Source organism: Streptomyces sp. NPDC052064 (assembly GCF_055585925.1).
The window spans coordinates 166,119-223,789 of record NZ_JBVJJE010000015.1; the positions used below are offsets into that span (position 1 = coordinate 166,119).

The following is a 57,671-nucleotide window of genomic DNA, read 5'->3' on the forward strand; positions in this document are numbered from 1 at the left end:
GCGAGGGCGGCGGGCAGCGCGCCGAGCCAGCCGGCCGCGACGCCGATGACCGCCGTCCGGCGCAGCAGCGTGCGGTGGCGGCCCGGTTCCTCCAGGATGCGGCGGCGCGCGGCCCAGAAGCCGAGCAGGAAGAGGATGTACCCGCCGCCGACGAGGGTCAGCGTGGCGGCGGCGAAGGTGACGAACAGGCCGGTCTCGAGCCGGGTGCCCGCCGCGGTGAGCCAGTTTTCCTCGTCCGATGCGTACGCCTTGAAGCCGGCCTCGGCGTCGGCGTCACCCAGCGTGCCCAGCTCGCCCTGGAGCAGCGCGGCGATGACGGGCCCGGCCGTGACGAGCAGCATCAGAGCGACTCCGATCCAGATCCACCACGTCAGGGCGCGTTCGCCGCGCCGCAGGAAGGCCAGGCCCAGCATGAGGCTCAGGACGCCGTAGAAGCCGAGAATGTCCCCGGACATCAGCAGGGTGGCGTGCGTCAGGCCGATGACGATCAGCCAGAGGCTGCGCCTTCGCAGGAGTTTCGCGGCGTCGCGCCCGTCGGTGCCGGCGGCGGTCTGCCGGAGGTAGAGCTGCATCATGCCGTAGCCGAAGAGGAAGGCGAAGAGCGGGTAGATCCGCAGGTCGAGCACCATGATCATGGTGAACTGCACCGCGTGGTCCAGCCACGAGCCGTCCACGGGCTGCCATCCGGACGGCCCGTGCCGGGCCGCCCACAGGTGGAAGGCCGTGTTGGACAGCACGATGCACAGCAGCATGATCCCGCGGGCGAGATCGGGGGCGAGCGCCCGTTCGCTGGGCCGTACGCCCCCTCGCCGCAGCGGTCCCTCTTCGGTCGCGATCGTCATGGCCCTCACGCTAGGAAGGCGGGGCCCGGCCGGACATCGGCCGGAGGGCGAGCGGGCGCCGACCAAAGGATGACGCCCGTGCCCGCCCGCGCGACCAAAGCCGCACCGCCGCCTCACACCGGTCGGGTCCGGCCCTCCCAGTACGGCTCCCGCAGCCGTCGCTTGTACAGCTTGCCGTTGGGGTCACGGGGCATCTCGGTGATGAAGTCGACGCTCCTGGGCCGCTTGTAGCCGGCGAGCCGGTGCGCGCAGTGGTCGAGGAGGTCGGCCGCGAGGGCGGGCCCGGGCCGGTGTCCGGGGGCCGGTTCGACGACGGCCTTGACCTCCTCGCCCCAGTCGTCGTGCGGGATGCCGAAGACGGCGGCGTCCGCGACGGCGGGGTGGGCGAGCAGGGCCGACTCGATCTCGGCCGGGTAGATGTTGACGCCGCCGGAGATGATCAGGTCGATCTTCCGGTCGCGCAGGAAGAGGTAGCCGTCCTCGTCGAGGTGGCCGAGGTCTCCGACGGTGAAGAAGTCGCCGATGCGGTTCTTGCGGGTCTTGGCCTCGTCCTTGTGGTACGAGAAGCCGCCCGTGTTCATCTTCATGTAGACGGTGCCGAGTTCGCCGGGCGGCAGCCGGTTGCCGTCGTCGTCGAAGATCGCGAGTTCGCTGATGGGCCAGGCCTTGCCGACGGTGCCGGGTTTCTTCAGCCAGTCCTCGGCGGTGGCGAAGGCGCCGCCGCCCTCGCTGGCCGCGTAGTACTCCTCCACGCAGGGGCCCCACCAGTCGAGCATGGCCCGTTTCACATGGTCGGGGCAGGGCGCGGCGCCGTGGATGGCGTGCCGCATGGAGGAGACGTCGTAGCGGTCCTTCTCCTCGTCGGGCAGGGCCAGCAGGCGGTGGAACTGGGTGGGGACCATATGGGTGTGGGTGCAGCGGTGGCGGTCGATGAGGCGGAGCATCTCCAGAGGTGTCCACTTGTCCATCACGACCAGTCGGTGGCCGATGTGCAGGGACGCGCCCGCGAACTGGAGGACCGCCGTGTGGTACAGCGGCGAGCACACCAGGTGCACGTTGTCGTCGAACGGCCGGATGCCGAAGATGCCGAGGAAGCCGCCGAGGTAGGCCTCCTCCGGAGGTTTGCCGGGCAGCGGACGGCGGATGCCGCGGGGGCGGCCGGTGGTGCCCGAGGTGTAGTTCATGACCCAGCCGAGGGTGCGGTCGGCGGGCGCCGACCCGGGCTGTCCGTCGAGGAGTTCGGCGTACGGGCGGAAGCCCTCGACCGGGCCGACGGCATATCGGTGGGTGGCCGGGAGTCCGGCTTCGTCGGCGGCGTGGCGTGCCGCGTCGGCGAAGCGTTCGTGGGCGAGGAGGATTTTGGCGCCGGAGTCGGAGACGATCCAGGCGATCTCCGGTCCGACCAGGTGGTGGTTGACCGGGACGAGGTAGAACCCGGCCTGACTGGCGGCCAGGTACGCGGTGAGGAACTCGACGCCGTTGGGCAGGACCACCGCGAAGGTGTCGCCGCGTTCCAGCCCGGCCGCGCGCAGGCCGTGGACGAGCCGGTTGGCGTCGGCGTGCAGGCGGCCGGCGGTCCACTCCTCGCCGTCGGGAGCGACCAGGACCGCGCGGTCGGGGTCGGCGGTGGCCTGGGCCCAGAAGCCCGCGGGAACGCTGTTGTTCACTGGCCGCTCCTTCCAGCGATGCGGTTGATGCGGTCCACGGCCTGTTCGAAGCCACGGGTGAGGTCGTCGAAGACGGCCTGGACGCTGCGTTCGCTGTCCATCCGGCCGACGATCTGCCCGACCGGGGTGCCGAGCAGGGGGTCGACCTCGTACTTCTGGATGCGTGACACGGCCTCGGCGACCAGCAGGCCCTGCAACGGCATGGGCAGCGGGCCGGGCCCGGCCGGGTCGTCCCAGGCGTCGGTCCACTCGGTGCGCAGCTGGCGTGCGGGCTTGCCGGTCAGCGCGCGGGAGCGGACGGTGTCGCCGGAGCCGGCCGCGAGCAGCTTGCGGGTGAGAGCGGGCGAGTGGAGGTCCGCTTCTGTGGTGGTCAGCCATATAGAGCCCAACCACACACCTTGAGCGCCGAGGGTGAGAGCGGCAGCCACCTGCTGTCCGCTGCCGATGCCGCCGGCGGCCAGCACAGGGAGCGGGGCGACGGCGTCGACGACGTCGGGGGTGAGCACCATGGAGGCGATCTCGCCGGTGTGGCCGCCGGCCTCGTAGCCCTGCGCCACGACGATGTCGATCCCGGCGTCCTTGTGCTTGCGGGCGTGCCGGGCGCTGCCCGCGAGAGCCGCGACGAGGACGTCCTGGTCGTGGGCGCGGGCCACGACGTCGGCGGGCGGGGAACCGAGGGCGTTGGCGAGGAGGCGGATCGGGTAGTCGAAGGCGACATCGAGCTGGCTGCGGGCGACCTGCTCCATCCAGCCGGTGATGCGCCAGCCGGACGCCTCGCCCTCGGCGAGCTCGGGCACGCCGTGTTTGGCGAGGGTGTCCCGGACGAACTGCCGGTGCCCCTCGGGGATCATCGTCTCGACATCCGCCTCGGTGACGCCCTCGACCTTCTTCGCCGGCATCACGACGTCCAGGCCGTACGGTCGGCCGTCGACGTGCGCCTCGATCCAGTCCAGGTCGCGTTTGAGCTCGTCGGGGGCTGTGTAGCGGACCGCGCCGAGCACGCCGAAGCCGCCGGCCCGGCTGATGGCCGCGGCGACGGCGGGGAACGGCGTGAAGCCGAAGACGGCGTGCTCGACTCCCAGTTTCTGGCTCAGCTCCGTCTGCATGGGCGCAGGATGCCGGAGTCCTCCGGAGGACGGAAGAGGTTTTCTGATACTCCGTCAGATTCATTCGGTCGATTCATGGCGGCGCGCGGCGGACATACTTCCGTGGACATCCGAGGTGACTGGGACGAAGGGGCGTGCTGTGACCGAGGGAGCGGCGGACAGAGCGACTCGTGGTCGACTGACCCGGCGTCAACTGGGCCGGGAGGCCATGGCACTGGGCGGTGCGCTCGCCCTGGCCTCCTTGCCGGCGGGCCCCGCCGAGGCCGCCCCGGCGACCGGCCACCGCCCCACGCTGCGGCACGGCTCGGCCGCACGCGCCGGGCTGCTCTCCTCTCATCTGCGCCAACTCGTCACCGACGCCGAGGCGTTCCTCGACCCCTCCCCCGAGCACCCCTGGTACGCGGGTGCCGTCCTGCTCGCCGGACGGGGCGGCACCGTCGCCCTGCACCGGCCCATCGGCATGGCGGTGCGCTACCGGGCCTACGACGAGAAGACCGACACCGGCGTCGAGTTCCCGGTCGGCGAGCAGATCCCCATGGCCGAGGACACCGTCTTCGACCTGGCGTCGGTGTCGAAACTGTTCACCTCGATCCTGGCCGTGCAGCAGATGGAGCGGGGCGGGCTGGAGCTGGAGGCGAAGGTCGCCTCGTACCTGCCGGACTTCGCACGCGCCGGCAAGCAGGACATCACGATCCGTCAGCTCCTCACGCACACCTCGGGCTTCCGCGCCTGGATCCCGCTGTACAGCGCGCCGACGCACGAGGAGAAGCTCCAGCTCATCTGGAACGAGGCGCCGGTCAGCGCGCCGGGCACGGCGTACTTGTACTCGGACCTGAACCTCATCTCGCTCCAGCTCGTGCTGGAGCGGATCACGGGCCGCTCCCTGGACGTCCTCCTGCGCGACGAGATCACCGCGCCGCTCGGCCTGCGCCGCACCCGCTACAACCCGCCTGCCTCCTGGCGGCCGAGGATCGCGGCCACGGAGTACGCGCGCCCTCCGTGGTCCGGTCTCGACCGGGGCCTGGTGTGGGGAGAGGTGCACGACGAGAACGCCTCCAGCCTCGGCGGGGTCGCGGGCCACGCGGGCGTGTTCTCCGACGCGTGGGACCTCGCGGTCCTCGGCCGTACGCTGCTCAACGGCGGCGTGTACGGGCGGGCCCGGATCCTGGAGCCGGAGTCGGTGGAGCTGATGTTCACCGACTTCAACACCGCGTTCCCCGGCGACGAGCACGGCCTCGGCTTCGAGCTCTACCAGCACTGGTACATGGGCGCGATGGCCACGCCGCGCAGTGCCGGGCACACCGGCTTCACGGGCACCTCGCTGGTGCTCGACCCGACGACCGATTCGTTCCTCGTCGTCCTGGGCAACTCGGTGCATCCGGTGCGGAGTTGGCGATCCGGGTCGGCTCCCCGGGTGGCCGCCGCGAACAACCTGGCGCGGGCCGTCCCGGTCCGGCCGGTGCGGGGACGCAGGGCCTGGTTCTCCGGGATGGCGGTCTCCACCACGGCGACTCTCACCCTCCCCACGCTCGACACGTCGTCCGGCCGGGCGCGGCTGCGCTCCGCGCTGTGGTGGGACACCGAGCCCGGAACAGACGTGCTGGTCCTGGAGGCGACGGCGGACGGGGGCACCACCTGGCAGCCGGTGCCCTTCACGACGTCCCGCCGGGCCGAGGACCCCGGGCAGCACCCGTCGGGCTCGGTCACGGGCTGGTCCGGCCGCGTCTGGCACCGGCTCACCGCCGACCTCCCCGCCGCGCGCCGGCTGGTCCTGCGCTGGCGGTACGCGACGGACCGGCGGTACGTCGGCCGCGGGGCATACGTGGACGGGCTGCGCGTGGACGCTGCCGACGGCGTCCTCTTCGACGAGGCGCGCCCGGCGGACGCGGCCCGCGTCCGGGCGGTGGGGTGGACGGCGTCTGCCGACTGAGGGGTCACCGGGGTTCGTTCTCCAGTACCGCCATGGCCGCGTTGTGCCCCGGCACCCCGCTCACGCCGCCCCCGCGTACCGCGCCGGCCCCGCACAGCAGCACGTTCGTGTGCCGGGTCTCCACGCCCCAGCGGCCGGTGCCGTCCTGGGCGTGGGGCCAGCTCAGCTCGCGGTGGAAGATGTTGCCGCCGGGCAGCCCGAGGTCCCGTTCCAGGTCGAGGGGGGTCCGGGCCTCGATGCAGGGCCGTCCGTCCGCGTCGGTGGCCAGACAGTCGGCGAGGGGTTCGGCCAGGTGGGCGTCGAGCTGGGCGAGTGTCGACTTCAGCAGCTCCGCGCGTACGGCGTCGTTGTCCCGCTCGAACAGGCGGGCCGGGGTGTGCAGGCCGAAGAGGGTGAGCGTCTGGTAGCCCTGGTCGGCCAGGTCGGGGCCGAGGATGGTCGGATCGGTGAGCGAGTGGCAGTAGATCTCGGAGGGCGGCGCGGCGGGCAGGTCACCCGCGGTGGCCTGGGCGTGGGCGGTGGCCAGCTGCTCGTAGCCCTCGGCGATGTGGAAGGTGCCGGCGAACGCCTCGCGCGGGTCGACGGAGCTGTCGCGCAGCCGCGGCAGCCGCGTGAGCAGCATGTTCACCTTCAGCTGGGCGCCCTCGGCGGGGGCCGGGGGTGTGTCGCCGGTGAGCTCCGCCAGGGCCTGTGGGGAGGCGTTCACCAGGACGTGCCGGGCGGCGACCGTGCCCTCGCCGTCGGCGGTGCGGTAGGTGACCTCGGCCTCCTGGCCGTCGGTGGCGATGCGCAGCGCCTCGTGGCCGGTGGCGAGGACGGCGCCCGCGGCGCGGGCCGCGTCGGCCAGTGCGTCGGTGAGGGCGCCCATGCCGCCGACCGGCACGTCCCAGTCGCCCGTGCCGCCGCCGATCACGTGGTAGAGGAAGCAGCGGTTCTGCTTCAGCGACGGGTCGTGGGCGTCGGCGAAGGTGCCGATGAGCGCGTCGGTGAGGACCACACCGCGCACCAGGTCGTCCGCGAAGTGCTCCTCGACGGCGGCCCCGATCGGCTCCTCGAACAGCACCCGCCAGGCCTCCTCGTCGTCGAGGCGGCGGCGCAGTTCCTCGCGGGTGGGCAGCGGCTCGGTGAGGGTCGGGAAGACCCGCTGGGCGACGCGGCCGGTCATGCCGTAGAACTCCTGCCAGGCCCGGTACTCGCGGTCGGATCCGGTGAGCCGGGCGAACGCCTCCCGGGTACGCCGTTCACCGCCGCCGACGAGGAGGCCGGCGGGCCGACCGTCGCGTTCGGTCGGCGTGTAGGAGGAGACGGTGCGGGTGCGAACGCGGAAGTCCAGCCCGAGGTCCCGGACGATCTTCTTCGGCAGCAGACTGACCAGGTACGAATAGCGGGACAGCCGGGCGTCGACCCCGGCGAAGGGCCGGGTGGACACCGCCGCGCCGCCGGTGTGGTCCAGCCGCTCCAGCACCAGCACGGAACGGCCGGCCCGGGCCAGGTAGGCGGCGGCGACCAGGCCGTTGTGGCCACCGCCGACGATGACGGCGTCGTACGTCCGGTGTGCGCGGGGTCCCAGGGGTGCGGTCATGGTTCTTCGTAACACGGGGTGATCCAGGTCGGCCAGACGAAGGGCGACCGGGCATCCCGACAGTGCGACACGGCTCGGCGGACGCCTGCCGGCCGCTCGCCGCTCACCGCGCGCAGTCACCTCCGGCACACCATGCCCGTCACCACCCGGCCGGCACCCGCTGCCCACACACTGCCACCACTCGGCAGAACAAATCGCGTCACCGCCCAGCCGACGCCCGCTGCCCGCGCAGGGCCGCCACCCGGCGGTACAGGGCCACGGCCTCGTCGCCGCGGCCCAGTTGCTGGAGGCAGTGCGCTTCGTCGTTGCGGCTTGCGAGGGTGTCGGGGTGGTCCGGGCCGAGGACGCGTTCGCGGGCGGCGGCCACCCGCCGGTACTCGGTGAGCGCGTCGGCCCAGCGGCCAAGCCAGCCCAGGCCGACGGCGACCTCGCGGCGGCTGACCAGGGTGTCCGGATGGTCGGGGCCGAGGACCCGCTCGCGGACGGCGCTCACGTCACGGGACTCGGCGAGGGCCTCCTCCCAGCGGCCGAGCCGGCCGAGGTTGACACAGCACCCGTGGCGGGCGCGCAAGGTCTCGGGGTGGGCGGGGCCCTGGACCCGGGTGCGGTCCTCGGCCAGGGCGCTGTAGAGGTCCAGGGCCTCCGCGCTGCGGCCGAGCCGGCCCAGGCTGATGCCGACCTCGTGGCGGGCGGCGAGGGTGTCGGGGTGCTCGGGACCGAGGGCCCGGGACCGGGCATCGGCGACCTCGCGGTAGGTCTCCAGAGCTTCTGCCCAGCGGCCCAGCTGGCCCAGCGCGTAGGCGACTTCGTAGCGGGTGACCAAGGTGTCGGGGTGGTCCGGGCCGAGCACCCGGGAGCGGGCGGCGGCCACTTCACGGGCCATGCGGTAGGAGTCCTCCAGGCGGCCGAGGCGGCTGAGGTTGAAGGCGAGGTTGTGCCGGCAGCGGAGCGTGTCCGGGTGGTCGGGACCCATGGTGCGCTCCCGGGCGGTGAGCACCGACGTGTACACCCGGTGGGCGTCGAAGGGGCGGCCGAGCTGGCCGAGCACGTAGGCCATCTCCTGGCGGGCCGCGAGCGTGTCGGGGTGGTCGGCGCCGAGCGTGCGGATCCTGGCCTCGGCGACGTGCTTGTACTCGCGCAGGGCGTCCGGGGCGCGACCGGTGCGGCTGAGGGTGAAGGCGACCTCGTAGCGGCTGGCGAGGGTGTCCGGGTGGTCGGGGCCGAGGAGGTGCTCGCGTTCGGCGGCGACGGCCCGGTGCACCTCCCCCGCCTCCGCCCAGCGGCCGAGCCGGCCGAGGCTCAGGCCCGCGTTGTGCCGGCCGGCCAGGGCGGTCAGGACCTCCGGGGGCGGGGCGGGCCGCTCCTCGGGGGCGGGTTCCTCGACCGGGCCGGTGGCGGGTCGCGCGATCCACTCGCCGGACAGTCCGGCCGCCGGGTCCGGTGGCGTGCTGCGCAGCCCGGTTCCGGCCGCCTTGTGGCCGGTGGTCATGCCGCGGGTCCAGGACGGCAGCCGGCCGGCGTGCGCCAACTCGTCCGGGGCGGGCCGGGCCGCCACGACGGTCGGCACGTAGGCGGGCGCGGCCCTCTGCGCGCTGATCCGGCGGGCCAGCTCGCGAGCGTCGCCGGGCCGTTCGTCGGGTTCCTTGGCGAGCAGGTCCAGGATGACCCGCTCGAGGTACCCGGGCAGTTCGGGGCGGTGCTCGCGCGGCGGGCGTGGCGGGGTGTCGCGGTGGCCGACGAGGATCGCCCAGGCGTCGTCGAGGTCGAACGGCGGTACGCCGGTGGCGATCTCGTACAGCACGCAGCCGAACGAGTACAGGTCGCTGCGCTGGTCGACCTCGGTGCCGCCGATCTGCTCCGGGGACATGTAGTGCGGGGTGCCCATGGCGATGCCGGTGCCGGTCAGCCGGGAGGTGAAGCCGATGTCGTGGCCGAGGCGGGCTATGCCGAAGTCGCAGATCTTCACCGTGCCGTCGCCGATCCGCACGATGTTTGCGGGCTTCAAGTCGCGGTGGATGATGCCCTGTTCGTGGCAGTAGGCGAGGGCGGCGGCGACCTGCTCGGCGATTTCCACGACGTCCGCGACCGGCAGCGGGTGCTGCTTGTTGTCCTCCAGGAGCTGGCTGAGGTTGCGGCCGTCCAGCAGCTCCATGACGAGGTAGAGGACGCCGTCGGACTCGCCGAAGTCGTGCACGACGGTGATGCCGCGGTGCTGGAGCGCGGCGGCCACCCGGGCCTCACGGCGGAACCGCTCCCGCAGCACGCGGGTGAACGCGTGGTCGTGGTTCGGGCCCAGCGGTTTGAGGCACTTGACCGCGACGTGCCGGCCCAGGGACTCGTCCCGGGCCCGCCACACCTCGCCCATGCCGCCGCGCCCGATCAGGTCGAGCAGCCGGTACCGGCCGTGGATGAGCCTGGTCTCCCCCATGTCGCGCGACGCTCCCCCCGGTAGCTGTTCGCCCGCCCCTCCCCTGGCCCACTCAGTATGGCGGCCTATCGTCCGAGTTTGTACGGTGCCGGGCGCGCGTCCGGGCCGAGCCTCGCCATGGCGCGCAGGATGTGTTTGGGCGGGAGTTGCCACCGCACACGTGCGGGAACGCGGCGCAGCAGGAGGCCGGTGAGACGCAGTTGCCGGGTGACGGTGGCGGGTGCGGAGGCCGGTCTGCCGTACAGCTCGTGGGCGTACGGAGGCAGGGAGGCGTACGCCAGTTGTGCCACGCGCCGCCACAGCACCTCGCGCAACGGTACGAGAAGGGGATGCGTCGGCGGGCGGAGCAGGAAGTCGTCCACCTCGCGTGCCTCGGGCCCGGCGGCCAGTTCGGGGCGCACCTTCTCGAAGTACGCCGCCAGTTCGGCCCGGTCGGCGGGCACGGCGGCGGGGTCGAGGCCCACCAGGCGTGCGCTCTCCCGGTGTTCGGCGACGTAGCGGTCGGCCTCGGCGTCGGTGAGCGGGAATCCGGACCTGCGCAGGACGTCCAGATAGGAGTCGATCTCGGCGCAGTGCACCCAGAGGAGCAGACCGGGTTCGTCGACGCCGTAGCGCTCACCGGTGTCCGGGGCGGTCGCCGTCAGCAGGCTGTGGATCTTCCGGACGCGGGCACCCGCCCGCTCGGCGGCCTCGGTGGTGCCGTAGGTCGTCGTGCCGACGAAGTTCGCGGTGCGCATCAGGCGGCCCCAGGCGTCACGCCGGAAGTCGGAGTTCTGCATGACGCCGCGTACCGCGCGGGGGTTCAGGGCTTGGAGGTAGAGCGCCCGGATGCCGGCGATCCACATCATGGGGTCGCCGTGCGTCTGCCAGGTCACCGAGCTGGGTCCGAACAGCCCGGGGTCCGCGCCGGTCATGCGACTCACCTCCGCCCCGGCGCCCACCATGACACAGTTCGAACAACCGGTCGACACCGCCGGGTTCACCAGGCCTGCCGTCCGATTGTTGAGATTTAACCCACCCGGGTCAAGGTTTGGTAAGGCTCTCCTTATATGCTGACGCCGCCGATCAAGCCCCACCGGGCAGCTGCGGCATGCCCTACCTCCGCACGACAGGACTGACATGCGCACCACCTCCCGCGGTCTCATAGCGGCACTCGCTCTCACCCCTCTACTGGCCGGCTGCTTCGCGCCGAGTGACAGCGGTGGCGGCACGGGGGCCGGAGCGGGATCGGGCGGGCGGTTGCGGGTCGCGCTGGCCGTGCCGCCGGTACAGGCGCTGTCCCCGTACAGCAACGACGCCACCGTGCTGAGCAAGCTGTCCGTCGCCGAGGGCCTCACCGCCCTCGACCGCAACGGCACGGCCAAGCCCGCGCTGGCGAAGTCCTGGAAGCAGGACGACGAGACCACCTGGACCTTCGAGCTGCGCAAGGCCGAGTTCCAGGACGGCACCCGGTTCACCGCCCAGTCCGTGGTGAACGCCCTCGACCACGCCGGGCAGGCCAAGCCCAAGCCCCGCGTGCTGAGCGACGTGGCCCTCACCGCCAAGGCCGAGGACACCGACACCGTCACCCTCACCACCAAGTCCCCCGACCCCGTGCTGCCGCTGCGGCTGGCCAGTCCCGCACTGGCGATCCTGTCGGCGAAGGCGTACGCGAAGGACGGCGCCGTCAGCCCTGTCGGCACCGGCACCGGCCCGTTCGAGATCACCCGGCTCAGCGGCAAGACCAAGGCGAAACTCGACCGCTTCGACGGCTACTGGGGCGGCAAGGCGAAGGCGCCCGGCATCGACGTGAGCTGGATCGCGGACGGCACCGCCCGCGCCAACGCGCTGCGCGGCGGCGAGGCCGACATCGCCGAGTGGATCCCCACCGCCCAGGCGAAGTTGCTCGACAAGGACACGCGGCACGAGGTGCCCTCCGTGCGCACCGACAGCCTGATCCTCAACACCGGCAGCGGTCTGTTCACCGACGCCGGTCTGCGCGCGGCCGCCCGGGAGGCCGTCGACGGTTCCGCCCTGGTCGACTCCGTCTTCGGCGGGTACGCCGACCCCGCGAAGGGTCTGTTCGGGCCCGCCGTGCCGTGGGCCGCCGACAAGCGGGTGGACGTGACCGGCCGCGCCAAGGCCGGCACCGCCGCCCAGGTGAAGGCCGGGGCCAAGGGCAGGACGCTGCGGCTGGCCACCTACACCAACCGGGCCGAGCTTCCCGAGGCCGCGACCGTGCTTCAGCAGCAGCTGGAGAAGGCCGGGTTCACAGTGAAGCAGGACGTGCGCGAGTACACGCAGATGGAGGCCGACCTGCTCGCCGGGAAGTACGACGCGCTCGTCTTCTCGCGGGTGACGCTCCTCGACACGGGTGACGCGGTCGACTATCTCGCCAGCGACTTCACCAGCGAGGGCGTCTACAACATCCCCGGTCTCAAGGACGCCGCCGTGGACAAGGCCATCAGGGCCGCCGCCGCGGAGCGCGACACGAAGCGCCGCCAGGAGAAGATCATGCGGGCGGAGGCGGAGATCCTGCGGACCGACGCCGTGGTTCCGCTGGTCCACGAGCAGGCCGTGCAGGGTATCGCCACCGGTGTCGAGGGCGTGATCCTCGATCCCCGCGAGCGCTCCCTCATCGACGTCGACACGCACGTCGGGTAACGCATGAGCGTCGCCCACGCCCCCGCCGCCCGCCTGTCCCTCTGGCCGGCGGCGGTCGGCCGTGTGCTCGCCGGTGCGGCGCTGCTCGGTGCGGTGGCCCTGCTGCCGTGGCTCACCGGAGCGGACCCGGCCCGCACGGTGCTGCGGGCCCGCTCCGCCGACCAGAACCCGACGGCCGCGGAACTGGCAGGCGTACGGCAGCAGTTGGGGCTGGACGAAGGGCCGCTCGCCCATCTCGCGCACTGGCTGGGCGGCCTGCCGCGCGGGGACGCGGGCGTCTCGTGGGTCTCCGGCGAACCGGTCATGCCGCAGGTGGGGACCGCCCTGTCGGTCTCCCTGACGCTGATGCTGGGCGCACTCGTGGTGACCGCCCTGGTGGCCGCGCTGGTGTGCGCCCGCACCGTGTTCCTCGGCTCCCGGCGCCGGCTGCGGCAGGACCGCACGGGCACCACGGCCGCCGTGCTGGCCGCCCTGCCGAAGTTCCTGCTCGCCTCGGTACTGGCCACCGTGTGCGGGGTGTGGTGGGGGTGGTTCCCGTCCAGCGGCTGGGAGGGGCCGCAGTCGATGGTGCTGCCCTCGCTCGCCCTCGGCATCCCGTCGGGCGCGATGCTCGGCGGGCTGCTCGACCAGGCGCTGCCCGCCGCCTTCCACGAACCGTGGGCGCGTACGGCGTACGCCGTCGGACTCCCGCCCGGCCGCATCGCCCGCAACGCGCTGCGCCGCACCCTGCCCGGCATGCTGCCGCAGTTGCTGCCGACCGTCGTGGCCCTGGTCGGCGGTGCGGTCGCCGTGGAGAAGATCTTCAACATCCCGGGGCTCGGCCGGCTCGCTCTGGAGGCCGCCGTCGCGCAGGACCTCCCGGTCCTCCAGACCGCGACCCTGGCGCTGGTCCTGCTCGGCGTGAGCGCCGGCATCCTGATCCGGGCCCTGCGCCACGCGCTCCTCGGCCGCCCCCTGCGCGACGGCGCCCTGCCCGCCCTGCACCGGCCCCCGCTCATCGCGCCGCGCTCCCTGCGCTGGATCACCGCGGCATGTTCCGTGGCCCTGCTCGCCCTCGTCACGGCGGGCCTCCTGCGCGACCCCTTGCAGGTCGACACGGCGGCGCGGCTGGTGGCCCCGTCCGTCGAACACCCCCTCGGCACGGACGCGCTGGGCCGGGATCTGCTGGCCCGGCTGGGCCACGGGGCGCTGCGCACGGCCGGTGTCGCCCTCGCCGTGACGGCGGTCAGCGCGGTCACCGGACTCCTGCTGGGCATGGCACCGCGGGCGAGCGCCGGTCCGACGGAGGTCGTGTCGACCCTGCCCGCGGTCCTCACCGGACTGCTGACCGCGGGCGTGACCGGGCCGTCGGTGTGGGGCGCGGCGTGTGCGGTCTGCGTGGTCGGCTGGAGCCCGTACGCCGCCCAGACCGCCGCGCTGCTCGAACAGGAACGCGCGAGCGGTCACATCGCCGCGTCCGTCGCCCTCGGCGCGGGACGGCTGCACCTGCTGCGCCGCCACCTGCTCCCCGCGGTCCTGCCGGCTCTCCTCCGCAACGCCCTGCTGCGGCTGCCCACCACCGTCCTCGTACTGGCCTCGCTCGGCTTCCTGGGCCTCGGCGAGCAGCCGCCCACCCCCGAGTGGGGCCGGCTCCTGTCCGAGAACCAGCCGTACGCCGAACTCGCCCCCTGGACGGTGCTCGGTCCGGCCGCCGCGCTGGTGGTGCTCTCCGTGCTGGCCGTGACGGGCAGCGCGCTCGGGCACGGGAAGGGCGCGCGAGGCAGATAGCGGGCGCACCCGCGGCCGCTGCGGTTGCGCCGTCACTCCGTAAGGACCAGCCGGCACGTCTCCCCCGGCTGGACGCTGACCGCACGGTCCGGCAGCTCGATGTCGATCGGCATGAGGTCGGACGGCGGCACGGCGATCTCCAGTCGTCCGCTCGTCAGCCGCAGCCGGATGCCCCAGTGGCCCTGGTAGCGGATGGAGAAGCCGTACGAGGACAGCCCGGGCAGCGGAACGGGGTCCAGCCACAGCGCCCCGGAGCGGGTCTCCAGCCCGGTCAGACCTCGCTGGACCAGATCGAGGGTGCCGACCATGGCGCCCAGGTGGATGCCCTCGCCGGTGGTGCCGCCCTGCAGGTCGGCGATGTCGCCACGCAGAGCCTCCTGGCAGAAGGTCCATGCCTCGGCGCGTCGGCACCGGGCCAGAACCCAGCCGTGGACCAGGCCGCTGAGGGTGGAGCCGTGGCTGGTGCGGGCGAGGTAGTAGTCGACCGTGCGCCGCCATGTCTCCTCGTCCAGCTGGTGGCCCAACCGGCGAAAGAGACTCTGGAGTTCGACGGGTGAGAACAGATACCCGAGCATGAGCACGTCGGCCTGTTTCGACGCCTTGTAGTGGTTGACGGTGTCGCCCTCGGCCTCCAGGATCCGGTCCAGGCGCCGGATGTCGCCGTAGCGCCTGCGGTGGTCGTCCCAGTCGAGTTCCGCCAGGTCGCCGTAGCCCTCGAACTGGCTGATGACACCATCGTGGAAGGGCACGTGGAGTCTCCGGGAGACGTCCTCCCAGTGGTCGGGTTCGCTGTCGTCCAGAGCGGCGCGTTCGACGAGTTCACGGCGGCGGGGTTCGGGCAGCGTGCGCAGCACCTCCAAGGTGCGGGCGAGCACCCAGGCGGCCATGACGTTGGTGTAGGCGTTGTCGTCGAGGCCGGGTCGCTCGGCGCCGGGGTAGGCCTCGTGGTACTCGTCGGGGCCGACCACGCCCCGGATGCGGTACCGCCCCAGTTCCTTGTCCCAGAGGGCCGAGTCGGCCCAGAAGCGCGCGATGTCCAGCAGCATCTCGGCGCCCTCGGTGTGCAGGAACTCGGCGTCGCCGCCGGCCTCGCAGTACTGCCACACGTTGTACGCGATCGCCGATCCGACGTGGTGCTGAAGGTGGGTGTGGTCGGGCAGCCAGCGGCCCGAGCGCGGGTTGAGGTGGAGTTGTTGTGTCTCCTCGCCCCCGTCGCTGCCGCTCTGCCACGGATACAGCGCGCCACGCCGGCCGATGGCCCGGGCCGCGGCGCGAGCCCGGTCCAGGCGCCGGTGGCGGTAGCGGAGCAGGGCTCGGGACACCTCGGGGAAGTGCAGGTTCAGATACGGCAGGACGAAGAGCTCGTCCCAGAAGACGTGCCCGCGGTAGGCCTCGCCGTGCAGTCCGCGGGCCGGGACGCCCACGTCCAGGTCGGCCGTGTGCGGGGAGAGGGTCTGAAGCACGTGGAAGAGATGCAGGCGCAGGATGTGGCCCGCTTCCCCGGGGACGTCTAGTTCGACCCGGCGCCACAGCTGGTCCCAGGCGGTGCGGTGGGATTCCAGCAGTTCGTCGAAACCCGGTGCCGCGCTCACCCGGTCCACGGCTGCCTGCAGTGGGTCGCTGATCGCGGGGTCGCGCGAGGTGTGCAGGGCGATGGTCTTGTCGACGGTCGCAGTGCGGCCGGCCGTCAGGGACAGCACGAGGCGCTGAACCGCGCGCGACGGTTCGTGGTCCTCCGCGACCGGTGCCCGAGCCGTCAGCCTGGCGGCCATGCCGATGCGGATGTCCGAGGTGCGGGTCCGGCAGCGCAGCCACACCCTGCCGGGCACGTCGGTGCCGGTGTGCACGTGGGTCAGGTGGCGACCGTCCAGGTCCCGGTAACGCGGCACCCCGGCATTGGTGACGCTCCCGTCGAGCGCGGCCTCGACCTCCAGCTCACCGGTGAAGTCCTCGGCGGTGAACTCGGTGCGCAACGCCGCGAGGTGCGGGTCGGCCATGTGCACCAGTCGCTGCTGCCGTACGGACAGGGCTCCCCCCTGCCCGAGGGCGTACCTGGTGCGGCGTTCCAGCAGTCCCGAGTCCAGGTGGAGAGTCAGACGGTGGTCCAGGACGGTCGTCGTGTCGGGCGTGAGCCACTCCCCGTCCGTGAGGCGGAAGCGCAGCGGGAGCCAGTTGGGGACGTTGACCAGATCCTCGTTCTCGACCCGGCGTCCGGCGACCTCAGAGGTGAGCCGGTTGTAGCACCCTGCCACGTACGTGCCCGGATAGTGCACGTCGTCCGCGGCGCACTCGGGCAGCGCCCCGCGGGTGGCGAAGTAGCCGTTGCCTAGAGTGCACAGCGACTCCCTCAGCCGCTCGTCGGCCGGACGGTATCCGTCGTACTCCCAGGTTCCGTCGTGCTCCCAGGCTCCGTCGTCTTCCCAGGCTCCGTCGTACGCCCGGGTTCCGTCGTACTCCCGCCATCCGTCGTACTCCCGCGTCCGGTCCGTCACGAGGCTGTCTCCTCTGCGAAAGGGGCGGCGAGGCCCGACGCTTTCCCATTCTCTCCTCGTCGGGCCGGCCGCGCCGCTCGGTGCGGGCGCGCTCACACCCGCTGAGGCACGACGGCCACGGGGCACTGGGCATGGTGCAGCAGCGTGTGAGCCACCCTGCCGAGCTGGAGCCCGAAGTGGCCCTGTCGACGCTGCGCTCCGACGATCACGAGGTGGGCTGCGGCCGACAGGTGCACCAGCACCTTGCGGGCGGATCCCTCCGCCGTCGTGCGGCGCACCCGGACGCCGGGGTGGTCGGCCGTCGCGTCACGGAGCAGTTCGTCGAGCTCGGCGCGAGCCCGCTCCTCGTGGTGCTGGTCGAGCGCCTCGGTGAGCGCGGCCGTGTCGTCGGCCTCGTACGCGGGACAGCGCCAGGCCCGGACCACATCGAGGGCGCACCCACGGGCCTCGGCCTCACGGAAGGCGAACCGAACGGCCTCCCCACTCGACTCGGGGTCTCCGGCGCCGAGAAGGATCCGCTCGTGGGTACCGCCCCGGCCCGCCTTGTCGCCCCGTACCACGATCACCGGGCAGTGCGCGCGGGCCGCGACGGCCAGCCCGACGGAGCCGAGCAGCAGTCCCTTCAGCTCGCCGCGGCCCCGCGACCCGGTGATCAGGGCGGTGGCGTTGTTGCCCTCGTGCAGGAGCGCGTCCGCCGCTTCGGCCAGGAGGACGTCGGTGGACACCTTCACGTCGGGGTTGCGCCGCCTGGCGCGCTCCGCGGCGGAGGCGACGATGCGGTCGGCCGGCACCTGCCCCGTCGGTCGGTCCACACCGACCGACGGTGTGATGCCCTCGTATCGCTCCCAGAGGAAGGCATGGACCAGCCGCAGCGGAAGACCGTGCCGGGCGGCCTCGTCCACCGCCCAGTCGATCGCCGGCAGACTGCCGTCCGATCCGTCGACACCCACAACCAGGGGGAGTTCCATCGTCATCGTTCCCACCGCCTCGTCACCGGGCAGCTTGCAGAGCCACTCTCACCGTCGCACCCCTGGCCGCCGGACACGAGGGGCTGACCGGCCCTCGCCGGGACCGTTCGGGCCCGGCGGCCGCGCCGCGGTCGTCGGATCTCACCGAGGAAGCCTGTCAGACGGTGATCCGGCGCCCGGTGACGCCGACCGGCTCGACGCACAGCCACAGTGCGCGCGGGCCTCCGGCCCATGGGGTGCTGTACGCCTGCTGCTCCAGCCGGGCTGCCTCGTCCGGGTCCGTCACGGCCCTCGCGGGGCCGCGCACCAGCACGCTCCAGCCCTCGCTGAACGCCTCGTCGATACGGTCCACCTCGAAGGCGACCCGATGGCCGGCCGCCTCCGAGGGTGTCGTACCGGGGTCGGTCCGGAAGACGATCTCGCCGTCGACGACGCTGTAGTTGACGGGCACGACAACCGGTCCGGAGGGTGTGGGCAGCGCGAGACGTCCCACCCCGTGCGTCGAGAGCAGGGAGCGGCACTCCGCCTCCGACAGCTCCGTGAAGCGTGGTGTGCGGGCGGCCTGCCCGAGGCCGGGTGGCAGCTCGGTGTCGCCGCCGGTCAGGCGCCACACCGTGGTCTTCAGTGCTCCGGCCAGCCGGAGGAGGGTGCCCGCGCCCGGGGCCGCGGTCGGCTGCTCCTCCAGGTACTGGAGGTAGGCAGGCGCCATGCCCGCCCGCGTGGCCGTCTCCTGCCGGGTCAGGCCGAGTTTCGTGCGGCGCTGGGTGATACGGCGCCCGAGATCCCCCACCGGGCGCCCCTCCACCGCCTGCGACGAGGCCCCTTCGGTCATGGCCCCTCACCTCTCTCCTTCGTCAGGCCGCCTCGACAGGGACGACCTCCTGATGCTGGTCTCCACCGAGCACGACCTTGAGCGCACCGGTGCCGTCGGCCCGGGCGAAGACGTCGTACGCCTCTTCCATGTGGGTCAGCGGGAAGGTGTGCGTGACCAGCTGCCCGGTGGGCAACCGGCCGGCGGCGGCCATGCCGAGCAGCGTGGGGGTGGAGTATGTGTCCACCAGACCGGTGGTGATGGTGACGTTCTTGATCCACAGTTCTTCCAGGTGCAGGGTCGCGGGCTTCCCGTGCACGCCGACATTGGCCACGTGCCCGCCCGGCCGCACCGTGCGCGTGCAGAGCTCGAAGGCCTCCGGCACGCCCACGGCCTCGACGACCACGTCCGCGCCCAGCCCGCCGGTGAGGTCCGAGATCAACTGCTCGGGGGCTTCCCGGGCGTCCGCCACCGCGTCCGCGCCGAGCTTCCTGGCCGCTTCCAGCCGCGCGGCGGCGAGATCTACGGCGACGATCCGCTCCGGTGCGAACAGCCCGGCCGTGGCGATGGCCGCGAGCCCGATGGGGCCGGCGCCCACGACGGCGACGGTGTCCCCGGGCCGTACGTGCCCGTTGAGCACGCCCACCTCGTACGCGGTCGGGAAGATGTCGGCCAGCAGCACGGCGTCCTTGCTGTCCAGGGCGCTGGGCAGCTGGTGCACGGACAGGTCGGCGTACGGCACGCGGACGTACTCGGCCTGGGTGCCGTCGATCAGGTGGCCGAGGATCCAGCCTCCGCCGCCCCGGCACTGGCCGTACATGCCCTCGCGGCAGTAGCGGCAGCGTCCGCAGGCGGTGATGCAGGAGACGAGCACCCGGTCTCCCGGCCGTACCGTGCGCACGTCACCGCCGACGTCGACGATCTCACCGACCGCCTCGTGTCCCAGCACCGTGCCGGGGCGCACCTCGGGCACGTCGCCCTTGAGGATGTGCAGATCGGTACCACAGACGGTGACGGCGTCGACACGCACGATGACGTCGGTCGCTTCCTCGATACCGGGGTCCGGGACGTCCTCCCACGCGGACTGTCCTGGGCCGTGGAAGACGTAGCCCTTCATGGCGTTCCCACCTTCCTGGCGTGGCGGCGATGCCGGAATCGCACCGCAATTCCAGCTTGTCGCGGACGAGTGTGAGGCGCATGCGCCGGACGGTCCCCTCCTCGGCCCGGACGGTCACTGCGGCGGGCTGACCGCGCCCCCCGCCTCCGCTGTCGCGATCGGTCAGGACCGTTCGTGGACGACCGCGACGGGGCGGGCCGTCGACGCGGTGGCGCGCGCTGGCCAAGGTCGAAACCATGCGGCGACCGGAGGTGCGGGCCAACGCCGAGACCCGCCCGAGAAGCGCCGCCCGCGCGCACCGGTTCGGTGCGCAGGGCATCGGGCTGTGCCACACCGAGCACATGTTCCTCGGCGAGCGCCACAAGCTGGTCGAGGAGATGATCCTGGCCCGCACGGGCGGCGGGCGCGACCGGGCCCTGGCGGAACTCCTGCCGCTCCAGCGGCGGGATTTCAGCGGCATCCTGGAGGCTATGGACGGCCTGCCGGTCACCATCCGCCTGCTGGACCCGCCGCTGCACGAGTTCCTGCCCGCCCGTACCGAGCTCGCGGTGCGGATCCCCGCCGCCGAGGCGCGCGGCGACCTGCACGAGGAGGACCCGATGCCCGGGCTGCGGGGCGTGCGCCTCGCCCTGGTCGTTCCCGGTCTCGTCGTCATGCAGGTACGGGCCATCGGCGAGACCGTCGCGGAACGCACGCGGGCCGACGGCAGCTCCCGGACCGGTCTCATGGTCCCGCTCGTCGGGGACGTCCGCGAACCGCGGATCGTCCGCGAGGAGGTGCAGCGGGTACTGGGCGAGGTCTCCGCCGCGTCCGGCGTCCCCGTCAGCTGCCCTGTCGGGACCATGATCGGGCTGCCCCGGGCGGCGCTGACGGCGGTCCGGATCGCCGCGGAGGCGGAGTTCTTCTCCGCCTGCCTCGACAAGGGCGTCTTCTCCGTCTCCCCGTTCGGGGCGCTCGACCGGGACGGTGTGGGCCGGCTGGTCCGGATGGCCGTCGCCGAGAGTCGCGCCACCCGGCCGGACCTGAAGATCGGCGTGTGCGGCGAGCACGGCGGCGACCCCGATTCGGTGCACTTCTTCCACGCCGCCGGACTGGCCTACGTCTCCTGTTCGCCGTTCCGTGTCCCGGTCGCCCGTCTGGAGGCCGGACGGGCCGCGCTGGAGGGAATCGGCGTGAGCTACGGCCGGTGAACGGGAGTCACGCTGCCGGAACGATCAGAAGGAGTGGAGCACATGACTGGCAAGGACATCGGCACCGAGGACGGCACCGACTCCGTACGGGTGCGCACCGAGGGTGACGTGGACGAGGAGTCGCTCGCGTACGTCCGGGAGAAGGTCGCTGCCGCGCTCGACCGTCCCGGTCTGCCGCCCGTCGGCGGCGAGGTGCGGGTGAGCAGGGCTACGGCCCAGCACGTGGACCTTCCCTGGTCCGCCGGGGCCGAGATCCAGGTGGGCGGCGACCTCGTCGTCGTCCACGCCCGCGAGGCGAGCGCCCGCGAGCTCGCGGACCGTCTCCACGACCGGCTGCGCAGCCGCACGGAACGCGCCGCGCACCGCAGGGACGCGGCTCGCAGGACGGCCGCGCCGCCTCCGTGGCGGGGTGGCCCGCAGGGCTGAAGGGCCCAGCGGGGCCTGCCGGGGCGGGCCCCGCCGGGCCCTGGTGGTCCGGGCCGGACGGTCCCGGAGGGGGACCTTCGGCGCCTGGGGCGGCGCCATGAGCCGTAGGACAGTGGAGATCACGGGTGGCGGGCCGTCACCTGCGGCGCCGCCGCTCCCGCCCGACCGCCGCCGTACGTCCACGGAGGCCTCTCACAACGGAGGCGTACGCCATGACCCGACACGACGGCGGAAGCACGGCCCCGGCAACCACTGCCGCACCCTCCGAGACCACCGCTCCGGGTCGGGACCGGTCCGGTTGCCCTGGACGCGGCCATGGCACTCCCGCTTCCTGGACCGCTCCCCGACCCGTAATCGCCAGTGGTACTCCCTGCCCCGCTACGGAAACCGCACCAAGGTCCGCCGCCATCAGGCGCGCACAACGACAGAGCGGCCCCATTACGGAGAGCTGACGGAGGAGCCCTCAGCTGACTCGGGCGTCTTCATACGAAAGGCCGGGCCGGGGACGCTCTCGATGTCCTTCGCTTGCACCGGGTGGCCTCGTTCGCAGCGAACCTGAACGTCGACGGGCGCGCCGCACTCGCGGTGCCGCGCCAGTACCGCCGGCCCCTCCGGGTCGGCACGGTAACGGTCACCCCACTGCAGCAGCCCCATCACGGCCGGCACCAGATCCATGCCCTTAGAGGTGATCACATACTTCGGCCGACTCCGCGAACCGGGCTCCTTGTACGTCTCGGTCGCCAGGATTCCTTCCCCCACCAGCATCCGGAGCCGCGTCGCGAGGAGGTTGCGAGGACAGCCGAGGACGCGTTCGAAGTCACTGAAGCGGGACGAGCCGTACCAGACCTCGCGCAAGATCAGGATCGTCCACTTCTCGCCCACGATCTCAAGAGTCCGCGCGATCGAGCAGTTGGACGTGTCCCGGTCGAGTCGGTGGTCCATGCCCGTGTCCTGAAGAACTTCGGTCCACGCATCCATGGGAGCGATTCTAACCGAGTTTGAGTTTACTTTTAGATACTCAACCATTGGTGTCACGATCGGCCACTCGACCCGTCAGCGCACGAGAAGCATCAAGACTTCCCAGCGCCCGGCGGAGCACACGCCCCTCACCGACGGGACGTCACGGCCCGCCTGGGATCGGGTACCCATCTCGGCCCGTAAGCCATGCACATTGCCTCACGGGCATAATATTATATGCGTCAGACCATGAACTAAGCTCGGATTGCAAGGCAACGGCCTTGACTGCAGGGCAACGGCCTTACATTGCGACGGGAGGAAGCTTGTGGCGCGCTACGCCAAGGAGCACAAGCAGGTGACGCGGCAACGGATCATCGAGAAGGCCGGCCACCGATTCAAGCAGGACGGGATCGACGGCTCGGGCATCTCGACACTGATGGCGGACGCCGGGCTCACCAACGGAGCGTTCTACGCCCACTTCGCTTCCAAGGACGACCTCGTCGCCAACGTTGTCGCCGAGGAGCTGCGCACGCAGGTGGAGAGGTATGACGGGCTGCGGCCCGGCCGACAGGGACTCGAGGACTTCGTTCACGGCTATCTGTCGCCCGAGCATCGCGATCAGCCGAGCACCGGATGCCCCTCCGCCGCACTGCTCGACGAGATCGGCCGCTGCGCGGACGGCACCAAGCAGGCGTACACCGAGGGCGCGACGGCCATCGTGGAAGAGATCGCCGCCCGTCTGGCGCCCGCGGATCCGCAGTCCGCTCGCGGCAAGGCCATCGGGCTCTTCACCATGATGGTGGGGACGCTACAACTGTCCCGCGCCCTCACCGATCGTAAGTTCGCCGACGAGGTCCTCGAGCAGGGAATCGAGAACGCCCACACGCTCATGCGCTGAGAGCGACGGCCGAGCCGCAACAGTGCTGGTGGTCGACCTCCGCCGGGCGATACCGCGAGGACATTGAGTTGAAGTTGCTGACCCACAGAGCGCCGTTGTGGAATCTGAGCCCGTTGGCGCCGATCGGCAGGGCTTCGGTCGGCACCGGCGCGAGAGCGGCATCGGTCCGCCACGGGGTCGCCGATCCGCCCGAGATGGGAACGGACCAGATGATGCCCTTCAGGCTGTCCGCGATGCAGAGGGTGCGTCCGGCCGCATCGATGGCCAGCCCGTTGGGGCCCGAGTCGGCGGGCAGAGCGGCGATGCGCTGCGGGGTACCGCCCGGAAGCAGCTTGTACACGCCGTTCCTGGCCGCGTTGCCCGGGACCCACACGCTGTAGTAGACGGTGCCGTCATCGCCACGGGTGTTGCCGCTGATCGCCTCACCCACCTGCCCGGTGACGAGCACTGTGCGCTCTCCGGACGGGGAGATACGCATCAGCTGCGGCCCATGGGTGCGCTGGCACACCGCGCAACTACCGAGCATGGACAGGGTAACTGAGCCGTCGGGGTTGACGGTGATGTTCTCGGGGATCTCGCCGGCGGCGTAGTCGAACGTCGCCGCGGTCGTCACGTCGGTGACAATGGATCCGCCGCTGTACGAGCGTCCCGTCCCTGCGGACGCGGACGGCGCCGACCCCAGGACGGCCGCCATCGCGGTGGCCGCCAGCGCGATTCCGGCGTTCTTCTTCAGAAAACGCCTTGCGCTCGATGCACTGCGCCGGGCCGTTTGCCGGCGTTGCTGCTGTATGACTCTCCTCGGCAAATCAACGAGTGACTGATCAATGGACTTTCGGAGACTTGGGAGATGTCGAGCACAACGGAGACATTCGGATGGAAACGGCACCCCTTGAAGCCGGACCGGGATGTCAGGTGGGCAGGCGGTTGTTCTTGCGGATCTGCTTGTCGAACGCTCCGGCGGGGACGAGGCGGCGCGCCGTGGTGACGCGTGAGGCCAGCGGGCCGGCGGCGTAGCGCAGCTTCGGCTTCTTGTCGGTGGCCGCAGTGACGATCACCTTGGCGACGACGGCGGGGTCGTCGCCGCCCTTCATCGCATCCGCCATCACCTCGTCGAAGATGCGCCGTCGCTCCGCGTACAGAGGCAGCGGCGCGTCGGGCTGCGCGGCGTTGGTGTCGAAGCTGGTTTTGGTATAGGCGGGCTGAACGAGGAGGACCCGGACGCCGTGCTCGCGGACCTCGTGGTCCAGCGACTCGGAATAGCCCTCGATGGCGTGTTTCGCGGCGACGTAGATGGCCATGAAGGGCTGGGGGGCGACCCCGAGGACGGACGAGATGTTGATGATGCGTCCACCGCCCTGGGCACGCATGTGCGGCAGGACGGCCTTCGTCATACGGATGACACCGAGGACGTTGATGTTCAGGACGTTCTGGGCCTGGGTGACGGAGTTCTCCTCGACGGCGCCCGCCGAGCCGACGCCTGCGTTGTTGACCAGGACGTCGATGCGTCCGAACCGGTCGATCACCTCTCCGACCGCGACGGTGGCCGAGTCGTCACTGGCCACGTCGAGATCGAGGTACGTCACACCGGCGGGCGGGGTGAGTCCGGAGGTCTTGCGGCCGGTTCCGATCACCTCGAAACCCGCCGCGACGAAGGCGCGGGCCGTCTCCTTGCCGATCCCCGATGAGGCACCTGTCACGAGCACCACCGGCCGAGTTGTCACCATCACGAACTCCCTAGTTTTACATTACGTTCGTATGCCTTACGTTCGTATGACCATATGGTGGTCGTCGGTCGATGGCAAGTGGTCACGCCCGGCAATCCGAGAATGATCGGGAGAAGGCCGGTCCTCGCATCACTCAAGACGGCAAGCGAACGGGCGTCTTCCCCCGTTCGACCCCCTCCCGTCACGTCTCTTCCGGCACGCATCGCCCACCCCCTTGCGCTCAGCGCGAAAGGCGACCAGCCGAGCGGGGCCTTGGCCGCCCACGACCAGCTCCTGCGTCACACCCGACCAACGGCCGGGCGTCCCACCAGTAAGGAGTCCCGCCATGAGCGTCACCCGTCACCGCGGCCCCTGACCGAACCGGCTGCCGACGCGAGCCCTCCCGTTCGGCGGCCCGGCGTGCTTCCAGTGCCGCGGCGTCCGAAGTCAGGGCCCCGGCTTGCAGGGCGGCGGCGATCCCGGCCACGACATGGTCGTGGCTCATGTGCCGATGCAGCAACAGAACCTCGATCAACGCGCGGGTGCCGACCGCGTCACCGTGCGCGAGGCTGGTGGCCTCGCGCCAGGCGTCGTGCACCGGGGTGAACTTCCCCGCCACCCGGGCCTGGTCCAGCGCAGGGGCCCCGGCAGCGCACCGGGCTTGCGCAGCATTCCTTCCAGGTAGTGGGCCAGGTCCAGGCGGCTGCCGCCGTGGGTGGCCGGCCGCTCGTGCCGGGCGACTTCAGTGCGGCCGCCACAGGCTGGGTCTAGGGATGTGGTGCGTCAGACGCGCTGCCCGGCGTCCAGCAGGGCGAGGGCGTTGTTTATCCCCTGATCGAGGAGCTCATTGGCGAGTTGACTGTCGGTCAAGGCGCGGGAGAGCTGCAGCGTCCCGGCCATCAGGCCGAGGAGGCTGAGCGCCTTCACACGTGCGGAGGACGGGGCCTCGGGCGCCATGCGGGCGGCAATGCCGTCGATGAGGACCAGCACGCCGCCGGTGTACGCCTGCCTGGTTGTGTCGGCGCAGCGCCCGATCTCGTCGAGCAGAGCGGCGTTGGGGCAGCCGTCGCCAAGGCTGTCGCGGTGCTGGGGCGACAGATACGCGCGCACAATCTGCTCGAGTCCCGCACGGCCGGGCGCAGCCCGCGCGACGACGTTCTCGGTCTGCGCCTTCAACTGGTCGGCGATTGCCGTGGTGACGAGGTCGTCTTTGGATTCGAAATGAGCGTAGAAGGCCCCATTGGTCAGCCCCGCGTCCTTCATGAGCGTCGAGACCCCGGAGCCGTCGATACCGTCTTGCTTGAACCGGCGACCCGCCGTCTCGATGATCCGCCGCCGAGTCTCCGCCTTGTGCTCTTTTCCGTACCGCACCACAGCACACGCCCCTTCACCGGCCGGAAGGACCGGTTGCCCTGCGCCAGTCTATGGTATTGCGAACGTAATCCAAAGAGTCGACCTGCTCCTGACCGCCGAGATCCGACGCGTACGCGTCTGCGGAGCAGGCCGCTGCCCGCCGCCGCGCTCGGCCGACGGTGACCTGCCACTGTTCAGACCTGACCGCCAGGCAGGAGGCGGGGTCCCCCGCCGACCGCCCATCCCCCGCGTTCTCTCCGACAGGCCCGAAGTGCACTTCGCCTCTTCTACGGCGGCGGCGCTGCCAGCTGCACCGACTACCCCGCCCACGCCGCCTGAGCAGAGCACCCGGCGCCCGAGAGTACGTCTCCCCGGGCGCCCAGGCACGGCTGCCACACACCAGCCCCACAACCGACGAGTCACCAAGGGACAACGGTCCGCCGCCGAGCCGAATACCGACGCACCCCCTGCTGTCCCGGCTGCCTGCCACGAACCGAGGGTCCTGCCTGCGAAGTCACACCCGGGAGGCGGGTACAGGGAAGAGCATGCAGCTGCTGGTGGCGTGGGCGAGGAGACGGTCCTTCGCGTCGACCAACTGGGCCTGGGCGAGGGCGGTTTGGCGGCCCTTGCTGACGACCGAGCCGATGGCGCGCACCGGGCCCGTGTCCACGGTGATCGGTCGCAGGAACTTCACCGTCAGGTCGAGCGAGGTGTACCCCACGCCCTGCGGGAGGGTGGACTGGACGGCACAGCCCGCCGCCGAGTCGAGCAGGGTGGCGAAGACGCCGCCGTGGACGCTGCCGATCGGGTTGTAGTGCTCCTCGCCCGGCGTCAGCGAGAAGACCGCCCTGCCGGGCTCCACCTCGTCCAGAGCGAAGTCGACGGTGTGGCTGATCGGCGCCCTCGGCAGCCGCCCCGCCTGCACCTCGCGCAGGAAGTCGATGCCGGCCATGCACCGGGCGGCCTCCGCCGAGATCGCGGGATCGTCCCACTGATACGTACGCGTTCGCCCCACGGTCCCGCGCCCTTCCCTCTGACTGTCAGCTGACTTCCTCAAGCGAAGCTAGGCTTTGGGTCACCTGACTGTCAATGGCGAAGTCAGGTCCCTTACGATGGCGGAATGGAGTGGCTTGAGGCGAGCACGGACAACTGCCCCGTCCAGCGCACGCTCGACGTGATCGGCGAGAAATGGACACTGCTGATCCTGCGTGACGCCGTCAACGGCGTCCGCCGCTTCGACGACTTCCACCGCCACATCGGCCTGTCGGAAGCGGTCCTCAGCGACCGCCTCCGCAAGCTGACCTCGGCCGGCATCTTGAAGACCGTCCCCTACCAGGAGCCCGGCAGCCGCTCCCGCAACGAATACCGACTGACCCGCAAGGGCTGGGACCTGTGGCCCGTCCTGATGGCGCTGAGCCAGTGGGGCGAGGCATACGCTCTCGGCTCCGAGGGTCCTGTCCTGGACGTCCGCCACACCGACTGCGACGCCCCGGTCCGCGTCGTCGTCGAGTGCTCCGCGGAGCACTCCACCCTCACACCCCGTGAAGTCACCGCCCGGCTGGGGAAAGGCGCCCGCCTCCGGTCGTGAGCCATCGACCTGGCGGTCGCGGGCCGGACAGCGGTGTGACATCAACTGAGAGCCGTGCACTTCGCCGCCGTTACCGGCCCCGGTCTCCTGTCTCGACCCACGGCTCACGTGTCGATCGGCGCGCGGCGCCTGACCGCGTGCGGTGCAGGAGCTCGATGCAGGTGGCGGGTTGGTGGGCCCAGGGCCAGGTTTCGGGGATGCGGATCTTGCGTGTGCGTTGGCCGCGGAGGGCAGAGTCCTGTGGCTGCTCGGGCTCGGTTGGTATGGCCGCGTGCCACCTCACGGGTTGCCCGATCCGGTCCGTCTCGGGGGGCAGCCAGGATCAGACCGTCGACCGTGGCCGGGACCAGCCAGGCCGTCACGCCGGATTCGCCCTGCAACCGCACGGGCCGTTTGGAGTCGTGATCACGTAACTGGGAAAGGGTTGGACGGGGTGATGCTCGGGCTTGTAGCTTGCAGTTGACCGTGACACCGCCCGAGGAGGTGAGACCCATGAACGCTGTATCGATGTGGGTGCTCTCCCTTCCCGTCACTGTCGGGCGATTGACATAGGTGTCGCCGGGAGCGCCTCGCCAACAAGGCACTCCCGAAAGGCGAACACCTATGCACTCTCCGCAGTTCACCGCCGAGCCGTCGTCGAACGATACGGTCGAGCGCCACTTCACCGTGGAGGATGTCCCCAGACTCCGGCCGTCGGCCTCCGGTGCGGATCGCGCGCCCCTCATGTTCGACGTGATCATTGCCGGGTGCGGGCCGACTGGCGCGATGCTGGCCGCCGAACTGCGGCTGCACGATGTGCGGGTACTCGTTCTGGAGAAGGAAACCGAGCCCGTGTCGTTCGTCCGCATCGTCGGTCTGCACATTCGCAGTCTCGAGCTGATGGCAATGCGCGGACTGCTGGATCTCATTCGCGAACACGGAAGACAGCGTCCGGCCGGCGGGTTCTTCGCCGCCATCAACAAACCCGCGCCCGAGGGCCTGGATTCCGCGCACGCCTATCTGCTGGGCATCCCGCAGCCGGTCATCGTTCGCCTGCTCGAAGAACACGCGACCCGACTGGGTGCGCAGGTCCGGCGCGGTTGTGCGGTTGCCGATTTCGAGCAGGACGACGAGGGTGTGACCGTTGAGCTGGCCGACGGCGAACAGCTGCGTTCGCGCTATCTCGTCGGCTGTGACGGCGGGCGCAGTACGGTGCGCAAACTGCTCGGCGTCGGCTTCCCTGGGGAGCCCTCACGGACCGAGACGCTGATGGGCGAGATGGAAGTGGGTGTGCCGCAGGAGGAGATCGCCGCCAAGGTGACCGAAATCGGCGAGACCAATAAGCGATTCTGGCTCAGGCCCTTCGGTGAAGGGGCATATAGCGTCGTAGTCCCCGCCGCGGGAGTCAGCGATCGCGCGCAGCCACCCACCCTCGAGGATTTCAAACAACAGCTGCGCACCATCGCCGGAACCGATTTCGGCGTGCACTCCCCGCGCTGGTTGTCCCGCTTCGGGGATGCCACCCGGCTGGCCGAACGCTATCGGGTCGGGCGGGTGCTGCTGGCCGGCGATGCGGCACACATCCATCCACCCACGGGCGGGCAGGGCCTCAACCTGGGCGTTCAGGACGCATTCAACCTCGGCTGGAAACTGGCCGCACACATCCGCGGCTGGGCGCCAAGAACACTGCTGGACACCTACCAGTCCGAACGCCATCCGGTCGCCGAGGACGTGCTGGACAACACCCGCGCCCAGATGGAACTGCACTCCACCGAACCGGGCCCGCAGGCCGTGCGCAGGCTGCTCACCGAACTGATGGACTTCGACGAGGTGAACCGCTACCTCATCGAGAAGATCACCGCGATCGGCATCCGTTACGACTTCGGCGAAGGCCCCGACCTGCTCGGCCGCCGCCTGCCCGACATCGACGTCAAACAGGGCCACCTCTACGGTCTGCTGCATCGCGGCCGCGGCCTGCTGCTGGACCGCACCGAACGCCTGACCGTCGGCGGCTGGTCTGACCGGGTCGATTACCTCGCGGATCCCACTGCGGTACTGGATGTTCCGTGCGTCCTGCTACGCCCCGACGGCCACGTCGCCTGGATCGGCGACGATCAGCAGGACTTGGACGACCACCTCTCCCGCTGGTTCGGCGAGCCCGCCAACTGATTTCGCCTGAGCAACCGAAAAGGCCCGTGAGGAGGATCGAACGGCCAGTAGCGACTGACCATCGGAAGGCTGGAGGCAGCATCAGCCGTGGTGCTCCGGCGCCAGGAGCGGCCTGTGAGAAGGAGGTGCTGGACGGGCGGACCGACTGTGCGGCGTGGGAGGCAGGAGTAGGGGCGATGCGGTCGTAGCTGAACGCACCGTAGACCAGGGGCAGGAAGGCCGGCTGGTGGTTGGTCGCGATGTCCGGCCGTCCCGGCCGTCGCCTGCCGGACCGGGAGGAGGTCACGGGCGTCGCGGACCTGCGCGCCACCGCAGGCCGTGCTCGGCCTCCGTCCACTGTCCCGATCCGGCAGGCGCGCGGATCTTGCGACTGCCGCGCCGCCCGGACCGCCCGGTCAGATCTTCGTCTTCTCCCGGAGCCAGGCGCCGATCTGTGCGATGGCGGCGTCGGTCTCCGGGATCCGGCCGGCACCGTAGACGTAGGAGTGCTGGCCGCCGGGTACCACGACGGTCGCCGTGTCGATTCCGGCGTCCTTGACGCGGGCGGCGAACTCCTCGTCCTCGCCGGCCAGGACCTCGTACGTTCCCCAGGAGACGAGGGTCGGGGGCAGACCGCTCAGGTCCGCCCGGTTCAGGTTGATCCGGGTGTCCGTGAACTCGATGCCCGTGCCGCCGATCCAGGACTGCCGGAAGAACTCCAGCAGTTCCTTGCTGAGTATCTTGTCCGTCTCGGCGTTGGCCGCGATGGTCTTGTTGGCGATCTCGAGGTCGCACCAGGGGGAGATCGACACGATGGCGCCGGGCAGGGGCAGCTTCTTGTCGCGGAGGCGAAGCGCCAGGGCGACAGCGCGTGCCCCCACTGCGAGCACGCGGGCACGGCGAACGACACCCAGCGGAGGCCTGCACGCTGCATGGATCCAGGCGCCAGGGGCGGGGCTCACCGCGGCCGGTCACCCGGCACGTCGCATACGATAGATGCGCTTTACTATCTATCGTGGGCAGGTGACTGATGAGTCGCGTTTCGCAAGCGCAGGCGCTCGAGAACCGCAGGCGCGCGGTCGCCGCGGCCTCCCAGCTCTTCCGGGAGCGCGGCGTGAACGGCATCAGCGTCGCCGATCTGATGAAGTCCATCGGGCTGACCACGGGCGGCTTCTACAAGCAGTTCCCCTCCAAGGAGGCCCTGATCGCCGAGGCGGCTCAAGCCGCTTTCGGGGACCTTGACCTGCTCCTGGCGGAGTTCGATACGGCCCACGGCGATCACGACACCGCGCGCGACGCCCTCGTCGACTTCTACCTGTCGACCGAGCACCGTGACCAGCCCGGCACCGGTTGTCCCACCGCGGGATTCGCAGGGGACATGGCTCGCGAGACCACGGCTGGGGAGGTACGCGAAACGTACGCAGCGGGAGTCGAGGAATTCGCCGCATGGCTGTCCACCGACACCAACGACGGCCTTCCGATGGTGGCCACCCTGGTCGGCGCGATCCTGCTTGCCCGGGCCACCGCGGGCACAGAGCTGTCGGAGAGGATCCTGGAGTCGACCCGCAAAGCCATGACCGCACCCCACGGGCCTTGACCGGAATCCTGAACACAGGCCGTGCGACTGTGGCCCAACGCCGCTTGATCGAGGGGTAGTTGGGCCCGTCAAGAGGGTCGGTTTCCATGCTTCGACAAGGACGCACTTCCCGCTCCACCGTCTACGAAGTTGATCTGGCCCCACGGGTGATCGGGTGTGGGGCTGTCACGGCGGATATCCGGTGGCCTCGGGGTGAGTAGGTCCAGCACAGTTGGGCTATGACGATCTCCGGGGCGCCGTTCATGCCTGGCATCGAGTTGTCTGAGGTCTTGTACGAGGAGGGGGTGGAGCCGATCCTTCGGGATGCGTTTCCGGGGCTGCGTTACGCGGCTGCTCGGATCGGTAGCGGCTCCGAGGTGCTGGGCTTCGACACATCGCGGTCGGCAGATCATGAGTGGGGCCCGCGGCTGGAGATCTTCCTGACGGCCGAGGACCAGGCTCAGCACGGTGCTGCAATCCGCCGCACCCTGGCTGAAAGGCTGCCGAAGGACATTCGGGGCTGGCCCACCCACTTCGAGGAGAGCGACGATCCGCTGGACCCGGTCGGGCGTATGCAGTTGACCGACGGCCCGGTAAACCATCGCGTTGACGTGTACGACGTGGCCGGATGGCTGGCCGAACAGCTCGGGATGCGTTGGGCCGGTGCAGAGCTGGCCACGCGTGAATGGCTGGCGATGCCGCAGCAGCGGCTTGCCGAGACCACTGGTGGAGCGGTGTTCCATGACGGGCTTGGTGCTCTCACCGACGTCCGGCGGCGGCTGGCATGGTATCCGGACCAGGTATGGCGGTATCTGCTGGCTTGCCAGTGGCAGCGCATCTCGCAGGAAGAAGCGTTCGTGGGTCGCTGCGCGGAAGTCGGTGACGACATAGGGTCGGCCGTCGTGGCTGCTCGTCTGGTACGTGATCTGATGCGCCTTTGCCTGTTGCTGGAGCGCCGCTACGCCCCCTACAGCAAGTGGCTCGGCAGCGCCTTCGGCCAGCTCCCTGCGGCGAAGTCGCTCAAACCGGCTCTTCGTGGTGCGCTGGCCGCGACGGACTACCGGGCCCGGGAGGCACATCTGTGCGATGCCTATGAGGTTGTCGCTGCTCTTCAGAACGCATCGGGGCTCAACGCGCCAGTGGATCCGAAGCGGCGGCCCTACCACTCGCGCCCATTCCAGGTTCTGCGCGCAGAGCGTTTCGCCCAGGCGCTTGCGGAGACGGTCACGGACCCGGACCTTCGGACATTGGCGCTCGTGGGAAGCGTGGACCAGTGGGCAGACAGCACGGATCTGCTCAACCAGCCCCTGGCCATTCAGGCCGCAGCACACGCTCTCACATGAGAGGCCGCAGGGCTGAGACGGGCGCTGCCCGAACGGCTGTGACTCGTTCCGGCTTGAGCGGTCGTAGCCGGCCCTCGGGATCCGACGACGTGCCCTCTTGGAGTGAATGCGCTGCTCTGTCCGCCCGACGACGGCAGGGTTCGTGCGTCGATCACGATCATGTCGGAGGCCGCGTTACTTGATCACGGTCATGTCGGGAGGCCGGGATGGGTTTGTCGCGAACAGAGCTGTTCGCCGCGATCCGGAGGGACAAGCGTCTTGATCCGGAACTGTGGCAGCGGGCCCTGGCGGAGAGTACGGAGTGCATCGCCGGACGGTGAGGCAGGCCCTCTTGTCTGCTGTTCCGCCGCCGCGGAGAAACCGGAGGCCCGTCGAATCCATCAGCGTCTGGCCCAGGAGTACGACTTCGACCTGGTGTCCTACTCCACGGTCTGCGACTACGTTCTGACCAGGCGCCCGCAGATCGAGGCCGAGGTGCTGGAGGGTCGCCACCGAGTCTATGCCTCGCAGGCCCAGGAGTCCTTCGTGGAAGGGCCCGTCGAAGCGTTCAACGGACTGCCTCAGTTGCTGCGCCTGTGTGACTTTGTGCTTCGGCATCCGCCGTTGTGGGTCCTACCGGTCGGCCACGTGGTTCGAAGGCTGCATCCCGGACCTCGTTGGTAGCGGGGGTGGGTGGGCACGCTCGTACTGGTCGTGCCAAGCAGCGATCGTGAAGAGCAGCGCAATGGCTGCCACGAGCAGTTGGACCGCGCCTGCGAACGGATGTGCCGAGTACAGGAAGATCACGGCGATCACGAGCACACCCAATGTGAACCCGCCGAGCCAGAGAATCGGAACCCAGTCCATCGGGGCTGCCGCGGTTTGCTCGTCCACACGGCCCCATCCACGGATGACCGACGTCAGCCCCAGCAGAAAGGCGACCGGGATTTCGATGAGCAGCACGATCAGGCTTATGCAGCCACCCGCGAACCCGTCGCCTCGCGAGTCTGAAGCCCCAGGGCCGCAATCGTTCCCCGGCAAGTGCGGTATACGCGAACTCGGCTCGAAGCGCATGGTCACACCCTCGTAAGTCACGCCGTGCGCTGCATCACGGTTCACCAGGCCGAGACCGAGTCGTGGCCGAGCTGAGCACCCCACAGGGCCTCCCCCTGCCCTCGAACCGCAAAGTGAACGCACTCGCTCGTACGAGGGTTCCGGGGACGTGAACACGGCCTCCGTCTGATCCTGTGCTCCGACCAAAGAGGCACGTGCCCAGTACGAAGGCCGTGGGGGAATGAGCCTGCTGCATCACGATGCCGACCCGGAGCCGTTCGCGGTGGCGTCACGCTTCGGGAAGACTTCTTCGACTGCCTGACCGCGCGCGGGGACACGTTGTTCGAGCTGACCGATGCGCTGTTGTGTGCGGACGAGCCGGTGACCACGCCGGTGGACCTCACGCTGACGGCAGAACACCGGCGCGGGCACGGCGCGATGTACGAGGCGCTCAACTTCCGCCTGCGCGGCGTGGCCCCGCTCGCAGCGGATCCGGGCGTCGAAGTGCGCGCGGCATCCGCGGTGTCGGGCCAGTATGGCCGCGCCTTCCGGGACGACGCGGTAGCGGTCGCCCCACTACAGGAGCCCCATCACGGCCGGGACCAGATCCATGACCTTGGACAGTGATCACGTACTTCGGCATGCCGGCGCCCTGAAGAGCTTCCTGCCACGCATCCACGGGGTGACCCTAACCGCATCTGAGTTTACTTTTTTATACTCAGCAAGTAGCGTCGTGGCCTGAACATCAACCTGGCCGCACTCGAGAAACGGGCGCGCAGGGGGACCTGCGCGAAGAATCAGATCGACCACCGGGACACCCACGCAGAAAGGCGGCCGGCATGAAGGCATTCGTCGTCGAGAAGTACGGCAAGGACGGCGCGCGCGCCGCAGAGGTACCCGAGCCCGCGGTCGGGGATCGCGACGTCCTGGTCAGAGTGAGCGCCGCCAGTATCAATCCGCTGGACAAGATGGTCCGCAACGGGGAGTTCAAGCAGCTCCTGAAGTACAGGCTTCCGTTCGTGCTCGGCCACGACGTGGCCGGCGTCGTGACGCGGGTCGGCTCCGCCGTACACGGCCTCGAAGTCGGCGACGAGGTCTACGCCCGTCCGCGCGACCTGCGGATCGGCGGCTTCGCGGAGTTCATCGCGATCGACATGGACGACGTCGCGCCCAAGCCGGCCTCACTCACCCTCCAAGAGGCAGCCGCGGTGCCGCTGGTGGCCCTGGCCGCCTGGCAGGTTCTCGTCGACCGTGCTCATGTGAAGCCGGGCCAGAAGGTGCTCATCCACGCCGGTGCCGGTGGCCTCGGCTCGACAGTCATCCAGCTCGCCAAGCACCTCGGCGCCACCGTGGCGACGACCACGAGCACCGACACCGAGAAGTTGGTCCGGAGCCTCGGCGCCGACATCGTCGTCGACTACACCAAGGAAGACTTCTCGAAGGTGCTGTCCGGCTACGACCTGGTGCTGGACTCCCTGGGCGGCGCGAACCTCGAGAAGTCGCTGACCGTGCTGAAGCCCGGCGGCCTGGCCATCAGCGTCGTCGGCCCGCCGGACGCCGGCTTCGCCAAGCAGCTCGGCGCCCCCTCCTTCATGGGCCTGGTCATGAACGTGCTCAGTCGCAAGATCCGCAAGCAGGCGAAGGCGCTGGGCGTGCGCTACGAGTTCTTCTTCATGCGGGCCAACGGCTCCCAGCTGCGCAAACTCGGTGCCCTCTACGACAGCGGGAAGCTCCGCCCGGTCATCGACAGCACCTTCCCGTTCGACGAGACACTCGAGGCGATGGCGCACGTCGAGCAGGGCCGCACCAAGGCCGGCAAGGTCGTGGTCTCGATGGCGCCCGACAACGACTGAGACCGTGCCGACCACAGACCCTCCGTCCGGCACGATCACCGGAGGGGCGACAACGCCGTCGGCGATCCAATGGCGACGCGGTCGCGGAGTGCCGCCGCTGTGGGCATCTCGGTGCCGTTCCGCACGCCATACGGCTCGCGACACAGCGCGCCACGCGGCTCTACGCCCACCCGGAGCCGTGGTCAAGCCCCCGCACCCGTTGCGTGCCGGATCACGGCGGACGGACCGCCACGCCCGCGTGAGCCCGCGCAGGCAGAGAGACGAGGATTTCCCGAGGTGGGCGGGAGGCACCGACGGCTCGCAGCTCTCCACGCTCATGAGGTACGCATAACTGACTCATAGCGCCCTCCGCTCCCGCTTCCGCGACGACCTGAAGTCGGCGGGGCTCGCGATCCCATCTCGCTGAAGCGCGGTCCCTCCTGCATGACCAGCCCCTTGCGCCAGGCGATGCCCTGCTCACGGCGGACTTGTTCAGGACGGCAGCGCCCGTCCGCCGAGCGACGCCCGGTGCCAGTCGGGAGTGCGGTCCTTGTCGACCAGGGCCGCCCGGACGCCCTCCACGAAGTCCGGCGTGCGGATGGTCGTGCGCGTGAGGGCGAGTTCGTCGCTGAGGCACTCGCGCAACGTGTGCTGCCTGCCCCGGGCCAGCAGGGCGTGAGTGATCTCCAGGCTCTGCGGCGAGGCGGACTCCAAGGCGACCAACGCGGTTGCCGCCCAGGGGGTGTCGAGGTGACCCAAGCGCTTCTCGATCTCGCCGAGGGTCGGCGCGCCGAACGCCCAGTCCACGTCCCCGCGTACCTCCGCCAGCCTGCTCTCCGCCACCGGCGAGCGGCCGGCGAGGCGGTTCAGGACCACGTCCACCGGGTCGCCTGGGTTGTCGGCAAGGGCATCGCCGACCGCGTCGAGCCCGTCCGCGGAGACGAAGTGCGTGGCCAGCCCCGCGTACAGGGCGTCGGCCGCGTCGAGCCGGTGCCCCGTCAATCCCAGGTACATGCCGATCGCGCCGGGCAACCGTGGCAGAAAGTAGCTGGCCCCGACGTCCGGGAAGAACCCGATCGCGGTCTCGGGCATCGCCAGCACCGCGCGCTCGGTGACGACGCGGAAGCTGCCGTGGACGGACAGACCGAGACCGCCGCCCATGCACAGGCCGTCGATGAGCGACACGACCGGCACGGGATACTCGGCGATCCGGGCGTTGAGCCGGTACTCGGAGGCGAAGAACCGCTCACTGGCCGCGCCATCCCCGAGGCTGTGCTCGCGGATCGTGCGAATGTCTCCACCGGCACAGAACGCCTTCGTGCTGGTACTGGCGAGCACCACAGCGGACAGCGGTGTGTGCTCCCACTCAGCGAGCACACGGTCGATGGCGGCGACCATGCCTGTCGTCAGGGCGTTGAGCGCCTTGGGCCGGTTCAAAAGGATCCGACCGACGCCCCGGTGGACGTCGGCGAGAATCTCGGCCGCAGCGGTATCAGTCATCGGTCGTCATCTCGTTTCCGAGCGGATTTGGCTGTCGTGACCATCACGTTCCTCACTCGCCGGGTGTCAGACATGGATCTGCGCGTAGAGATCTTGGATCTCGTCCACGGTGAGGTACGACGGGGTTGTTGGCGGGGGATCCGGACGCGAGCGCCTGCTCGGCCATAAGGGGCAACAGACGGAACCCTTCGTCCTTGCCGATGCCGTGGGCTTGGGGGGCACCTCAAGATCCTGACACAAGGCTCGGAGCGCCTCCACGAGCGTACCGGCGGCCAAGGCGTTACCGTCACCGTCGGTGGCGGCTCCGAGGCGCGGGCGCAGCCGGCGTACCGGCTCTCGGCGGCGGGCGCGGAGAATGCGGTCACCGCGGGGAAGAGCATCGCGTTCGACGGAGCATGGGCGCCGCGGAAGTGAGCGCCGATCAGGCAGCTCATACCGTGTGCACCCGCTTCGACGACAACCTGGTCGGCGAGGCCACCAGGCTCGCGAAGCGGCTTCATGACCTGCTGACCCAGGTCCATCCCTTGCTGGAACGGGTGCGGGGTCCTCGGTTGCAGCACCCAGCCCTCCTGGCCCTGCTGGAGCCGTCCGGATCCCCGGCCCAGATCCGCAAGGCAGGCCGCCGCCGCTTGGTCACCCTGAAGCCGCTTGGTCACCCTGAATGCGGCCGAAGGGGCCGAGGATGGCCGAGCGGCTGGTCGATGAGACCTTCTCAGCGTTGGACGAGCAGACCGTGACCCTCACGGGGACCGAGGCGGCCGCTCTGGTCGTCCCGAGCCTCGCGGCGTCGCTGACCGCCGTGCTCGACCAGCGGAGACTGCTGGCCGGGCGGATCGAGGAACTGCTGGCGGCCCACCCTCTTTCGAAGGCCCTGACCTCGATGCCGGGAGTCGGCGTCAGGACCGGAGCACGCATCCTGATCGAGGTCGGTGACGGCAGCACCTTCCCGACCGCCGGCCACCTGGCCGCCCACGCGGGTCTCGCCCCGGCGACCCGGAGCTCGGGCCCATCGCTCCGCGGCGGACCGCCTTCCCGGAAAGGGAACAAGCAGCTCAAGCCGGCCTTCTTCCTATCGGTGTTCGCGGCGCTCGGTGACCCGGCCTCCCGGGCCTACTACGACAAGAAAAGCGCACAGGGAAAGCACCACACCCAGGCCCTGCTCTGCCTCGCCAGACGCAGGGCCGACGTCCTTTTCGGGATGCTCCGCGACAGAAGCTTCTACGAACCGCAGCCATCAGCCTCAGTTACCTGACCTGGAAGATCGCCAACACATCGGCAGACGGCCAGACCCGCAGGTCCGTACACTCGGCATCCGCCGGACGGGACAGCACGCCCTCCGCCCGGGGCACCGGAAGCACCGTCTCTCCCTCGGAGTACTGGCACTTCCAGCCCTTCTCCGCGACAAGCTCGAGGACCGCCTGCCAGTCCCCCACCGAGGCATTCGGGACACGCACGTCCGGCAGCGACCCCATCAAGTCCGGGTCGAAGAAGCGGCTCACGTCATCCCACAGCAGATCGGCCACCCCGCCATGCTGCCCGGCTCCCAGACCCAGCGCACCCCGTTTCCCTCACCAAGGGCATAGGGCCCCCTGCTCCACGCCGATGCCTTTGGAAGAGCCTTACCGCATCCATGGGGTGATCCCAACTGCTGCTGCGTTTACTTTCTTATACTCAGCCAGTAGCGTCATGACCAGCACATCGACCCGCCTGCCGCAGGGGACCCGGCAGGCACCCGTCTGGGAAGGGGCACCACCATGGGAGTAAGCCCAGAGGCACACGAGTTCGCGGAGTTCCTCGCGAGCGTGAGCGCGAAGTCGTCCACACCCGGCCTCGACCTGGCCGTCATCCGCGACATCGTCGACTCGAACCACAAGGCGTCTACCGAGCCGGAAGGTGTCACTTACGCCGAGGTGGACGCGGGCGGCGTCCCCGCCCTGTGGGCCATCCCCGAGGGCGCCGACCCCGACCGGGCGCTGCTCCACTTCCACTTCGGGGGATCCGTCACCGCTTCGATGCACTCCGACCGCAAGGCCGCCGGCCACATCGCGAAGGCGGCAGGAGCCCGCTCCCTCGTCGTGGACTTCCGCCTGGCGCCCGAACACCCCTACCCGGCGCAGCTCGACGATGCCGAGACGGCCTACCGGTGGCTGCTCTCACAGGGCTACGAGCCGCGGAACATCGGCAGCACGGGCCACTCGATCGGCGGAACCCTCGCGGTGATGCTGCCGCTGCGGCTGCTCGCGAAGGGCGAGGCGACCCCGGGCGCGATCGTCAGCGTCTCACCGTGGACCGACCTCACCATCCAGAACGCGTCGGTGGACGAGAACGAAGACAACGACAGGATGCTGAGCAGGAACACGCTCGAGCTCTTCCGGGGAGCCTGGCTGCAGGACCCCGCGGTGGACTTCACCGACCCCGCGATCAGCATCGCGAACGCCGATCTGACCGGCCTGCCCCCCACGACCGTCCACTACGGCGAGTACGAGACCCTCGCCGACGACGGCGCCCAGCTCGGCCGACGCCTCGCGGACTTCAAGGTCACCTCCGAGGTCCACCCGCTGCCCGAAGGGCAGCACTCGTTCGTCCTGGGCGCGGGGCGCGTACCCGAGGTGGACCAGGCGATCCAGCAGATGGGGCAGTGGCTCCGCAAGCACCTCGGCGCGTGAGCAGAAGCTGCACCTGACGGCGGGGCCGGACGGCCAGTCGCGGCACCACCGCCATGCCGGTGGCCGGTCCGCCGGTCACCGGCATCCTGCTCGACCATGGCGGCCGACATGCGGTACTTGTGTCCGACACCGTTCCGCACGCAGCCCCACCACCGTCCCTCGATGCCACAAAGGAGTGCGCGATGGGAACGTACGAGGATGTCTTCCGCGCCAGTACCGAGGACCCGGAGAGCTTCTGGCTGAAGGCGGCAGAGGGCATCGACTGGGATGTCACTCCGCAACGCGCCCTGGACTCCTCGGGCGCACCGTTCTACCGCTGGTTTCCCGACGGGCGGCTCAACGTCTGCTTCAACGCGCTCGACCGGCACGTCGAAGCCGGCCGCGGCGAACAGCCCGCGCTCGTCCATGACTCCCCCGTGACCGACACCCGGCGCATCTACACCTACGCGCAGTTGAGGGACGAGGTGGCGGCCTTCGCCGGGGCGCTCGCGCAGCTCGGTGTGGGGCATGGCGACCGCGTGGTGATCTACATGCCGATGGTTCCCGAGGCCGTCGTCGCGATGCTGGCCTGTGCACGCATCGGGGCGGTCCACTCGGTCGTCTTCGGCGGGTTCGCCCCGCGCGAACTGGCCCTCCGCATCGATGACGCGGCCCCCAAGGTGGTCGTCTCCGCCTCCTGCGGCATCGAGGGCAAGCGGGTCGTCGCATACAAGCCGCTGCTGGACCGGGCGATCGAACTCGCCGTCCACACCCCGGAGAAGTGCGTGATCCTGCAACGCCCGCAGGAGCCCGCCGCGCTGGGCCCGGACGATCTCGACTGGGCCGGCCTGGTCGCCGCCGCGCCGACGGCCGACTGCGTTCCCGTCCCCGCCACCGATCCCCTGTACATCCTCTACACGTCCGGAACGACCGGAAAGCCCAAGGGCGTCGTGCGTGACTGCGGCGGCTACGCGGTGGCCTTGCACTGGTCGATGGGCGCCGTGTACGACGTGGGCCCGGGCGAGACGATGTTCACCGGCTCCGACGTCGGCTGGGTCGTCGGGCACTCGTACATCGTCTACGGGCCCTTGCTGGCGGGCGCCACGACGGTCCTCTACGAGGGCAAGCCGGTCGGCACGCCGGACGCGGGCCAGTTCTGGCGCGTCGCCGCCTCGTACCGGGTCAAGACCGTGTTCACGGCGCCCACCGCCTTCCGGGCGATCAGGAAGGAGGACCCGAAGGGGGCGCTCACCGCCGACTACGACCTCTCCCACCTGCGCTATCTCTTCCTGGCCGGTGAGCGCCTCGACCCCGAGACCTATCACTGGGCGAGCGCCCTGCTGGGCGTCCCGGTGATCGACCACTGGTGGCAGACCGAGACCGGCTGGCCCATCGTCGCCAACCCGGTCGGCATCGAAGCCGCGCCCGTCAAGCCCGGCTCCCCCACCCGGCCGCTGCCGGGCTGGGACGTCCGCGTCCTCGACGCTTCGGGCGAGCCGGTGCCCACGGGCGTCGACGGCGCGATCGTCGTAAAGCTTCCTCTGCCGCCCGGCGCACTCCCCACTCTCTGGAAGGACGACGACCGTTACGTCGCCTCCTACCTCTCCGCCTACGACGGGTACTACCTCACCGGCGACAGCGGACACATCGACGACGACGGCTACGTCTTCGTGATGGGCCGCACCGACGACGTCATCAACGTCGCCGGCCACCGGCTGTCCACCGGCAGCATGGAAGAGGCTCTGGCCGCCCATCCCGACATCGCCGAATGCGCCGTCATCGGCGTCGCCGACGAACTCAAGGGACAGGTACCGCGCGGCTTCGTCGTCCTGAAAGCGGGCAGCAACCGCGAACCGAGGGAGGTCGAGTCCGAACTCGTCCAGCTCGTACGCGAACGCATCGGCGCCGTCGCCTCCCTCAGGGACATCACGGTCGTGGCCGCCCTGCCCAAGACCCGCTCGGGAAAGATCCTGCGCAAGACCATGCGCGGCATCGCCGACGGCCGCGACGAACCCATCCCGTCCACGGTGGACGACCCCGGCGTCATCGAGGACCTGCGCCCCGTCCTCCGCCGCACCGGTCACACCCCGTGAAGGGCTGACAGTGCCCTGGCCGACGGTGGGCGAGCGCGTCCACCGGACTCCGCGCGGCACGGCCCGCCGACCAAGGCGGGGGTGCCTTGTGTTTATGTGAACCGACGCCCATGTCTTCCTCAGCGATCTCGCTCGGGGCCTCGCACCCCGAGCGGATCAATTGGCGACGTGGTGCCGCAACACCTGCTCGTCGAGCTTCCCGAGGTGTGGAAGTACGAGGACATCACCTCCGTCACCCTGAGCGCGATGGCCCGGCGTCGGTGGAACGGCTGAGCGCGGCGCAGTGGGGGCGGCTGGACTGGTTACGCATCTTCCAGATGCCCTCCTCTGCAGCGGAGTTGGACCCGGCCGAAGGGATCTGGTCGCTCCTCAAGCGGCACCTGACCGCCATGTCGGGGCGCTGCCCGCCCTGTTGCCCGAGCGGTGCTCCGACAGGTCTCGGGTCAGACGCGGCGGCGGGTGAAGCGCTGGTTGGGGTTGCCGGTGTAGGTGTACTGGGAGATGCGGGCGCCGTCGGCGGTCGCGTACTCCCAGACATCCAACGCCAGGCCGGACTGCCGGTTGACGAGGCTGACCACGCCACCGCCGTGGTCGACCACGCGCCACTGCTGGCCGGTGGCGCCGGTGTCGGCCTGCTGGACGACGTCCGCGCCGTTCGCGGTGCCCGTGGGCTGGAGGAACAGGCCGCTGTGCAGCGCCTTGACGCGGACGTGGCCGTCGCCGACGGCGACGAACTCGAACTGCTGGTTGGGGCGACTGTTGGTGGTCCGCTGGACGAGCCCTGCGCCGGCGGTGGTGGAGGCCCCGTTGATCTCGGCGGCCTTGCCGCTGTGCTGGGCCAGGAGGATGTAGGGGCCCGGGCCGCTGGGTGATTCGCCCAGCTGAGCCTCCCACCTGGTGTTGGATCCGGACGCGTCAGCCGGGAGGCGGTCCCGTGCGGCGGTGTCGCCGTACATGGTCCAGCGGGCCCAGTCGACGACGGTCCTCGGGAAGCGCTGGTCGCTCCAGAAGCTGGTGTGGCTGCCGCCGACGAAGGTGAGGAACGCCTTGGGCCAGGTCATCTCCGAGTACGCCTGCCGGGCCGAGGAGTACTGCGTGGTCGAGTCCCGGTCGCCGTGCACGAACAGGACCTTGGCCGAGACCGAGCTGGACGGGTTGCCCATGTCCACGCAGGACTGAGGGTTGGCGGAGATGATCCGGCTGTCGGGCCAGGAGGTCAGCAGACCGTGGGTGACCATGCCGCCCAGGGAGTGGCCCGAGACGCCGACGCCGATGCCGGTGTTGATGTGCCCGGCCAGCGGTCCGCTCGCGTTGAGCGCGAGGGTGTTGGTGAGGATCTGCGAGACGTCCTTGGAGGTGTTGCCGTTGTTGACGTCGTTGAAGTTGTGGTTGAAGTGCGGGGCGGGGACGATGAAGCCCGCCGAGGCCAGGGCCCGGATGATGAACAGGGAGTTCTGCGGGCTGCTTCCGTAGCCGTGGGTCATGTTGTACACGGGGAAGACCCCGTTGGCGACCGGGGCGTCCGTCACCGGGTTGCCGCCGGCGGTGCCGGTGGCCGGGTAGTAGACGTAGGTGGTGCACGGGCGGCTGCCGCGGGTCCAGTTGTACCGGCGCACGCCGACCGCGAACGGCGTGGTCGGCGCCGTGTCCAGCGGCCCGGCGGCGGCCGGTGCCTGGCCTGCGCCGAGCAGGGACAGGCCCACGCCCGTCGCTCCGGCCGCGCTCATGCTGAGGAATGTCCGTCGTCGCATGGTCATGCGATGGCTCCTTGGGTGGGGGATGGGTGGAGCGTTGGGCGTTCCCAGTCGTTGCCTCGGACCGCGTGCCAGTGGAGTGCGGAACACCACGCGCAGCGCCGGCGCGACCGGGAGGCGATGGAAGCTATGAGGTGGTCGAGTCGTGTTCGCCGCGTTTGGGAACGACGTCGATGACCGCCGTGACCGGTCCTGTGCGGGTCGTCCCGGTGACTGTCACCTCACCCGGCCTGTCGGTCGCACCGGGTGGCAACGGCTGCCAGCGGACGGGGACACTGGTGATCGTGTTGTTGGCGGTGGTGAGCATGTGGATGGAGGAGGGCAGCTTCGGGGCGGCGCCCACCACAGTGGCGGTGTAGACGGTGTCCTGGAGGATGTGCTTGGCGCGGCTGGCGTTGAAGACGTTGATGGACGCGTGCGGCTCCCACGTGTTCGCCAGTCCGGGCACGGCCCGGAACATCGGCTGGTAGCCGGCCGGCTCCCACACCAGCACCCCTGAACCTTGGTTGTCGACCACGTCGTTGGCGGCCTGGAACACCCTCCGGATAGCGTCTGCCTGCCCCTGGATTGTTCGCGGGAAGGGTGAGTTGGGCAACGGCGAGCCCTCACCGCCCGAGGCGGGGTAGGCGGTTTCGGCGATGTCGATTTCGTAGCCGGGATAGGTGGTGGCCATGGTGTTCAGGTTGCGATCCAGCGCCTCGGGCGTACCGTGCCACTCCGGGTAGTACGAGATGGCCAGCACGTCAGGGTTCTGACCCTTTGCCTTCACCCGGGTGAGGAACTGGTGCCAGAACTCCATGGTTTTGGCGAGCTTGTCCTTGTCGACGATCACGTGTATCTCGACCTTGGATTTCGGTGACGCGTCGCGGACTGCCTTGATCCCGGCTGCGGCCAGGGTGGTGAACCGGTCCCACGACTGGTCGTAGAGCTGTCGCTCCACCGGGTCGGTTGACCGCCAGTACTTCCACAGCAGGCCACCGCCGGGCTTCGACTGGTAGACATCCGCCTGGTCGACGAAGTACGGCGGATTCGTCGTGCCGATGTGGGCCGCCTCGCTGCCGTACATGAAGCCATTGATGATCTCGTTGCCGACGGCCACCTTCTCCGGCGTGGTGCCCTGCCGGATCAACCGCTTCAGATAGTCGGCGGTGAAGCCGTACACGGCCTGGGACAGGTCCGCGAACTCCAGTTCGGCCCAGGCGCGTGGTTTTGGTTGCTTGCTCGGGTCCGCCCATGAGTCCGCGTAGTGGAAGTCGATCCCCAGGCCCATGCCCCGCTGCTTGATCCACTTCGCTGAGACCAGTGAGCGCTCCGGACCCTGGCGCGGTATCGGCGTCGGTTGACCGGTGCTCTCGCTGCGCGGCTCGTTCCATATCCGCAGCCGGGTGTGCTGCATGCCGCGGTCCTTGGCCACGTCGAGCAGGTGCGGCCCGGCGCCGCGGTCTTGGGCCAGGGGGTCGACCCAGTACTGCTGGTCCTGGACGTCGTCCACCCAGGACAGATCGGCGCCGAGGGTGAGGTCGTCGCGCAGGTAGTTGAAGACCTGGAGCTCGCTGACAGCAGCCCGGGCACGGTCCTGCCCACCTGCGAACACCAGCCGGACGAAGCGCGTTCCCGGCCGGGTGAACAGGTGCACCTCCCCTCTCGACACTGCTCGGTTGCGGGACCTGTCGGCGATGGTCTTCCACCGGCGACCGTCGGATGAGGCCTCGACGACGTACCGGTAGGCCACGCCGCGGTCCGGGAACATCACCTTGACCTTACGCAGGTTGTCGTAGGTACCACCGAGGTCGACGGTGAGCCACTGCCGGGCGCCGGCACGACCGGGCTGCCAGGACGTCGTCGGGTCTCCGTCGATGGCCAGTCCGGCGTTCGACGAGCCGTCGCTGCCTGTCGCCGAGGCCCAGTCCTTGGCAGCGATATTGCTTTCGATCGGCTTGATGTCCGCGGTTCCGAAGGTCGCATGGGCCGGCGTGGGCACCATGAGTAACGTCGCGGACACCATGGTGACCAACGTCGTCGTGCCCGCGATGACGCGGGGCAGCCGCTTGCTGCTCATGTCCTTCTCCTGACGATGTGACGTACTTGCGCCACGTGCTGTTTCGCACGCGGTCGGCTGTCGTTCTCATGTGGCATTGCTCGTTGCGCGGCGCACCGTGGTCACGCCGGTGCCGTGGTCTCAAGGACGCGACCCCGCACGCTCTGCCGGTCGAAGAGACCGGCAGAGCGTGGGATGTCAGCCGGTCGCGGCACCGACATCGAGGTAGTCGACGTTGGGCAGTCCGGCTGCCGTGGTCGGATCCAACCGGATGGTGTTGCTGCCGGCGTTCAGCGGGACGGTCACGGTCTTGGTCGACCACGTCGTCCACGCACCGGTGGACTCGAACGAAACCGTCCCCACCGTGGCTCCGTTGACGACCAGGTTCGCCGGCCTCGCACCGCTGGTGGAGCCATTGGCGAACCGGACCGCCACCGTCGCCGTACCAGCGGTCGCCGGGGTCACCGTGAACTGCGCGAAGGCCCCCGCAGCGGCAGTGCCGTTGCAGAACCCGCTACCGGAAAAGCCCGCTTGGTTCGAGTCGATCGTGCCCTGGCACACCGCCGGCGCGGTCTCCGCCTCGTATCGCTGTCCCGATGGCGCGTCGGCAGAGGTCTTGACCAGTGAGAGTTGGTCGACGGTGACGCCGCCCGAACCCGACGCCCGCACGGTGACGGTGGGGGCCCCGCTGGGCAGCGCTATGCCGGTGAGCTCGCGCTTGGCCCAGCCGCTCGACGACGGGATGCTGAGGGTGCGTTGGCTGCCGTTGGCGCCGGTGATCACGACCTGTCCGGCGCTACCCCGAGCGTGCAGGGACAGGGTGTAGGTGCCTGCGGGCACCGACGCGATCCGCTGCTCGACGCCGCCGCTGTTGCTCACCTGGAGGGCGAAGCGAGACCCGTTCACACCACCGTTGACGTTGGTCACCGAACCGCCGAGGTTCCGCCATCCCCGCACACTGGAGACGATGATGCGGTCAGCCTGGATGTCCGGGTTGAGGATGTAGTTGTTCGCCGGCCCGACACGCCACTCTCCGGTCGTGGCGTTGAACTGCCACTGGCTCACCGAGTGGAACTGCGGCCTCGCGCCGGTCTTGGTGATCGGCACCCACTGGTTGTACCCGATGCCGTTCCAGGCGAAGTCGGCCCAGCGGTCGCCGGCGTAGATCACCGTGTTCTGCTTGGTGCCGTTGACCGTCACGAAGAACCCGGTCTGGGTCACGTGGCTGTAGTCCATCTCGGTGCCGGGAAGGACGTACTCGCTGCTGTACGAGCCCTGAACGTTGCTGCTGGTCGACTCATTGACGTAGTTGACCGAGGTGTTCCAGCCGTGCAGGTCCGACGCCGCGTGGTAGTACTTGCCGTCGAGCTTGAACATGGCGTTGCCCTCGCGGCCGTCGCCGCGGCGGATCTCCACGCCTGGCTCGATCCGCAGCGAGTCGGACTCCCGGAACTTGGCCACGAAGCCGCGCGACCGTCCTTCGCGGTTGGAGAAGATCAGGTAGTCCTTGCCGTTGTCGTCGGTGAAGACGGTCTGATCCCCGGTGCCGGTCGTGGGCGAGTTGGTGATCTGGGTCTGGAAGTAGCCGTAGTCGAAGGTGTCGGTGGGTGAGTCGCCCTGCAGCAGCAGAACGCCGTGCCCGCCCCTGCCCGTGTGCCACATCTGCACGGCGAGCACGTACTTGCCGGTGTTCTCGTTGTACGAGACGCCGAGCCGCCCGACCCAGCCCGCACCACCCAGGTTGGCGCCGCTGCCCACGCCGGTGGAGCGCGTCGCGACCCGGTTCTCGAACTTCCAGTTCACCAGGTCCTTGGACGAGTACACGGGGATCGAGACGAAGCTGACGTTGCCGTCGTACTTTTTCGTCGGATTGGCCCGGTAGAGCTCGGCGCCGGTGTAGTGCACGCCGTACCAGTAGTAGGTGTCGCCGAACTTGAAGACCCCACCGCCCTGCGAATAAATGGGGTTGCCGCTGGTGTCGTTCCAGAAGGTGTTGTTCGTGATGGTCTGGAACGTGCCTTCGTCGGCGGCCTTCAGATCGGCGGCGGCGGTCATCAGTGCCGTCTTCGCGGCGGCGACGTCCGTTGTGGTGGCCGACGTGTCGTCGGCGACATCGGCGGCGGTGGTCAACGCCTTGGCGAAGGGTTTCCAGGAGTCAGCCGTGTACTTCGACGGAGTGCGTGTCCGGTAGTCGGACACCAGGTGCTTGAGCCCGCGATCCACCACCGGCCCAGCAGCGGCATCCTGGTCTTGGAGCGCCGTTGCCGATGTCCTCGTTGCCGATGTCTCCGTTGCGGGTGTCTCCGCCGCAGCGGTGCTCGCCGAGAGCGGTGCCGCTAACGCCACGGACAACAATGCGGCGGCGGCCAGCTTCCAGTACTTCGAAACGACACGCGATCTTTGCCTCAAGATGTCACCTTCCATCACTCTCAAAGGCGCCGAGGTCCGGCGCACTTCCGCTGAAGGGCAGTCCCACGTCGGTGCCCTTGTCGATCAGGGCACTGTTCGCCGCGAGACGGAGGTGGGGCAGCACGGGCAGGCTCCCGTCGGTCTGGCGGGGCGCGTCCCAGTCGGACGTCGACACACTCCGGAACTGGGAGTCCGACAGGGGGACGCCGAGGTTCCAGGAGTTGTACGCGGCGTTCGTGCCGGTCATGTACGACGTCGGCGTTCCGCTGTAGGCGATGTTGTTGCGCAGGTTGCCCCGGCCGACAGCGGCGCCGCTCGAGTCGACGCCACGCATGTTGAAGTTGGGGTGGTTTCCGTAGCCGGTGTTGTTGAGGAAGTCGTTGGCCACCGGGTGGTGGTTGGCGTAGAAGCCGGCCGCCTTGTTGAGGAACGCGACCGAGGAGCGGACGGTGTGCTTCGGCGCGTTGGCTTCGTAGTCGCCCCCGTAGCCGCCCGACTTGAAGCCGGCTCCGTTGCCGGAGGGTGTCGTCGTCCCCGGCACGTACCCGTTGCGCCAGGCCCACGAGTTCTCGATGGTCACGGGCGAGTAGGTGGAGATGAGGTCGAACCCGTCATCGGCGTTCCACCACGCGCGGCAACCCTGGAACACGTTCGCGGCGCGGCCGGCCGGTGTGTAATGCGAACCGAACCCGTCGGCGTTCTCGCCGGGCCCGTCATTGCTGCGCAGGTCGTAGTTGTCGTGCGAGTCCGAGTTGAGGACGAGGTTGCCGCCCCCGCCGTTGATGAACAGGCCTGTGCCCATGTGGTGGTGGGTGTTGATCTGCTCGAAGATGCCGTTGCTGCCGGAGATCCAGATGCCCCAGGACTCGGCGTTCCGGTTGTTGTTCTGCGGAACGCCCTTGACTTCCAGTCCTTTGAGGTGGATCCAGCTGCCGATGACGTTGAAGCCCTTGATACGGCAGTTGTCCGTCATCCGCGAGAAGTCGAAGACCGGTTTCTCGCCCGGCTGGGCCCAGTACCGGATCGGGTTGCCCGAACTGCCGCTCTTGTTCAGGGTGATCGCGTCGACTTTGGCGGTCTGGCTCGAACAGGCGCTGTTCGCACGGGTGTAGGTGTAGGTGCCGCCCCGGAAATACACCGTGTCACCCGCCTTGGCGACGGCTTGCGCACGGGCGATCGATGCCCACGGGGCGGCCTGCGTGCCCGCCGCGCCGTCATTCCCGTTCGGGGCGACGTAATAGATGTTTCCGGCCGCCGCATCGCTCGCGGACGCCGAGCCGGGGGCCATCGCGACGGAGCTCGCCGTGACCACGGAGAGCAGGAGGGCACGGGTGACGGACTTCGCGGTTCTCACAGCGTCATCTCCCGGAGTAGGTGATGTTCGGCCGGGGTGGCCGGGTCATGTCGGCACCGAGGAAGTAGTCGACGTGGTGGGACTGCATGTATCCCTTGAGCGTCATGGCGTTGCGGTAGGCGGGGTTGTGCGCGAGCGTGTACAGCCGTGTGCTCGTCGGGTGATCGGTGGTGAAGATGATCAGCTGGTTGTGGCTCGCGTTGGTGTACACGGCTTCCTCACGCCAGTCGCCGAGGATGTCGCCGTAGAAGGTGGGCTGGACGTCCTGGCTCGCGTCGACCGCTCCGTAGTTCGAGGTGGTGAGCAGCCGTGCCAGGCTGTTGCTGGGCTTGGGGTTGTTCGGGTTCCACTTCTCGAACTTGCCGTCGTTGAGCAGTTCCATGGTGATGTCGCCGTCCCACCACAGGCCCAGTTGCGGCCAGGGACGCAGCGAGGTGTTCGGTTCGGTGAGGCGGTTGGCGGGTGCGTTGTAGAGGCCTGAGAAGGACCAGACCTCCATCCCGGGGAACCGCGGGTCGATGTCGCCGGCCATGCCGCGTCCCACGTCGGCGGTGCCGGACGCGGTGTGTCGCCAGATGATGGAGCCGTTGGCCGCGTCGTAGTAGTACTCGCGCAGACCGCTGGGGTTGTCCTGCTGGACGCCGTAGCCCTGCAGGCCTGGCCGGTTGGGGTCCATCTTCGCGATGTGGAAGCGGTCGCCGTGGATGACGCCCGCGGGGCCCAGGGAGTACCGCAGGGTGCCGTCGCCGTTGAGTACGAAGCCTATCTCGGCGACCTCGTCGGTCCCGTCGCCGTTGACGTCGATGACGCGGGTGTTGTGCCCGTCGGGTGTGTTCTGGTTGCCGCGCAGCCACTTCCACTGCTGGGTCAGGGACTGGCCGGTGAACTGCCAGGCGCCCATCATGAGGTTGAACGCCCCGTTGCCCCTCCGGTTCTTCATGAAGGCGACCAGACTGGGCCGGGAACCGTCGAGGTGGCCCACACCGAACCGGGCGTACATCGGGCCGTCCGCCAGGTAGTCCGTCGGCACGGGAGCGGTCGCGCGGGGCGCCCCGGTCATGCCGTCGAGAATCGCGATGAACTGGCGGTTGTTGTCGCTGTGGGTGAAGGTGGTGCCGTTGCCGAAGCGAACACCGTTGGCGATCCGCACGGCGACCTCGGCGCGGCCGTCGCTGTCGAAGTCGTAGACGGTCACGCCGTCGTTGTGGCCGACGTCGATGGTGGACGATCCGCCTTCGATGTTGTTCTGGTTGGTGCTGTTCGGGCCCATGTTCACCGACCAGAGGAGCTGCCCGTCGCGCCGGTAGGCCTCGAGTGTCTGCGGGGATGTCTGGCGGTCCAGGACGAAGTCGTACTCACCGTCGCCGTCGAGGTCGCCGACCCAGACGAACTTCACCGGGCCACCGGCGCGCAGCGGTACGCGGACGGCCGGCTCGACGGCGTGGTTGGCGGTCAGGGTGAAGGCGCCGCTCGGTGGCTGCTCCGCGCCGTTGATCACGGGCCGTACCCGGTAGCTGTTCGACCGGGTCAAGTCGGCCGTCGAGTCGGTGAAGTTGGTGCCTCCGGTCAGGACCGCGGAGTTGAGCTTGACCTCCTGGCCTGAGGCGGTGGACCGGTAGACGTTGAACCCGATGCCGTCCGGGTCGAGTCCCAGCAGCCGCCAGGAGACGAGAACACTGGTGTTGCTCGACCGCACGGCCACGACGCCGCGGCCGAGGTTCTCCATCGGTCTGGGGGTCGCTGCCGCGACGCCGTCCGTCGGCGTCGCGGCACGCGCGTCGACTGCGAGCGTCGTGGCCGCGACCGACAGGAGTACGGCTGTGCACCCGGCTAACGAGACCTTGATGGACTGTTTCATGGATCCTCCCGTGCAGGGGCAGGGCTCGTGCCTGCCTGAAGAACTCAGCGCAGGTGCGAGGACTGCGCGTCGAAAGGTGGGACCACGCGCGTGCTTCTTCAGAACTTCATGGCGCCGGCGGCCAGGTTGGCGATGAAGTGGCGCGAGCCGATCAGGAAGACCCCGATCAGCGGGATCACCGACATGAGCGCTCCGGCGATGACCATCGACTGGTCGGTGGTGTAGACGCCGTTCAGCTGCTGCACGGCCACCTGCAGCGTCACCTTGCCCGGGTCGGTCATCACGATCAGTGGCCACAGGTAGTCGTTCCAGATGTGGAAGAAGGTGAAGATCCCCAGGAACGCCAGCCCCGGGCGAAGCACCGGCAGCCCCACTGTCCACCACTGGCGGAAGAACCCGGCCCCGTCGACCCTCGACGCCTGGATCAGCTCGTCGGCGATCGCCCCCTGCGCGTACTGGCGCATCCAGAAGATCCCGAACGCGTTGGCCGCACCGGGGATGATCAGCGCCTTGAGCGAGCCGGCCCAGCCGAGCCAGGCCAGGGTGACGAACTGCGGCACCAGCGCCAGCTGCATCGGAATCATGAAGGTGGCCAGCACGATCCAGAACAGCACCCTCCGCCCGGGGAAGTCGTACTTGGCGAAGGCGAAGGCGGCCAGCGAGTCGAAGAGCAGCACCAGGAACGTCACGGTTGTGGCGGCCACGACGGTGATGCCCATCGACCCCCAGAAGTCGATCCCGTCGAACACCTTGTTCATGTTCTCCCACAGGTGGGGGCCGGGGATCAGCTTGGGCGGGTAGGCGAAGATGTCCCCGGTGGTGTTCGAGGCCATCACGAGCATCCAGTAGAACGGGAAGATCGTGATCAGCGCGCCCAGCAGGAGCACGGCGTGGCCCACGATCGTCCGCGACCTGGCGGCCGTCTCAGCGCGCACGGGACTTCCCCTTCCGCTTGCCGGTGCCGATCGCGTCCTCGTCACGGCCGCCGATCAGCCGCCAGTTGATGACGGAGAACACCGCGATCAGGAGGAACAGCGCCCAGCCGACGGCCGCGCCGTAGCCGAACCGGTTGAAGATGAACGCCTGCTGGTACAGGTAGAGCACGATGGTGGTGGCCTCGCCGCCGGGCCCGCCGACGTTCCCGTTGTCGTCCACCGGGAACAGCACCTGCGGCTCGGTGAACAGTTGCAGCCCGCCGATGGTGGAGGTGACGGCGACGAACAGGATCACCGGGCGGAGCATCGGGATGGTGATCCGGAAGAAGGTCTGGCGGTTGCCGGCGCCGTCGACCTTGGCCGCGTCGAAGACGTCGCTGGAGATGGCCTGCAGGCCGGCCAGGCAGATGATGGCGTTGTAGCCGACCCACCGCCAGGTGGTGATCGCCGCCACGGAGGCCTTCATCGCCCACGGGTCGGACAGCCAGCCGACCTCGCCGGCGTTGATCGCCCGCAGCGCGCTGTTGAACAGCCCGGAGCTGTCGCTGAAGACCGAGCCGAGCACCAGGGTCATCGCCACGATCGAGGTGATGTTCGGGACGAAGTAGGCCACCCGGTAGAACGCCTTGAACCGCACGGCGGTGTGCAGCGCGTAGGCGATGACCAGCGCCAGAAAGATCATCGGGACGGTGGACAGGAGCCAGATGATCAGGGTGTTGCCGATCGACTGCCAGAAGTCGGAGTCGGTCACCAGGTACGCGTAGTTCTCCCAGCCGATCGACCGCATCTCTCCGATGCCGTCCCACGACATGAACGACAGGTAGATGGAGAAGCCGACCGGGAAGATGCCGAAGACGGCGAAGAGGATGAAGAACGGGGACACCGCCGCGTACATCGGCCAGTAGCGGCGCCAGCCGGGCAGCGGTCTGGACCCGTCCGGCGGCGGCTTCGCGGCGCTCCCGCGCGGCTCGACGGTCTTCCCGCGCAGCGCATCGGCGAGGCCCATTCAGATCGCCCCCTCGCGGGTCAGCTCGCGCTCGATGGTGTCCTGGGCGTCCCTCCATGCCGTGTCCACGTTCTTGCCGGACTCCACGTTGGCGAGCTCGGCGGCGAAGACGGGGTCCATCACCCGGTCGTACGGGCTCTTGTAGACGGTCCTGACCCGCCGCGCCGACGGGCCGAACACCTCGATGGTGCGCTGCCCGCCGTAGAAGGGCCGGGGCTCGCGCATCTCCGGCCTGGTGAAGGAGCGCGGGGAGGACGGGAACAGCGACATCTCCGTGAACGCCTTGACCTGGTTCTCCGGAGACTGCAGCCAGGTGATGAACTTGTAGGCCGCCTCGGGGTTCTTGGAGTACTTGGTGATCGCCAGGAACGAGCCGCCGACGTTGCCGGCACCGCCGGGCGGGTCGGCCACCCGCCACTCGCCCTCGGTCTTCGGCGCGGCCGACTCCGGAAAGGCGGAGCCCCACCACACCGCGCCGATGCCGACCGGCTGGCGGCCGCTGGTGACCACGCCGTACAAGTCGGTGGAGCCCTCCGGGGCGCCGGCCGACAGGCCGTCCCTGCCGATCCTGTAGGCCAGTTCGAACGCCTCGCGCAGCTCGTCCCGGTCGCCGATGTACCGGCCGTCCTCGGTCATGAACTTGCTGGCCAGCTGGCCCAGCCGGATGCTCCAGACGTGGCGGATGTTGGGGCAGATCACCGCGCGCTCCCGGGACTTCCGCAGCTCCTTGCCCAGGGCGATGAAGCCGTCCCAGTCCGGGGCGCGGGCGGCCAGCTCCTTCGGGTCGGTGGTGATCCCGGCTTCCTGAAGCAGGTCGGCGCGGTAGAACAGCCCGGTGGGGCCGGTGTCCATGGGGAACGCGATCATCCGGCCCTCGGGCGTGACGCACTCGTTCCACTTCCAGTCCAGGTACCGGCTCTTCAGCTCGGCCGCGCCGAAGTCGTTCAGGTCGACGAACACGTCCTGGTTGGGGAAGTAGGTGGCCACGTCGGAGTTGATGCCGATGATGTCCGGCACCAGGGACTTGCCGGCGAGCGCGGTACGCACCTTGGTGTTGAAGTGGCCGCCGATGTTGGTGCGGCTGAGTCTGAAGCCCTCGGCCCCGGGAATGCCCTTCGTCTCGGCCCGGGCGACCAGCTCGTCGCTCACCGACCGGTCCCAGGTCCACAGCGTGATCTCATCCGAGTCGCCGAGCGAGCGCTGCGACCCGCAGCCGGCCAGCCCGAACCCTCCGGCGGCCGCTCCGGCGCCCAGCGCCAGAAGCCGTCTTCGTGACACTGCCATGGGCGCGTGAACCACCTTCCGAGTGAGCGGCCCACCCTTTGATCGCTCCGGTGGTGACCGAACAGACATCGCGAACGGCTGCTCCGGCTGAACAGGGGTCGGCCTTCTTGAGGCTGCTCAGCGTTGCCGCCGACGCGCTGCACACATCGCTGCCCAGGAGCGGCGGTGCGGCCATCACGGCCCGCGGGACGAAGTGGCTGCGCAGCTCCGTGTCCGTCAGGCCGGGGCGGCCGACCTCCGAGATGCCCCGGCCGTCGAAGCCCCCGGGCCAGGCGTAGGACGACAGGGGGACGTTCACGTCGATGATGTTCCGCACGCCCATCGCTCTGCTGCCGTCGCTCCCGGTCATCCACCGTTTCGTTATCCACGCGAACGCAGCCACCTGGTCGTTGATGATGCCCTTGGGCGAGCACCAGTCGTACTTGAGGCAGTCCAGGCCCCAGGCGGCGAACTGGCGGGCGTCCTGCGCGTGCCCGGGCTGCGTTGGCCATCGGGCAGGTGTTGAAGTACGGCACGCAGGTCTTGTCCGCCGGCACCGCGCAGATGCCGGACTCCAGTCCCTTGCTGTGCAGCTAGCCGCCGAGGGCTCCGACTCGCACGCTGGCCCGGGAACCACCGCAACCGGCGAGCTGACAAGCCGTAACTCACGCATGGAGATGCCTCCCGTCACCACTGATGCGGAGGTACAAGGGCCCGAGGCGGCGAGGGGCGACGCATTTGCGATCTGTTCGTTGCGCTGCCACCAACTGGGAGCGCTCCCACACCGTTTCGAGTAACAGAAAGAGTCGCGACCGGACTTTCATCTGTCAATCTCTGGGACCCAATCCCTCTGAACTCAGGGTCGGACCGTCGGGTCGTCAGCCGTGGCTGTGACCGATACCAGCACTCATGCCGGCGATCGTATGGGCACTCATGTCGAGGGTGGACCGTCCGCGGACCGGGCCGCCACCGACCGGACGTGTTCCTGGGCCGGGTGGGCCAGACCGTCGTACACCGCGACGCACACTTCCCTCGCCCGGGACCGAGGCCAGTCGGCCGGCAGCAGATCGATGGGCAACAGGGGGTCCAGCACCGGGAAGTGGCGGTAGGTGTTCATCATCTCGGTGCGGGCACGCACCGCCGCGGCACCGGTGACTTCACCAGCGCTGACACGGGGCAGCAGGCCGCTCCACCGCCGGATGAAGATCTCGTACTGGCCGGCGATGCCGGACAGGTCCCACGCCTCGACCGGGTTGCGGTTGGCCTCCGTTTCGAGATCCACCTGCCGCGCGCGGAACACACTCACCGACCCCAGCGCCAATCGGCCGGTCAGCGATCAAGGTGACCGCCAAACCCGCTGGTGAACCGCCTGCCTGCCAGCGCGGCAACCGCATCGAACTGGTGCCGTCGCCGGAGAAGATGTCATCCAGGTGGGACAGGTTCGCCAAGGTCTGCTCCGACGCGTCGAATACGGCGGTCCCACTGTAAGACCCGGCCCAACGACCGGACGTGACCCGGGCGTCGGCTGTCGCCACCCTGTCCGCCGATGTCTCCGACGACCACCTCACGCCCGGGAACCACACACCCGAACATCACCTGACTGACCTCGCTGAGTAACAGCGCTATGCCCGGTCGGACGCTGCAGTGAAGCATACTTCCGAGTAACAGAGGGATCCCGCCTGCCGCCCTGGCGGCGAGTGCCACGGACGGTCCGCCGTCCTTGCGTCAACGGGGCGGCGGACCGTCTGGGCCGGAGGTGGCCGGCGATGCACAGGCCGCCACGCAGCACACGGGCAGGACGTAATCGTCCTGCCTGACCTGCAAGAACGCACTGAATCACCGACACTCCCCATGTGCTGGCACCAAGTCAGGTGAAGCCGGTGGCCAGGGCGCCACACCCACACGGTGACGTGGAGCTTCACAAGCCCGGCAATCGGCCGTGACCGCGCCATGCCCCTGTTCCGGTCCCGGGGGCACACTGTGCACGTTCACACTAGTTCGGGCACGACACTTGCCACGAACTCCAGCATGCGCTTACATCGGCAAGTGCTTGACCGTGTACATTCACGGGCTTGATGCGGGGCCACGCTTCGAAAGAGGCCAGCGGCCGCCGAACTGCTCCGCCCATGCGCCAGCGCTTCCCACCCATGATCATCGGGGCGTACGACTATGTCATGACCACCGCCGCCGCGCCCCGGGCGGGTGGATCTGCCTGGTTTTGGCGTCCCTCAAAACTGAAGGAGAGAAAATGCCCATGGTTTCACGATTGGGGAAGATCAGAGCCATCTTCCTTGCCGTCATGTTGGCGGCTGCCGCATCTGTGTACGGCTTGACGAATCAGGCATCGGCCAACACCGTGGCACAGCCGAACGCTTCGCAGATTGTGGCCGATATGGGAGCGGGATGGAATCTGGGGAACCAGCTGGAAGCCAACGCCAACGGATACCCCAGCGAAACGGCATGGGGCCAGCCGGCCGTTACGCAAGCCCTCATCGACAAGGTGAAGGCGGCAGGATTCAAAACGATCCGGATCCCGGTCTCCTATTTGAGATACATAGGGCCCGGACCGGATTACACGATAAACCCTTCCTGGCTGAACAGAATTCAGGAAGTCGTTAACTACGCCTACAACCGAGGCCTGTATGTGATGATCAACATGCATGGCGACGGCTACAAAACCATCAACGGTTCCTGGCTCATCTGTGACTCATCCTCTCAGGCAACGATCAAGGCCAAATATCAGAAAGTTTGGCAACAAATCGCGTACAAGTTCAAAAATTACGACCAGCGCCTGATTCTCGAATCCATGAACGAGGAGTTTGACGGGCAATACGGTCGCCCGACCCAACCGTGCTACTCCAACATAAACAGTTACAATCAGATCTTCGTGGACACCGTGAGGAAGACCGGCGGAAACAACAGTTCACGATGGCTGCTTGTTCCCGGCTGGAACACGAACATCGATTACACCGCCGGAAATTACGGCTTCGTACTTCCGACCGACCAATATCGATCCCCCTCCATTCCCAGCAATGAACGGAGAATCATGATTTCCGTTCATCACTACAGTCCGTGGGACTTCGCCGGGGAGGAAAGCGGTACCATCACGCAGTGGGGGCGAGCGGCGACCAATCCATCCAGGACGTCGAGCTGGGGGCAGGAGGATTACCTCGATTCCCAGTTGAAAAAAATGTACGACACGTTCGTCACGAAAGGGTACCCGGTAGTAGTCGGCGAATACGGTGCGATCGACAAGTCGGCGTTCGATTCGTCGAACAATAGGTATCGCGCGGACTTCGCACGTGCCGTCGCGGCCACTGCAAAGAAATACGGGGCAGCCGCCGTTTACTGGGACAATGGAGAAAACGGACAGTACGGATTCGGGCTATTCAACCGACGTTCCTATGTGGTGACCCAGCAGGGCATTGTTGATGCCAT

The 57,671-nt window shown here is 69.3% G+C and carries 39 protein-coding genes and 7 pseudogenes (2 of these 46 cut by a window edge); 17 read left to right on the plus strand and 29 right to left on the minus strand.

The genetic code is table 11. The features are described 5' to 3' along the window. From ACZ6TU_RS34260 to ACZ6TU_RS34270, 3 genes are all read right to left on the minus strand, one after another. Positions 1 to 842: the 5' portion of a DUF418 domain-containing protein gene (locus tag ACZ6TU_RS34260; RefSeq protein ID WP_467679738.1), read on the minus strand. It extends 424 nt beyond the left edge of the window; only the first 842 of its 1,266 coding nucleotides appear in the window; its start codon is at positions 840 to 842; its stop codon lies off the left edge, out of view. A 113-nt stretch (positions 843 to 955) separates the two neighbouring features. Then, on the minus strand, positions 956 to 2,509 hold the full coding sequence (locus ACZ6TU_RS34265) for an acyl-CoA synthetase (RefSeq protein ID WP_467679739.1): 1,554 nt from the start codon (positions 2,507 to 2,509) through the stop codon (positions 956 to 958). Then, on the minus strand, positions 2,506 to 3,615 hold the full coding sequence (locus ACZ6TU_RS34270; protein ID WP_467679741.1) for an NAD(P)H-dependent flavin oxidoreductase: 1,110 nt from the start codon (positions 3,613 to 3,615) through the stop codon (positions 2,506 to 2,508). The genes ACZ6TU_RS34265 and ACZ6TU_RS34270 overlap by 4 nt, the downstream gene beginning before the upstream one ends. Positions 3,616 to 3,823: 208 nt before the next feature. Here ACZ6TU_RS34270 and ACZ6TU_RS34275 point away from each other — a divergent pair, with 208 nt between their 5' ends. Next, positions 3,824 to 5,545: a serine hydrolase domain-containing protein gene (locus ACZ6TU_RS34275; protein ID WP_469552768.1), complete on the plus strand. Its 1,722-nt coding sequence runs from the start codon at positions 3,824 to 3,826 to the stop codon at positions 5,543 to 5,545. 4 nt (positions 5,546 to 5,549) lie between these two features. On the opposite strand, the gene ACZ6TU_RS34280 is transcribed toward ACZ6TU_RS34275, so the two are convergent. From ACZ6TU_RS34280 to ACZ6TU_RS34290, 3 genes are all read right to left on the minus strand, one after another. After that, positions 5,550 to 7,127, minus strand: coding sequence for a phytoene desaturase family protein (locus tag ACZ6TU_RS34280; RefSeq protein WP_467679744.1), 1,578 nt, complete (start codon positions 7,125 to 7,127; stop codon positions 5,550 to 5,552). Positions 7,128 to 7,326: 199 nt separating this feature from the next. Next, positions 7,327 to 9,555, minus strand: coding sequence for a serine/threonine-protein kinase (locus ACZ6TU_RS34285; RefSeq protein WP_469552770.1), 2,229 nt, complete (start codon positions 9,553 to 9,555; stop codon positions 7,327 to 7,329). A 65-nt stretch (positions 9,556 to 9,620) separates the two neighbouring features. Then, complete coding sequence (locus ACZ6TU_RS34290) at positions 9,621 to 10,469, minus strand: oxygenase MpaB family protein (protein WP_467679747.1); 849 nt, start codon at positions 10,467 to 10,469, stop codon at positions 9,621 to 9,623. A 205-nt stretch (positions 10,470 to 10,674) separates the two neighbouring features. Here ACZ6TU_RS34290 and ACZ6TU_RS34295 point away from each other — a divergent pair, with 205 nt between their 5' ends. Continuing rightward, positions 10,675 to 12,198 carry an ABC transporter substrate-binding protein gene (locus ACZ6TU_RS34295; protein WP_469552772.1) on the plus strand — a complete coding sequence of 508 codons (1,524 nt, stop codon included), beginning with the start codon at positions 10,675 to 10,677 and terminating at the stop codon, positions 12,196 to 12,198. Positions 12,199 to 12,201: 3 nt separating this feature from the next. Next, complete coding sequence (locus ACZ6TU_RS34300) at positions 12,202 to 13,965, plus strand: ABC transporter permease subunit (RefSeq protein WP_467679751.1); 1,764 nt, start codon at positions 12,202 to 12,204, stop codon at positions 13,963 to 13,965. A 32-nt stretch (positions 13,966 to 13,997) separates the two neighbouring features. Here ACZ6TU_RS34300 and ACZ6TU_RS34305 read toward each other — a convergent pair whose 3' ends face one another. The 4 genes from ACZ6TU_RS34305 to ACZ6TU_RS34320 form a co-directional block, all read right to left on the minus strand. Then, on the minus strand, positions 13,998 to 16,457 hold the full coding sequence (locus ACZ6TU_RS34305; protein WP_467679753.1) for a glycoside hydrolase family 65 protein: 2,460 nt from the start codon (positions 16,455 to 16,457) through the stop codon (positions 13,998 to 14,000). 92 nt (positions 16,458 to 16,549) lie between these two features. After that, on the minus strand, positions 16,550 to 17,425 hold the full coding sequence (locus ACZ6TU_RS34310) for a universal stress protein (protein ID WP_467679837.1): 876 nt from the start codon (positions 17,423 to 17,425) through the stop codon (positions 16,550 to 16,552). A 157-nt stretch (positions 17,426 to 17,582) separates the two neighbouring features. Next, positions 17,583 to 18,257, minus strand: a complete 675-nt coding sequence (locus ACZ6TU_RS34315; protein ID WP_469552775.1) for a helix-turn-helix domain-containing protein — start codon at positions 18,255 to 18,257, stop codon at positions 17,583 to 17,585. A 22-nt stretch (positions 18,258 to 18,279) separates the two neighbouring features. After that, positions 18,280 to 19,353 (minus strand): alcohol dehydrogenase catalytic domain-containing protein, encoded by a 1,074-nt coding sequence (locus ACZ6TU_RS34320; protein ID WP_469552777.1) that lies wholly within the window; start codon positions 19,351 to 19,353, stop codon positions 18,280 to 18,282. A 212-nt stretch (positions 19,354 to 19,565) separates the two neighbouring features. Between ACZ6TU_RS34320 and ACZ6TU_RS34325 the strand changes: the two are divergent. From ACZ6TU_RS34325 to ACZ6TU_RS34335, 3 genes and pseudogenes are all read left to right on the plus strand, one after another. Next, positions 19,566 to 20,543: pseudogene (locus ACZ6TU_RS34325) on the plus strand (putative PEP-binding protein); the annotation flags it as partial. A gap of 42 nt (positions 20,544 to 20,585) precedes the next feature. Further along, entirely contained in the window at positions 20,586 to 20,969 is a 384-nt protein-coding gene (locus ACZ6TU_RS34330) for a hypothetical protein (RefSeq protein WP_467679759.1), read from the plus strand. 97 nt (positions 20,970 to 21,066) lie between these two features. Continuing rightward, positions 21,067 to 21,375: pseudogene (locus tag ACZ6TU_RS34335) on the plus strand (hypothetical protein); the annotation flags it as partial. Positions 21,376 to 21,407: 32 nt separating this feature from the next. Here the strand turns inward: ACZ6TU_RS34335 and ACZ6TU_RS34340 are convergent. Beyond that, positions 21,408 to 21,911 (minus strand): winged helix-turn-helix transcriptional regulator, encoded by a 504-nt coding sequence (locus tag ACZ6TU_RS34340; protein ID WP_467679839.1) that lies wholly within the window; start codon positions 21,909 to 21,911, stop codon positions 21,408 to 21,410. 340 nt (positions 21,912 to 22,251) lie between these two features. Between ACZ6TU_RS34340 and ACZ6TU_RS34345 the strand changes: the two genes are divergently transcribed. Further along, the gene (locus ACZ6TU_RS34345) at positions 22,252 to 22,824 is read left to right on the plus strand and encodes a TetR/AcrR family transcriptional regulator (RefSeq protein ID WP_467679761.1); all 573 of its coding nucleotides are present in this window, start codon (positions 22,252 to 22,254) and stop codon (positions 22,822 to 22,824) included. Here the strand turns inward: ACZ6TU_RS34345 and ACZ6TU_RS34350 are convergent. The 4 genes from ACZ6TU_RS34350 to ACZ6TU_RS34365 form a co-directional block, all read right to left on the minus strand. Then, positions 22,814 to 23,437: an SMP-30/gluconolactonase/LRE family protein gene (locus ACZ6TU_RS34350; RefSeq protein WP_469552779.1), complete on the minus strand. Its 624-nt coding sequence runs from the start codon at positions 23,435 to 23,437 to the stop codon at positions 22,814 to 22,816. The two genes, ACZ6TU_RS34345 and ACZ6TU_RS34350, sit on opposite strands and share 11 nt — an antisense overlap. Before the next feature lie 295 nt (positions 23,438 to 23,732). After that, positions 23,733 to 24,548 carry an oxidoreductase gene (locus tag ACZ6TU_RS34355; RefSeq protein WP_469552780.1) on the minus strand — a complete coding sequence of 272 codons (816 nt, stop codon included), beginning with the start codon at positions 24,546 to 24,548 and terminating at the stop codon, positions 23,733 to 23,735. Positions 24,549 to 25,310: 762 nt separating this feature from the next. Then, positions 25,311 to 25,901, minus strand: coding sequence for a TetR/AcrR family transcriptional regulator (locus tag ACZ6TU_RS34360; RefSeq protein WP_467679767.1), 591 nt, complete (start codon positions 25,899 to 25,901; stop codon positions 25,311 to 25,313). Positions 25,902 to 26,394: 493 nt separating this feature from the next. Beyond that, on the minus strand, positions 26,395 to 26,895 hold the full coding sequence (locus ACZ6TU_RS34365) for a PaaI family thioesterase (protein ID WP_467679769.1): 501 nt from the start codon (positions 26,893 to 26,895) through the stop codon (positions 26,395 to 26,397). Between the two features lie 105 nt (positions 26,896 to 27,000). Between ACZ6TU_RS34365 and ACZ6TU_RS34370 the strand changes: the two genes are divergently transcribed. Next, positions 27,001 to 27,468 carry a winged helix-turn-helix transcriptional regulator gene (locus ACZ6TU_RS34370; protein ID WP_467679771.1) on the plus strand — a complete coding sequence of 156 codons (468 nt, stop codon included), beginning with the start codon at positions 27,001 to 27,003 and terminating at the stop codon, positions 27,466 to 27,468. Positions 27,469 to 28,071: 603 nt separating this feature from the next. After that, positions 28,072 to 29,616 (plus strand): rifampin monooxygenase, encoded by a 1,545-nt coding sequence (gene rox, locus ACZ6TU_RS34375; protein ID WP_469552783.1) that lies wholly within the window; start codon positions 28,072 to 28,074, stop codon positions 29,614 to 29,616. Between the two features lie 395 nt (positions 29,617 to 30,011). Here rox and ACZ6TU_RS34380 read toward each other — a convergent pair whose 3' ends face one another. After that, a complete protein-coding gene (locus ACZ6TU_RS34380) occupies positions 30,012 to 30,476 on the minus strand; it encodes an alpha/beta hydrolase fold domain-containing protein (RefSeq protein WP_467679774.1) in 465 nt (154 codons plus the stop codon). A gap of 149 nt (positions 30,477 to 30,625) precedes the next feature. On the opposite strand from ACZ6TU_RS34380, the gene ACZ6TU_RS34385 reads away from it, so the two are divergent. Continuing rightward, positions 30,626 to 31,192 carry a TetR/AcrR family transcriptional regulator gene (locus tag ACZ6TU_RS34385; protein WP_469552785.1) on the plus strand — a complete coding sequence of 189 codons (567 nt, stop codon included), beginning with the start codon at positions 30,626 to 30,628 and terminating at the stop codon, positions 31,190 to 31,192. A gap of 218 nt (positions 31,193 to 31,410) precedes the next feature. Next, complete coding sequence (locus ACZ6TU_RS34390) at positions 31,411 to 32,514, plus strand: DUF4037 domain-containing protein (protein WP_467679778.1); 1,104 nt, start codon at positions 31,411 to 31,413, stop codon at positions 32,512 to 32,514. Positions 32,515 to 33,126: 612 nt separating this feature from the next. On the opposite strand, the gene ACZ6TU_RS34395 is transcribed toward ACZ6TU_RS34390, so the two are convergent. Further along, the gene (locus ACZ6TU_RS34395; protein ID WP_469552786.1) at positions 33,127 to 33,456 is read right to left on the minus strand and encodes a DUF6234 family protein; all 330 of its coding nucleotides are present in this window, start codon (positions 33,454 to 33,456) and stop codon (positions 33,127 to 33,129) included. Between the two features lie 331 nt (positions 33,457 to 33,787). Here ACZ6TU_RS34395 and ACZ6TU_RS34400 point away from each other — a divergent pair. Together ACZ6TU_RS34400 and ACZ6TU_RS34405 are read left to right on the plus strand one after the other, a co-directional pair. Next, a pseudogene (locus ACZ6TU_RS34400) lies at positions 33,788 to 34,002 on the plus strand (transposase); the annotation flags it as partial. A 383-nt stretch (positions 34,003 to 34,385) separates the two neighbouring features. Continuing rightward, positions 34,386 to 35,399 (plus strand): NADP-dependent oxidoreductase, encoded by a 1,014-nt coding sequence (locus ACZ6TU_RS34405; RefSeq protein ID WP_469552788.1) that lies wholly within the window; start codon positions 34,386 to 34,388, stop codon positions 35,397 to 35,399. Positions 35,400 to 35,870: 471 nt separating this feature from the next. Here ACZ6TU_RS34405 and ACZ6TU_RS34410 read toward each other — a convergent pair whose 3' ends face one another. Next, on the minus strand, positions 35,871 to 36,878 hold the full coding sequence (locus tag ACZ6TU_RS34410; protein ID WP_469552790.1) for an enoyl-CoA hydratase/isomerase family protein: 1,008 nt from the start codon (positions 36,876 to 36,878) through the stop codon (positions 35,871 to 35,873). A gap of 434 nt (positions 36,879 to 37,312) precedes the next feature. Here ACZ6TU_RS34410 and ACZ6TU_RS34415 point away from each other — a divergent pair. After that, positions 37,313 to 38,130, plus strand: a pseudogene (locus ACZ6TU_RS34415) (transposase); the annotation flags it as partial. Position 38,131: 1 nt separating this feature from the next. On the opposite strand, the pseudogene ACZ6TU_RS34420 reads toward ACZ6TU_RS34415, so the two are convergent. After that, positions 38,132 to 38,401 (minus strand): annotated as a pseudogene (locus tag ACZ6TU_RS34420) (hypothetical protein); the annotation flags it as partial. Between the two features lie 231 nt (positions 38,402 to 38,632). Here ACZ6TU_RS34420 and ACZ6TU_RS34425 point away from each other — a divergent pair. Together ACZ6TU_RS34425 and ACZ6TU_RS34430 are read left to right on the plus strand one after the other, a co-directional pair. Further along, positions 38,633 to 39,544, plus strand: a complete 912-nt coding sequence (locus tag ACZ6TU_RS34425) for an alpha/beta hydrolase (protein ID WP_469552791.1) — start codon at positions 38,633 to 38,635, stop codon at positions 39,542 to 39,544. A 182-nt stretch (positions 39,545 to 39,726) separates the two neighbouring features. Continuing rightward, entirely contained in the window at positions 39,727 to 41,616 is a 1,890-nt protein-coding gene (locus ACZ6TU_RS34430; RefSeq protein WP_469552793.1) for a propionyl-CoA synthetase, read from the plus strand. A gap of 443 nt (positions 41,617 to 42,059) precedes the next feature. On the opposite strand, the gene ACZ6TU_RS34435 is transcribed toward ACZ6TU_RS34430, so the two are convergent. From ACZ6TU_RS34435 to ACZ6TU_RS34480, 10 genes and pseudogenes are all read right to left on the minus strand, one after another. Further along, positions 42,060 to 43,373, minus strand: a complete 1,314-nt coding sequence (locus tag ACZ6TU_RS34435; RefSeq protein WP_467679790.1) for an RICIN domain-containing protein — start codon at positions 43,371 to 43,373, stop codon at positions 42,060 to 42,062. Positions 43,374 to 43,497: 124 nt separating this feature from the next. Beyond that, positions 43,498 to 45,429 (minus strand): glycosyl hydrolase 53 family protein, encoded by a 1,932-nt coding sequence (locus ACZ6TU_RS34440; RefSeq protein WP_467679792.1) that lies wholly within the window; start codon positions 45,427 to 45,429, stop codon positions 43,498 to 43,500. A 186-nt stretch (positions 45,430 to 45,615) separates the two neighbouring features. Beyond that, positions 45,616 to 46,032 (minus strand): annotated as a pseudogene (locus tag ACZ6TU_RS34445) (carbohydrate-binding protein); the annotation flags it as partial. A 633-nt stretch (positions 46,033 to 46,665) separates the two neighbouring features. Further along, positions 46,666 to 47,832: pseudogene (locus tag ACZ6TU_RS34450) on the minus strand (family 43 glycosylhydrolase); the annotation flags it as partial. Next, positions 47,822 to 49,171 (minus strand): right-handed parallel beta-helix repeat-containing protein, encoded by a 1,350-nt coding sequence (locus tag ACZ6TU_RS34455; protein ID WP_467679794.1) that lies wholly within the window; start codon positions 49,169 to 49,171, stop codon positions 47,822 to 47,824. The pseudogene ACZ6TU_RS34450 and the gene ACZ6TU_RS34455, both read right to left, overlap by 11 nt. A gap of 4 nt (positions 49,172 to 49,175) precedes the next feature. Continuing rightward, the gene (locus ACZ6TU_RS34460; protein WP_469552795.1) at positions 49,176 to 51,029 is read right to left on the minus strand and encodes a rhamnogalacturonan lyase family protein; all 1,854 of its coding nucleotides are present in this window, start codon (positions 51,027 to 51,029) and stop codon (positions 49,176 to 49,178) included. Positions 51,030 to 51,127: 98 nt separating this feature from the next. Next, positions 51,128 to 51,964 carry a carbohydrate ABC transporter permease gene (locus ACZ6TU_RS34465; protein ID WP_467679798.1) on the minus strand — a complete coding sequence of 279 codons (837 nt, stop codon included), beginning with the start codon at positions 51,962 to 51,964 and terminating at the stop codon, positions 51,128 to 51,130. After that, positions 51,954 to 52,970 (minus strand): carbohydrate ABC transporter permease, encoded by a 1,017-nt coding sequence (locus tag ACZ6TU_RS34470; protein ID WP_467679799.1) that lies wholly within the window; start codon positions 52,968 to 52,970, stop codon positions 51,954 to 51,956. The genes ACZ6TU_RS34465 and ACZ6TU_RS34470 overlap by 11 nt, the downstream gene beginning before the upstream one ends. Continuing rightward, positions 52,971 to 54,254 carry an ABC transporter substrate-binding protein gene (locus ACZ6TU_RS34475; RefSeq protein ID WP_467679801.1) on the minus strand — a complete coding sequence of 428 codons (1,284 nt, stop codon included), beginning with the start codon at positions 54,252 to 54,254 and terminating at the stop codon, positions 52,971 to 52,973. A gap of 910 nt (positions 54,255 to 55,164) precedes the next feature. Further along, on the minus strand, positions 55,165 to 55,539 hold the full coding sequence (locus tag ACZ6TU_RS34480; RefSeq protein ID WP_469552798.1) for a PaaX family transcriptional regulator C-terminal domain-containing protein: 375 nt from the start codon (positions 55,537 to 55,539) through the stop codon (positions 55,165 to 55,167). Positions 55,540 to 56,481: 942 nt separating this feature from the next. Between ACZ6TU_RS34480 and ACZ6TU_RS34485 the strand changes: the two genes are divergently transcribed. Next, on the plus strand, positions 56,482 to 57,671 hold the 5' portion of the coding sequence (locus tag ACZ6TU_RS34485; RefSeq protein WP_469552800.1) for a glycoside hydrolase family 5 protein. 55 nt of this gene lie beyond the right edge of the window; 1,190 of the gene's 1,245 nt are visible here — the first part of the coding sequence; it begins with the start codon at positions 56,482 to 56,484; its stop codon lies off the right edge, out of view.

Bases quoted from the DNA above. Each gene is read 5' to 3' on its own strand.
- ACZ6TU_RS34270 (WP_467679741.1), bottom strand. From the start codon at position 3,615: ATGCAGACGGAGCTGAGCCAGAAACTGGGAGTCGAGCACGCCGTCTTC.
- ACZ6TU_RS34275 (WP_469552768.1), top strand. From the start codon at position 3,824: ATGGCACTGGGCGGTGCGCTCGCCCTGGCCTCCTTGCCGGCGGGCCCC.
- ACZ6TU_RS34280 (WP_467679744.1), bottom strand. From the start codon at position 7,127: ATGACCGCACCCCTGGGACCCCGCGCACACCGGACGTACGACGCCGTC.
- ACZ6TU_RS34285 (WP_469552770.1), bottom strand. From the start codon at position 9,555: ATGGGGGAGACCAGGCTCATCCACGGCCGGTACCGGCTGCTCGACCTG.
- ACZ6TU_RS34290 (WP_467679747.1), bottom strand. From the start codon at position 10,469: ATGACCGGCGCGGACCCCGGGCTGTTCGGACCCAGCTCGGTGACCTGG.
- ACZ6TU_RS34295 (WP_469552772.1), top strand. From the start codon at position 10,675: ATGCGCACCACCTCCCGCGGTCTCATAGCGGCACTCGCTCTCACCCCT.
- ACZ6TU_RS34300 (WP_467679751.1), top strand. From the start codon at position 12,202: ATGAGCGTCGCCCACGCCCCCGCCGCCCGCCTGTCCCTCTGGCCGGCG.
- ACZ6TU_RS34310 (WP_467679837.1), bottom strand. From the start codon at position 17,425: ATGGAACTCCCCCTGGTTGTGGGTGTCGACGGATCGGACGGCAGTCTG.
- ACZ6TU_RS34315 (WP_469552775.1), bottom strand. From the start codon at position 18,257: ATGACCGAAGGGGCCTCGTCGCAGGCGGTGGAGGGGCGCCCGGTGGGG.
- ACZ6TU_RS34320 (WP_469552777.1), bottom strand. From the start codon at position 19,353: ATGAAGGGCTACGTCTTCCACGGCCCAGGACAGTCCGCGTGGGAGGAC.
- ACZ6TU_RS34330 (WP_467679759.1), top strand. From the start codon at position 20,586: ATGACTGGCAAGGACATCGGCACCGAGGACGGCACCGACTCCGTACGG.
- ACZ6TU_RS34340 (WP_467679839.1), bottom strand. From the start codon at position 21,911: ATGGACCACCGACTCGACCGGGACACGTCCAACTGCTCGATCGCGCGG.
- ACZ6TU_RS34355 (WP_469552780.1), bottom strand. From the start codon at position 24,548: ATGGTGACAACTCGGCCGGTGGTGCTCGTGACAGGTGCCTCATCGGGG.
- ACZ6TU_RS34370 (WP_467679771.1), top strand. From the start codon at position 27,001: ATGGAGTGGCTTGAGGCGAGCACGGACAACTGCCCCGTCCAGCGCACG.
- rox (WP_469552783.1), top strand. From the start codon at position 28,072: ATGCACTCTCCGCAGTTCACCGCCGAGCCGTCGTCGAACGATACGGTC.
- ACZ6TU_RS34385 (WP_469552785.1), top strand. From the start codon at position 30,626: ATGAGTCGCGTTTCGCAAGCGCAGGCGCTCGAGAACCGCAGGCGCGCG.
- ACZ6TU_RS34390 (WP_467679778.1), top strand. From the start codon at position 31,411: ATGACGATCTCCGGGGCGCCGTTCATGCCTGGCATCGAGTTGTCTGAG.
- ACZ6TU_RS34405 (WP_469552788.1), top strand. From the start codon at position 34,386: ATGAAGGCATTCGTCGTCGAGAAGTACGGCAAGGACGGCGCGCGCGCC.
- ACZ6TU_RS34410 (WP_469552790.1), bottom strand. From the start codon at position 36,878: ATGACTGATACCGCTGCGGCCGAGATTCTCGCCGACGTCCACCGGGGC.
- ACZ6TU_RS34425 (WP_469552791.1), top strand. From the start codon at position 38,633: ATGGGAGTAAGCCCAGAGGCACACGAGTTCGCGGAGTTCCTCGCGAGC.
- ACZ6TU_RS34430 (WP_469552793.1), top strand. From the start codon at position 39,727: ATGGGAACGTACGAGGATGTCTTCCGCGCCAGTACCGAGGACCCGGAG.
- ACZ6TU_RS34435 (WP_467679790.1), bottom strand. From the start codon at position 43,373: ATGACCATGCGACGACGGACATTCCTCAGCATGAGCGCGGCCGGAGCG.
- ACZ6TU_RS34440 (WP_467679792.1), bottom strand. From the start codon at position 45,429: ATGAGCAGCAAGCGGCTGCCCCGCGTCATCGCGGGCACGACGACGTTG.
- ACZ6TU_RS34460 (WP_469552795.1), bottom strand. From the start codon at position 51,029: ATGAAACAGTCCATCAAGGTCTCGTTAGCCGGGTGCACAGCCGTACTC.
- ACZ6TU_RS34470 (WP_467679799.1), bottom strand. From the start codon at position 52,970: ATGGGCCTCGCCGATGCGCTGCGCGGGAAGACCGTCGAGCCGCGCGGG.
- ACZ6TU_RS34475 (WP_467679801.1), bottom strand. From the start codon at position 54,254: ATGGCAGTGTCACGAAGACGGCTTCTGGCGCTGGGCGCCGGAGCGGCC.